54 protein-coding genes (2 of these 54 running past the window's edge) are annotated in these 54,964 nt (G+C 64.0%); 37 read left to right on the forward strand and 17 right to left on the reverse strand.

Annotated elements, in window-relative coordinates:
- The 7 genes in view from ACNFHO_RS19095 to ACNFHO_RS19125 are tightly spaced (at most 51 nt apart) and all read left to right on the forward strand, a layout consistent with a single transcriptional unit that may run on beyond the window.
- A protein-coding gene (locus ACNFHO_RS19095; RefSeq protein ID WP_112897572.1) for a methyl-accepting chemotaxis protein crosses the window boundary here: on the forward strand, positions 1-465 show its final stretch. The gene continues 1,158 nt to the left of window position 1, outside the view; the window shows 465 of its 1,623 coding nt (coding positions 1,159-1,623); the start codon falls outside the window, past its left edge; its stop codon occupies positions 463-465.
- Between the two features lie 5 nt (positions 466-470).
- The gene (locus tag ACNFHO_RS19100; protein ID WP_063543318.1) at positions 471-977 is read left to right on the forward strand and encodes a chemotaxis protein CheW; all 507 of its coding nucleotides are present in this window, start codon (positions 471-473) and stop codon (positions 975-977) included.
- On the forward strand, positions 974-2,245 hold the full coding sequence (locus ACNFHO_RS19105; protein WP_416767086.1) for a CheR family methyltransferase: 1,272 nt from the start codon (positions 974-976) through the stop codon (positions 2,243-2,245). The genes ACNFHO_RS19100 and ACNFHO_RS19105 overlap by 4 nt, the downstream gene beginning before the upstream one ends.
- Positions 2,242-2,907, forward strand: coding sequence for a chemotaxis protein CheW (locus tag ACNFHO_RS19110; protein ID WP_197893183.1), 666 nt, complete (start codon positions 2,242-2,244; stop codon positions 2,905-2,907). Before ACNFHO_RS19105 ends, ACNFHO_RS19110 begins: the two co-directional genes overlap by 4 nt.
- Entirely contained in the window at positions 2,904-5,189 is a 2,286-nt protein-coding gene (locus tag ACNFHO_RS19115) for a hybrid sensor histidine kinase/response regulator (RefSeq protein ID WP_416767087.1), read from the forward strand. Before ACNFHO_RS19110 ends, ACNFHO_RS19115 begins: the two co-directional genes overlap by 4 nt.
- A complete protein-coding gene (locus ACNFHO_RS19120; RefSeq protein ID WP_416767088.1) occupies positions 5,186-6,199 on the forward strand; it encodes a chemotaxis response regulator protein-glutamate methylesterase in 1,014 nt (337 codons plus the stop codon). Before ACNFHO_RS19115 ends, ACNFHO_RS19120 begins: the two co-directional genes overlap by 4 nt.
- A 51-nt stretch (positions 6,200-6,250) precedes the next feature.
- The gene (locus ACNFHO_RS19125) at positions 6,251-7,255 is read left to right on the forward strand and encodes a response regulator (protein ID WP_063543328.1); all 1,005 of its coding nucleotides are present in this window, start codon (positions 6,251-6,253) and stop codon (positions 7,253-7,255) included.
- A 98-nt stretch (positions 7,256-7,353) separates the two neighbouring features.
- On the opposite strand, the gene ACNFHO_RS19130 is transcribed toward ACNFHO_RS19125, so the two are convergent.
- On the reverse strand, positions 7,354-8,541 hold the full coding sequence (locus ACNFHO_RS19130) for a hypothetical protein (RefSeq protein ID WP_416767089.1): 1,188 nt from the start codon (positions 8,539-8,541) through the stop codon (positions 7,354-7,356).
- Between the two features lie 436 nt (positions 8,542-8,977).
- Here ACNFHO_RS19130 and prfB point away from each other — a divergent pair.
- The 7 genes from prfB to ACNFHO_RS19165 all read left to right on the forward strand — a co-directional run bounded on the left by prfB (position 8,978) and on the right by ACNFHO_RS19165 (position 15,740).
- Positions 8,978-10,073, forward strand: a protein-coding gene (prfB, locus tag ACNFHO_RS19135) for a peptide chain release factor 2 (protein WP_112897576.1) whose coding sequence is annotated in 2 segments (ribosomal slippage) — positions 8,978-9,049 and positions 9,051-10,073 — 1,095 coding nt in all. Because the reading frame shifts where the segments join, the coding sequence is not laid out codon by codon here.
- Between the two features lie 93 nt (positions 10,074-10,166).
- A complete protein-coding gene (lysS, locus tag ACNFHO_RS19140) occupies positions 10,167-11,669 on the forward strand; it encodes a lysine--tRNA ligase (RefSeq protein WP_054895070.1) in 1,503 nt (500 codons plus the stop codon).
- A 181-nt stretch (positions 11,670-11,850) separates the two neighbouring features.
- The gene (locus ACNFHO_RS19145) at positions 11,851-12,603 is read left to right on the forward strand and encodes a TetR/AcrR family transcriptional regulator (RefSeq protein ID WP_054895069.1); all 753 of its coding nucleotides are present in this window, start codon (positions 11,851-11,853) and stop codon (positions 12,601-12,603) included.
- 30 nt (positions 12,604-12,633) lie between these two features.
- Entirely contained in the window at positions 12,634-13,182 is a 549-nt protein-coding gene (locus ACNFHO_RS19150) for a hypothetical protein (RefSeq protein WP_416767090.1), read from the forward strand.
- A 62-nt stretch (positions 13,183-13,244) separates the two neighbouring features.
- Complete coding sequence (locus tag ACNFHO_RS19155) at positions 13,245-14,522, forward strand: flavohemoglobin expression-modulating QEGLA motif protein (RefSeq protein ID WP_054895067.1); 1,278 nt, start codon at positions 13,245-13,247, stop codon at positions 14,520-14,522.
- Complete coding sequence (locus ACNFHO_RS19160) at positions 14,494-15,417, forward strand: alpha/beta hydrolase (RefSeq protein WP_416767091.1); 924 nt, start codon at positions 14,494-14,496, stop codon at positions 15,415-15,417. The genes ACNFHO_RS19155 and ACNFHO_RS19160 overlap by 29 nt, the downstream gene beginning before the upstream one ends.
- The gene (locus tag ACNFHO_RS19165) at positions 15,414-15,740 is read left to right on the forward strand and encodes a hypothetical protein (protein ID WP_063543336.1); all 327 of its coding nucleotides are present in this window, start codon (positions 15,414-15,416) and stop codon (positions 15,738-15,740) included. The genes ACNFHO_RS19160 and ACNFHO_RS19165 overlap by 4 nt, the downstream gene beginning before the upstream one ends.
- A gap of 72 nt (positions 15,741-15,812) precedes the next feature.
- On the opposite strand, the gene ACNFHO_RS19170 is transcribed toward ACNFHO_RS19165, so the two are convergent.
- The 3 genes from ACNFHO_RS19170 to ACNFHO_RS19180 form a co-directional block, all read right to left on the reverse strand.
- A complete protein-coding gene (locus ACNFHO_RS19170) occupies positions 15,813-16,595 on the reverse strand; it encodes an OmpA family protein (RefSeq protein WP_054895064.1) in 783 nt (260 codons plus the stop codon).
- A 50-nt stretch (positions 16,596-16,645) separates the two neighbouring features.
- The gene (locus ACNFHO_RS19175; RefSeq protein ID WP_054895063.1) at positions 16,646-17,059 is read right to left on the reverse strand and encodes a DUF4398 domain-containing protein; all 414 of its coding nucleotides are present in this window, start codon (positions 17,057-17,059) and stop codon (positions 16,646-16,648) included.
- Positions 17,060-17,303: 244 nt separating this feature from the next.
- On the reverse strand, positions 17,304-17,648 hold the full coding sequence (locus ACNFHO_RS19180; RefSeq protein WP_054895062.1) for a hypothetical protein: 345 nt from the start codon (positions 17,646-17,648) through the stop codon (positions 17,304-17,306).
- A gap of 156 nt (positions 17,649-17,804) precedes the next feature.
- On the opposite strand from ACNFHO_RS19180, the gene ppc reads away from it, so the two are divergent.
- The 7 genes from ppc (at position 17,805) to ACNFHO_RS19215 (ending at position 24,953) form a co-directional block, all read left to right on the forward strand.
- Positions 17,805-20,432, forward strand: a complete 2,628-nt coding sequence (ppc, locus tag ACNFHO_RS19185) for a phosphoenolpyruvate carboxylase (protein ID WP_416767092.1) — start codon at positions 17,805-17,807, stop codon at positions 20,430-20,432.
- A gap of 259 nt (positions 20,433-20,691) precedes the next feature.
- A complete protein-coding gene (adk, locus tag ACNFHO_RS19190; RefSeq protein WP_065863144.1) occupies positions 20,692-21,342 on the forward strand; it encodes an adenylate kinase in 651 nt (216 codons plus the stop codon).
- An 87-nt stretch (positions 21,343-21,429) separates the two neighbouring features.
- Positions 21,430-22,098, forward strand: coding sequence for a tRNA (adenosine(37)-N6)-threonylcarbamoyltransferase complex dimerization subunit type 1 TsaB (gene tsaB, locus ACNFHO_RS19195; protein ID WP_112897580.1), 669 nt, complete (start codon positions 21,430-21,432; stop codon positions 22,096-22,098).
- Between the two features lie 131 nt (positions 22,099-22,229).
- On the forward strand, positions 22,230-22,526 hold the full coding sequence (locus ACNFHO_RS19200; RefSeq protein WP_054895058.1) for a hypothetical protein: 297 nt from the start codon (positions 22,230-22,232) through the stop codon (positions 22,524-22,526).
- A gap of 3 nt (positions 22,527-22,529) precedes the next feature.
- Positions 22,530-23,399, forward strand: a complete 870-nt coding sequence (locus ACNFHO_RS19205) for a DUF72 domain-containing protein (protein ID WP_416767093.1) — start codon at positions 22,530-22,532, stop codon at positions 23,397-23,399.
- A gap of 27 nt (positions 23,400-23,426) precedes the next feature.
- A complete protein-coding gene (locus ACNFHO_RS19210) occupies positions 23,427-24,257 on the forward strand; it encodes an isocitrate lyase/PEP mutase family protein (RefSeq protein ID WP_054895056.1) in 831 nt (276 codons plus the stop codon).
- A gap of 6 nt (positions 24,258-24,263) precedes the next feature.
- Positions 24,264-24,953 (forward strand): extensin family protein, encoded by a 690-nt coding sequence (locus ACNFHO_RS19215; protein ID WP_414154891.1) that lies wholly within the window; start codon positions 24,264-24,266, stop codon positions 24,951-24,953.
- A gap of 1 nt (position 24,954) precedes the next feature.
- On the opposite strand, the gene ACNFHO_RS19220 is transcribed toward ACNFHO_RS19215, so the two are convergent.
- Positions 24,955-25,578 carry a hypothetical protein gene (locus ACNFHO_RS19220; protein ID WP_054895054.1) on the reverse strand — a complete coding sequence of 208 codons (624 nt, stop codon included), beginning with the start codon at positions 25,576-25,578 and terminating at the stop codon, positions 24,955-24,957.
- Positions 25,579-25,672: 94 nt separating this feature from the next.
- Between ACNFHO_RS19220 and ACNFHO_RS19225 the strand changes: the two genes are divergently transcribed.
- Positions 25,673-26,455: a class I SAM-dependent methyltransferase gene (locus ACNFHO_RS19225; protein ID WP_416767094.1), complete on the forward strand. Its 783-nt coding sequence runs from the start codon at positions 25,673-25,675 to the stop codon at positions 26,453-26,455.
- A gap of 93 nt (positions 26,456-26,548) precedes the next feature.
- Here the strand turns inward: ACNFHO_RS19225 and ACNFHO_RS19230 are convergent, their stop codons facing one another.
- On the reverse strand, positions 26,549-27,184 hold the full coding sequence (locus tag ACNFHO_RS19230; protein WP_416767095.1) for a TetR/AcrR family transcriptional regulator: 636 nt from the start codon (positions 27,182-27,184) through the stop codon (positions 26,549-26,551).
- 182 nt (positions 27,185-27,366) lie between these two features.
- Between ACNFHO_RS19230 and ACNFHO_RS19235 the strand changes: the two genes are divergently transcribed.
- A complete protein-coding gene (locus tag ACNFHO_RS19235) occupies positions 27,367-28,467 on the forward strand; it encodes an efflux RND transporter periplasmic adaptor subunit (RefSeq protein ID WP_125930600.1) in 1,101 nt (366 codons plus the stop codon).
- 6 nt (positions 28,468-28,473) lie between these two features.
- The gene (locus ACNFHO_RS19240; RefSeq protein ID WP_416767096.1) at positions 28,474-31,542 is read left to right on the forward strand and encodes an efflux RND transporter permease subunit; all 3,069 of its coding nucleotides are present in this window, start codon (positions 28,474-28,476) and stop codon (positions 31,540-31,542) included.
- A gap of 9 nt (positions 31,543-31,551) precedes the next feature.
- Here the strand turns inward: ACNFHO_RS19240 and ACNFHO_RS19245 are convergent, their stop codons facing one another.
- Positions 31,552-32,244 (reverse strand): pseudouridine synthase, encoded by a 693-nt coding sequence (locus ACNFHO_RS19245; protein ID WP_063543358.1) that lies wholly within the window; start codon positions 32,242-32,244, stop codon positions 31,552-31,554.
- A 10-nt stretch (positions 32,245-32,254) separates the two neighbouring features.
- Positions 32,255-32,476: a cysteine-rich CWC family protein gene (locus ACNFHO_RS19250; protein ID WP_065863133.1), complete on the reverse strand. Its 222-nt coding sequence runs from the start codon at positions 32,474-32,476 to the stop codon at positions 32,255-32,257.
- A gap of 233 nt (positions 32,477-32,709) precedes the next feature.
- Here ACNFHO_RS19250 and ACNFHO_RS19255 point away from each other — a divergent pair, with 233 nt between their 5' ends.
- Positions 32,710-33,123: a hypothetical protein gene (locus tag ACNFHO_RS19255; RefSeq protein WP_054891853.1), complete on the forward strand. Its 414-nt coding sequence runs from the start codon at positions 32,710-32,712 to the stop codon at positions 33,121-33,123.
- Between the two features lie 2 nt (positions 33,124-33,125).
- Here ACNFHO_RS19255 and ACNFHO_RS19260 read toward each other — a convergent pair whose 3' ends face one another.
- A complete protein-coding gene (locus ACNFHO_RS19260) occupies positions 33,126-34,232 on the reverse strand; it encodes an enoyl-CoA hydratase/isomerase family protein (RefSeq protein WP_416767097.1) in 1,107 nt (368 codons plus the stop codon).
- 129 nt (positions 34,233-34,361) lie between these two features.
- Between ACNFHO_RS19260 and ung the strand changes: the two genes are divergently transcribed.
- Positions 34,362-35,054, forward strand: coding sequence for a uracil-DNA glycosylase (gene ung / locus ACNFHO_RS19265; protein ID WP_054891851.1), 693 nt, complete (start codon positions 34,362-34,364; stop codon positions 35,052-35,054).
- A gap of 84 nt (positions 35,055-35,138) precedes the next feature.
- Here the strand turns inward: ung and ACNFHO_RS19270 are convergent, their stop codons facing one another.
- From ACNFHO_RS19270 to ACNFHO_RS19290, 5 genes are all read right to left on the reverse strand, one after another.
- Positions 35,139-36,170 (reverse strand): AbrB family transcriptional regulator, encoded by a 1,032-nt coding sequence (locus ACNFHO_RS19270; protein ID WP_054891850.1) that lies wholly within the window; start codon positions 36,168-36,170, stop codon positions 35,139-35,141.
- A complete protein-coding gene (locus tag ACNFHO_RS19275) occupies positions 36,163-37,677 on the reverse strand; it encodes a tripartite tricarboxylate transporter permease (RefSeq protein WP_054891849.1) in 1,515 nt (504 codons plus the stop codon). The genes ACNFHO_RS19270 and ACNFHO_RS19275 overlap by 8 nt, the downstream gene beginning before the upstream one ends.
- A gap of 3 nt (positions 37,678-37,680) precedes the next feature.
- Positions 37,681-38,139: a tripartite tricarboxylate transporter TctB family protein gene (locus ACNFHO_RS19280; RefSeq protein ID WP_063546661.1), complete on the reverse strand. Its 459-nt coding sequence runs from the start codon at positions 38,137-38,139 to the stop codon at positions 37,681-37,683.
- 138 nt (positions 38,140-38,277) lie between these two features.
- Complete coding sequence (locus ACNFHO_RS19285) at positions 38,278-39,258, reverse strand: Bug family tripartite tricarboxylate transporter substrate binding protein (protein ID WP_054891847.1); 981 nt, start codon at positions 39,256-39,258, stop codon at positions 38,278-38,280.
- A 31-nt stretch (positions 39,259-39,289) separates the two neighbouring features.
- Positions 39,290-40,564: an OprD family porin gene (locus ACNFHO_RS19290; protein ID WP_125930593.1), complete on the reverse strand. Its 1,275-nt coding sequence runs from the start codon at positions 40,562-40,564 to the stop codon at positions 39,290-39,292.
- 201 nt (positions 40,565-40,765) lie between these two features.
- Here ACNFHO_RS19290 and ACNFHO_RS19295 point away from each other — a divergent pair, with 201 nt between their 5' ends.
- Both ACNFHO_RS19295 and ACNFHO_RS19300 read left to right on the forward strand, forming a co-directional pair.
- On the forward strand, positions 40,766-41,437 hold the full coding sequence (locus ACNFHO_RS19295) for a response regulator (protein WP_416767098.1): 672 nt from the start codon (positions 40,766-40,768) through the stop codon (positions 41,435-41,437).
- The gene (locus ACNFHO_RS19300; protein WP_054891844.1) at positions 41,430-42,809 is read left to right on the forward strand and encodes a sensor histidine kinase; all 1,380 of its coding nucleotides are present in this window, start codon (positions 41,430-41,432) and stop codon (positions 42,807-42,809) included. Before ACNFHO_RS19295 ends, ACNFHO_RS19300 begins: the two co-directional genes overlap by 8 nt.
- Positions 42,810-42,827: 18 nt before the next feature.
- On the opposite strand, the gene ACNFHO_RS19305 is transcribed toward ACNFHO_RS19300, so the two are convergent.
- Both ACNFHO_RS19305 and ACNFHO_RS19310 read right to left on the reverse strand, forming a co-directional pair.
- Positions 42,828-43,634 (reverse strand): HDOD domain-containing protein, encoded by an 807-nt coding sequence (locus ACNFHO_RS19305; RefSeq protein WP_054891843.1) that lies wholly within the window; start codon positions 43,632-43,634, stop codon positions 42,828-42,830.
- A 55-nt stretch (positions 43,635-43,689) separates the two neighbouring features.
- Complete coding sequence (locus ACNFHO_RS19310) at positions 43,690-44,631, reverse strand: YgfZ/GcvT domain-containing protein (RefSeq protein ID WP_416767099.1); 942 nt, start codon at positions 44,629-44,631, stop codon at positions 43,690-43,692.
- 135 nt (positions 44,632-44,766) lie between these two features.
- Between ACNFHO_RS19310 and ACNFHO_RS19315 the strand changes: the two genes are divergently transcribed.
- Positions 44,767-45,021, forward strand: a complete 255-nt coding sequence (locus ACNFHO_RS19315; RefSeq protein WP_054891841.1) for a succinate dehydrogenase assembly factor 2 — start codon at positions 44,767-44,769, stop codon at positions 45,019-45,021.
- Positions 45,005-45,460 carry a protein YgfX gene (locus ACNFHO_RS19320; protein ID WP_416767100.1) on the forward strand — a complete coding sequence of 152 codons (456 nt, stop codon included), beginning with the start codon at positions 45,005-45,007 and terminating at the stop codon, positions 45,458-45,460. Before ACNFHO_RS19315 ends, ACNFHO_RS19320 begins: the two co-directional genes overlap by 17 nt.
- 61 nt (positions 45,461-45,521) lie before the next feature.
- On the opposite strand, the gene nadB is transcribed toward ACNFHO_RS19320, so the two are convergent.
- A complete protein-coding gene (gene nadB, locus ACNFHO_RS19325) occupies positions 45,522-47,126 on the reverse strand; it encodes an L-aspartate oxidase (RefSeq protein WP_197893204.1) in 1,605 nt (534 codons plus the stop codon).
- Positions 47,127-47,560: 434 nt separating this feature from the next.
- On the opposite strand from nadB, the gene rpoE reads away from it, so the two are divergent.
- The 7 genes from rpoE to rnc all read left to right on the forward strand — a co-directional run.
- A complete protein-coding gene (gene rpoE / locus ACNFHO_RS19330; protein ID WP_003252049.1) occupies positions 47,561-48,142 on the forward strand; it encodes an RNA polymerase sigma factor RpoE in 582 nt (193 codons plus the stop codon).
- Positions 48,143-48,173: 31 nt separating this feature from the next.
- The gene (locus tag ACNFHO_RS19335) at positions 48,174-48,764 is read left to right on the forward strand and encodes a sigma-E factor negative regulatory protein (RefSeq protein WP_125930590.1); all 591 of its coding nucleotides are present in this window, start codon (positions 48,174-48,176) and stop codon (positions 48,762-48,764) included.
- 12 nt (positions 48,765-48,776) lie between these two features.
- Complete coding sequence (locus tag ACNFHO_RS19340) at positions 48,777-49,742, forward strand: MucB/RseB C-terminal domain-containing protein (RefSeq protein ID WP_112897591.1); 966 nt, start codon at positions 48,777-48,779, stop codon at positions 49,740-49,742.
- A 204-nt stretch (positions 49,743-49,946) separates the two neighbouring features.
- The gene (locus ACNFHO_RS19345) at positions 49,947-51,350 is read left to right on the forward strand and encodes a DegQ family serine endoprotease (RefSeq protein ID WP_371264425.1); all 1,404 of its coding nucleotides are present in this window, start codon (positions 49,947-49,949) and stop codon (positions 51,348-51,350) included.
- A 215-nt stretch (positions 51,351-51,565) separates the two neighbouring features.
- Positions 51,566-53,365, forward strand: coding sequence for a translation elongation factor 4 (lepA, locus tag ACNFHO_RS19350; protein WP_054891836.1), 1,800 nt, complete (start codon positions 51,566-51,568; stop codon positions 53,363-53,365).
- A gap of 5 nt (positions 53,366-53,370) precedes the next feature.
- Positions 53,371-54,225: a signal peptidase I gene (gene lepB / locus ACNFHO_RS19355; RefSeq protein WP_054891835.1), complete on the forward strand. Its 855-nt coding sequence runs from the start codon at positions 53,371-53,373 to the stop codon at positions 54,223-54,225.
- 158 nt (positions 54,226-54,383) lie between these two features.
- Positions 54,384-54,964, forward strand: the 5' portion of a protein-coding gene (gene rnc, locus ACNFHO_RS19360) for a ribonuclease III (RefSeq protein ID WP_054891834.1). Its footprint extends 109 nt past the window's final position; the window shows 581 of its 690 coding nt (coding positions 1-581); it begins with the start codon at positions 54,384-54,386; the stop codon falls past the right edge of the window.

The following is a 54,964-nucleotide window of genomic DNA, read 5'->3' on the forward strand; positions in this document are numbered from 1 at the left end:
CTGTCGCTCAACGCCGCCATCGAGGCGGAAAAAGCCGGTGAGTACGGCCGCGGTTTTGCCGTGGTGGCCACCGAAGTGCGCCGCCTGGCCGACCAGACCGCAGTGGCCACCTACGACATCGAGCAGATGGTGCGCGAGATCCAGTCCGCGGTGTCGGCTGGGGTCATGGGCATGGACAAGTTCTCCGAGGAAGTGCGCCGCGGCATGTTCGAGGTGCAGCAGGTAGGCGAGCAGCTCAGTCAGATCATTCATCAAGTGCAGGCGCTGGCGCCACGGGTCCTGATGGTCAACGAGGGCATGCAGGCCCAGGCCACCGGCGCCGAGCAGATCAACCAGGCGCTGGCCCAGCTCAGTGATGCCAGCACGCAGACGGTCGAGTCGTTGCGCCAGGCCAGTTTCGCCATCGACGAACTGAGCCAGGTGGCTGCCGGGCTGCGTGGCGGTGTCTCGCGCTTCAAAGTCTGACGGCGATGAACGATCTGCAACCGCGTGATCAGCGGCAGGCCGAAGCCAAGGGCGTGTTGTACCTGCTGTTCCATATTGGCGAACAGCGCTTTGCCCTGGATGTGCGCGAAGTGATAGAGGTGCTGCCGCTGCGCCCGCTCAAGCCCATCGCCCAGGCGCCCGTCTGGGTCGCCGGGATCCTCGGGCATCGCGGCGCGCTGGTACCGGTCATCGACCTGTCGTCCCTTACCTTCGGCGCGCCTGCGCCGCAGCGCACCAGCACGCGCCTGGTACTGGTGCGTTATGGCAATGGCCTGCAACTGGGGCTGGTGCTCGAACAGGCGACCAACACCGTGCGTTGCCAACCCGACGAGTTCCAGCCCTATGGGCTGGACAACAGCGAGGCGCGTTACCTGGGCCCTGTGCGACAGGATGCACAGGGGCTGTTGCAACGCATCCAGGTCGACGACCTGTTGAGCGATGCCGTACGCCTGCTGTTGTTCCCGGATCAATCCGCGCAGGTGGCAGGATGATCGAACAACGCTTCTTCCGCTTTCTGCAGGAGCGCATCGGCCTGGATGTGGACTCGGTGGGCGCGCCGATGGTCGAGCGGGCCCTGCGCCAGCGGTGCGTGGTACTTGCCGCGCGTGACCTCGACGACTACTGGCTGCGCCTGCAGCAATCGCCCGGCGAGCAGCAGGCATTGATCGAAGCGGTGATCGTCCCTGAAACCTGGTTCTTCCGTTATCCCGAATCGTTCACGGCATTGGCCGGGCTGGCGCAAAAACGCCTGGTCGAGCTGGCCGGATCACGACCGCTGCGTATCCTCAGCCTGCCGTGCTCGACCGGCGAGGAGCCCTATTCGATTTCCATGGCGCTGCTCGATGCCGGTCTGTCTCCATCGGCCGTGCGCATCGATGCCATGGACATCAGCCCCAGCTCCCTCGCCCGTGCCGAGCAGGCCGTGTATGGCCGCAACTCGTTTCGTGGCAGTGAATTGGCATTCCGTGAGCGGCACTTCGACTGCACCGATGACTGTTACCGGCTGCATGAGCGCGTGCGCCAGCAGGTCAGCCTGGAGCCTGGCAATGTGCTCGATCCCGCCCTGCGCAGTCGCAAGGGAGTCTACGATTTTGTCTTTTGTCGCAACCTGCTGATCTATTTCGACGTACCTACCCAGCAGCGGGTCTTCGAGGTGCTCAAACAGCTGCTCCACGACGATGGCGTGCTGTTCATCGGCCCGGCCGAGGGCAGTTTGCTGGCGCGCCTGGGCATGCGGCCGATCGGCATCGCGCAGTCGTTCGCCTACGTGCGTCAGGATCAGCTTGGCGTACAGCCGCCGGTCAACCCGGTGCCGCCGACACGGCCCGCGATCCCGCCGGTGGCTTCGCCGCGTCCAGTCGCCATGCCCGTGGCGGCACCACCCTTTGCCCGTGCTCCCCGCCCGCCCGCCAGGCCGGTTGCGTTGGCGACCGTGAACGAGAACGAAAGCGAGTTGCTGGCAGCCATCGCCCGCCAGGCCAATGCCGGTGCCAGCGAGCAGGCCCGCGCCAGTTGCGAGCGCTACTTGCGTCTGTTCGAGCCGAAGGCGCAGGTCTACTACTGGCTGGGGCTGCTCAGCGATACCCAGGGCGATGCCGGCGAAGCACTCAAGCATTACCGCAAGGCCCTGTACCTCGAGCCCCAGCACACCGAGGCGCTGCTGCACCTGGCCACGCTGTTGGCATCCCAGGGGGATGTCACAGGGGCACGGCGCCTGCAGGAGCGGGCGGCGCGGGCGGGCAGGGAGTCTGAACGATGAGCGGTGCCTACTCGATGGACCTGATCGCCCGGGACCATGAAGACATCGACGACTGCTGGAATCGCATCGGTGTCCATGGCGACAAGCAATGTCCCCTGCTGGACCGGCACATCCACTGCCGCAATTGCGAAGTGTATGCCGCGGCGGCTACCCGCCTGCTCGACCGCTACACCTTGTTGCAGGACGAGCATGTCGAGACCGTGCAGGTGGAACAGGGCACTGTCGGCCGTTCCATGCTGCTGTTCAGGCTGGGGGAGGAGTGGCTGGCGCTGGCCACGGCCTGCCTGGCGGAGATCGCGCCGCTGCAGGCCGTTCACTCGCTGCCGCACCAGCGTTCGCGGATGTTGCAGGGGGTCGCCAACGTGCGAGGTGCGCTGGTGCCGTGCCTGTCGTTCGCCGACCTGTTGGGCATGGAGCTGGCGCCGACACAGGAGCGTAGCGGCCGGGTGATGCCACGGATGTTGATCCTGGCTGCCGAAGGTGGCCCGGTGGTATTGCCGGTCGACGAGATCGACGGCATCCATCGGCTGGACACTTCGCGCCTGCACGAGGAGCACGACGCGGCCCACTTCACGCTGGCGGTATTGCAATGGCGTGGCCGCAGTGTGCGCGTACTCGATGACCAACACCTCCTGTCAGCCGTGAAGCGGAGCCTGTCATGACCCCGGAGCAAATGCGCGACGCATCGTTGCTCGAACTGTTCAGCCTTGAGGCCGAGGCCCAGACCCAAGTGCTCAGTGCCGGGCTGTTGGCCCTCGAGCGCAATCCGGCCCAGGTCGACCAGCTGGAAGCCTGCATGCGCGCAGCGCACTCCCTCAAGGGCGCCGCGCGTATCGTCGGCATCGATGCCGGCGTCAGCGTCGCTCATGTCATGGAGGATTGCCTGGTCGCGGCCCAGGAGCGCCGCCTGTTGCTGCGCCCTGAGCACATCGATGCCTTGTTGCAGGGCACTGACCTGCTGATGCGCATTGCAACACCCGGGGATACCCAGGCCGAAACGGCGGTGCCGGCGTTCCTGGTGCAGATGGCCATGTTGCTCGACCCTTCTTCGGCACCCGCGCCGGATGCTGCCGGCGCTGCGGCCACGCCTTCGCCGCTGGCGATGCCGCCCGAGGTGCCGACGACGCCTGTCGAGCCCGAGGCGGAAGTGGAGCCTGCGCCCGCAGCCAGGGGTGGCAAGCGCGCAGGCGAGGGCGCTGAGCGCGTGCTGCGGGTCACCGCCGACCGCCTGAACAGCCTGCTCGACCTGTCGAGCAAGTCGCTGGTGGAAACCCAGCGGCTCAAGCCCTATCTCGCCAGCCTGCAGCGCCTCAAGCGCATGCATGGCCAAGGCATGCGCGCCCTCGACGGGCTCAAGAGCCAGCTCGAGGGCAGCGGGCAGAGCGCCGAGGTGCTCGATGCCCTGGCCCAGACCCAGCGCTTGCTCGCCGAAACCCAGCAGATCCTCCAGCAGCAGGCTGCCGACCTCGACGAGTTCGGCTGGCAGGCGAGCCAGCGCGCGCAGTTGCTGTACGACACTGCGCTGGCCTGCCGGATGCGTCCCTTCGCCGATGTGCTGACCGGGCAGAGTCGCATGGTGCGCGACCTTGGGCGCTCCCTGGGCAAGCAGGTGCGGCTGCTGATCGAGGGCGAGAAGACCCAGGTCGACCGTGATGTGCTGGAAAAACTCGAGGCGCCGCTCACGCACTTGCTGCGCAATGCTGTCGACCATGGCATCGAGCAGCCCGAGCGACGCCTGTTGGCGGGCAAGCCCAGTGACGGCACGCTGCGCCTGCGCGCATCGCACCAGGCCGGGTTGCTGATTCTCGAACTGAGCGACGACGGTGCGGGCATCGACCTTGAGCGCCTGCGCCGCAGCATCGTCGATCGGGCACTGTCGCCCGCCGAGACCGTGGCGCAGATGAGCGAGGCCGAGCTGCTGACCTTCCTGTTCCTGCCCGGTTTCAGCCTGCGTGACCAGGTCACCGAGGTGTCTGGACGAGGCGTCGGCCTGGACGCGGTGCAGCACATGGTGCGCGAACTGCGCGGGTCAATCGAGCTCACTCAGGTGGCGGGGCAGGGCTGCTGCTTCCACCTGGAGGTGCCGCTGACGCTGTCGGTGGTGCGCAGCCTGGTGGTCGAGGTCGGTGGCGAGGCCTACGCCTTCCCGTTGGCGCATATCGAACGCACTCTCGATGTACCGGCCGAGGCCATCGTCCAGATCGAAGGTCGCCAGCACTTCTGGCACGAAGACCGCCATATCGGCCTGGTCGCCGCAAGCCAGTTGCTCAACCGTCCGGCGGCGCAGGAGGAGGCGGACAATCTGCGCGTGGTGGTCATCCGCGAGCGCGAGCAACTGTACGGTGTGGCCGTGGAGCGCCTGATCGGCGAGCGCGTGCTGGTGGTGATGCCGCTCGACCCGCGTCTGGGCAAGGTCCAGGACATTTCCTCCGGCGCCTTGCTCGACGATGGCTCGGTGGTGCTGATCATCGATGTCGAAGACCTCTTGCGCTCGGTGGACAAGCTGCTGAGCACCGGGCGCCTGGAGCGTATCGATCGTGGGGCACGGGCGGGCCGGGGAGTGGCGCGCAAGCGCATCCTTGTGGTCGACGACTCGCTGACGGTACGCGAGCTCCAGCGCAAGCTGCTGGGTACGCGAGGTTACGACGTAGCGGTGGCGGTCGATGGCATGGATGGCTGGAACGCCCTGCGCAGCGAAGACTTCGACCTGCTGATCACCGACATCGACATGCCGCGCATGGACGGTATCGAGCTGGTCACCCTGGTGCGTCGCGACAATCGCCTGCAAACGTTGCCGGTGATGGTGGTGTCTTACAAGGACCGGGAAGAGGACCGCCGACGTGGACTGGATGCCGGTGCCGACTATTATTTGGCCAAGGCCAGCTTCCATGACGATGCGTTGCTGGATGCGGTGGAGGAGTTGATTGGAGGAGCCCCGGGATGAGGATCGCCATCGTCAATGACATGCCCATGGCTGTCGAAGCCTTGCGCCGTGCGCTGGCCTTCGAGCCTATGCACGAAGTGATCTGGGTGGCCGGCGATGGTGCCGAGGCCGTGCACAAGTGTGCCGAGCAGACGCCGGACCTGATCCTCATGGACCTGATCATGCCGGTGATGGATGGCGTGGAGGCGACCCGTCGGATCATGGCCGAAACCCCTTGCGCCATCGTCATCGTCACGGTGGATCGCAAGCAGAATGTGCACCGGGTGTTCGAGGCCATGGGCCACGGCGCCCTCGATGTGGTCGACACGCCGGCACTGGGCGCGGGCGATGCCCGGGAGGCGGCGGCACCGTTGCTGCGCAAGATTCTCAACATCGGCTGGCTGATCGGCCAGCAGCGCTCCAGCGCGGCGCGCACTGTGGCGGCGCCGGTGCGCAACCCAGTGCTTCGCTGCGGCCTGGTGGCCATCGGTTCGTCGGCAGGCGGCCCGGCTGCGCTGGAAGTGTTGCTCAAGGGACTGCCACGGGATTTTCCGGCGGCCATCGTGCTGGTCCAGCATGTCGATCAGGTGTTCGCCGCCGGTATGGCCGAATGGCTGAGCGGTGTGTCCGGGCTACCGGTACGCCTGGCCCGCGAGGGTGAACCACCGCAACCGGGGCAGGTGCTGCTGGCAGGTACCAACCATCATATCCGGCTGTTGCAGAATGGCCAGCTGTCGTATACCGCCGAGCCGGTCAACGAAATCTACCGCCCCTCGATCGACGTGTTCTTCGAGAGCGTGGCGCGCTTCTGGCGCAGCGATGCGGTGGGCGTGCTGCTCACCGGCATGGGCCGCGATGGCGCGCAGGGCCTGAAGTTGATGCGCGAGCAGGGCTTCCTGACCATCGCCCAGGACCAGCAAAGCAGTGCGGTGTATGGCATGCCCAAGGCCGCCGCAGCGATCCAGGCGGCGGTCGAGATACGACCGCTGGAGCGAATTGCCGGGCGACTTGTGGAAATCTTTCCGAAATGACGATATGTATTGAGTCACGCCGCCTGGCCGGTAGTGACCTGGTGAATAGGGATGAATGACCTACCGATCGATGGTTTCACGACGATCAACGAAAGCGCCGCGATGGTCCTGCTGGTCGACGACCAGGCGATGATCGGCGAGGCGGTGCGTCGTGGGCTGTCCCACGAGGAAAACATCGACTTCCACTTCTGTGCCGATCCACACCAGGCGGTAGCCCAGGCCATGCGCATCAAGCCGACGGTGATCCTCCAGGACCTGATCATGCCGGGCCTGGACGGTCTGACGCTGGTGCGCGAGTACCGCAACAACCCGGCGACCCAGGATATCCCGATCATCGTCCTGTCGACCAAGGAGGACCCGCTGGTCAAGAGTGCGGCCTTCGCCGCCGGGGCCAACGACTACCTGGTCAAGCTGCCGGACACCATCGAGCTGGTGGCGCGTATCCGCTATCACTCGCGCTCCTACCTCACCCTGCTGCAGCGTGACGAGGCTTATCGCGCCTTGCGTGTCAGCCAGCAGCAGCTGCTCGACACCAACCTGATGCTGCAGCGGTTGATGAACTCCGATGGCCTGACCGGGCTGTCCAACCGCCGCCACTTCGACGAGTACCTGGAACTGGAGTGGCGCCGCGCCATGCGCGAGCAGCAGCAGCTGTCGCTGCTGATGATCGATGTCGACTACTTCAAGGCCTACAACGACAGCTTCGGCCATCTGGCCGGCGATGAGGCCCTGCGCCAGGTGGCCGAGGCCATTCGCGGCTCCTGCTCGCGCCCCAGCGATCTGCCGGCGCGTTACGGCGGCGAGGAGTTCGCCCTGGTGCTGCCCAACACGTCGCCGGGCGGTGCCCGGCTGGTCGCCGAGAAGCTGCGCCAGACCGTGCATGCGCTGAATATCCCGCACACCGCGCCACAGGCCGACTCGCGCCTGACCGTGAGCATTGGCCTTGCAACCCAGACGCCAAGCATCGGCAGCCATTGCCGGCAGTTGATCTCGGCGGCGGACAAGGGGCTCTACCAGGCCAAGCACAGTGGGCGTAACCAGGTTGGGATCGCTTGAGCCTCCTCGCGGAAGGTCGACTGGGCTAGGTAGTGTGCGTCTACGCTGAGGATGTGAGCGCAGGGTGGGTGTTGAGTGCGGCGCTACTCACTCGGCCCTCAAGGTAGGACTGCCTGGTCGGTGGTGGAGTAGCTCAAGGGGGCCGGACTGGGAAGTTTGCTCAGGTCGAGTTTGATGACGGGCAACCAGGCATTGGTTGCCTGCTTGTACTTGCGCTGGAAGTTCATGGCCGCGACGCGCCCGTTGTTGTTCGTGTAGAAGAACGCTTCCATGGGTAACTGTCGTGGAATGTTCTGGGGCCATGCCTCCAGTAAGACCTCGTTGTGCGTATTCGGCATGTTCACGGGGCGCTGGTCGCGCACTTTATAAGCCACTGCGAATTGTTCGGCATCGTGCGTGCTGAGCGAGCACTGGAACTTCGGGTGGCTTAGCTTCGCGGTAAATGCGTACCAGCTCTCGATCGTGGACGCGTGTTGTCCCTGGCACGAGCTCAGGTCTGCTTCGGCCATCATCGCGCCGGGTTGAATGCCGCAGCCTTGGTCGGGGCGCCCCTCGGAGGCGGTCCAGGCATCGTAGGCGTAGACACAGAGATAGCGCATGGCATATCCCTGGTCGATCGCCTCTTGTTGTGGCAGGAATACGATTCCACTGCTCCCGTGCAAACTGGTTACGCGTGTGCCTCGGCGTAGCCAGGAAAATGAGACCATGCCAAGTCGGTCTGCCCTTTCGCTGGGGTTCCACGGGAAGAAATCTCCGTCACCGATGGATCTGAGCATCAAACCGTCGCAGTAATAAGCTGGTCGCCCCTCGTCGCAGACATCCCGTGTGTCGAGAAAGCGGGCATTCAGACGTTCCGCTATCTGCTGACCGCCAAGGGCCGGCGCGATCGCCACGCGCAAGGCGGGGAGGGGGTACTCGTGGTTTGCCAATGTCTTGATGTGCGCACTCAGCACCGCGTTCATTCCCGCTTCTGCCTTGATGACTGAGTGCGGGACAGTGAAGTCGATCGGCGAAGGCCCATTGGCAGGTTGCCATGTGCTGACCCATCCCTGTCGACTGCCGCGCCAGCGCAATTGGATGGCGTCGCCCTGCTGGGCCCCCGGAGCATTAACCTGAACGGACAAGTCGGCACCCTTGAGAACGCCCAGATCGATCAACGTTGCATGACCGATACCCTGGAGGGCAACGGGGGGTGTATCGGAGGCCGCAGCGGATGTTGGCTGTGCTGCAATCGTCAGCGGGCAGGACAGCGTTGCAAGGAGTAGTGCGAGGTCATATTTACGCATCGTCGGTCAACTCCTGACGGTGTTTAGGTAACCGTGATTTTCGCTGTATCCATCGTTCATGAGAACTGGCAAAAATGTCAGGTACGCCGTGGGGCCAGGCACTGTGGAGAGAGGGGCATCTTGAAAAATTGATCGGCGCGTTATTCATGACGGCTATCCCTCTTTGGTTGGATAGTAACCTTCATGGCGTCTCGATTTTCGTGATCGTACAACTACCATGAAGTTGCGCCGAGGGGTGTCGTTACGTCATTTTTTGATTGTCGTTGTCTCGCTTGCATCTGCTGATTCAGGGGCGGGCAGCGTGTGGGGCGCTACTCTGCAGGTGGTAATTGCCAGGCGTTTCACCCGAAAGGGCTGCCCAGTGGGTCTGCCGTCCTGCGCCAGGCTGGGTTATACTCGCGGGCTTTTCACCGAATTCGTGCGAGTAGCCAGAGCCATGGAAATCCAACCGATCCTGAACACCATCAAGGACCTCACCGAACGCTCCCAGTCCATTCGGGGGTATCTTTGACTACGATCACAAAGCTGATCGTCTGATCGAAGTCAACCGCGAGCTGGAAGACCCCAACGTCTGGAACAAGCCCGAGTACGCTCAGGCCCTGGGCCGCGAACGTGCCATGCTGGCGCAGGTGGTCGAGACCCTCGACAAGCTGTCCAACGGCCTGGCCGACTGCCAGGACCTGCTCGACATGGCGGTCGAGGAGGGTGACGAAGGTGCCGTCGGCGACGTCGTGACCGAACTGGAAGGCCTGGAAGAAAACCTCGCCCAGCTCGAGTTCCGTCGCATGTTCAGCGGCGAGATGGACATGAACAACGCCTACCTGGACATCCAGGCCGGCTCCGGTGGCACTGAAGCGCAGGACTGGGCCAACATCCTGCTGCGCATGTACCTGCGCTGGGCCGACAAGCGCGGCTTCGACGCCACCATCATCGAGCTGTCCGAAGGTGAAGTCGCCGGCATCAAGGGTGCCACCGTGCACATCAAGGGCGAGTACGCCTTCGGCTGGCTGCGCACCGAGATCGGCGTGCACCGCCTGGTGCGCAAGAGCCCGTTCGACTCCGGTGCCCGTCGCCACACCTCGTTCTCTGCGGTGTTCGTCTCGCCCGAGATCGACGACAAGGTCGAGATCGAGATCAACCCGTCCGACCTGCGCATCGACACCTACCGCTCCTCCGGCGCCGGCGGCCAGCACGTCAACACCACCGACTCGGCGGTGCGTATCACCCACGTGCCGACCAACACCGTGGTGGCGTGCCAGAACGAACGCTCCCAGCACGCCAACAAGGATACCGCCATGAAAATGCTGCGGGCCAAGTTGTACGAGCTGGAAATGCAGAAGCGCAACGCCGCCTCGCAGGCGCTGGAAGATAGCAAGTCGGATATCGGCTGGGGTCACCAGATCCGCTCCTATGTACTCGATGATTCGCGTATCAAGGACCTGCGTACCGGTGTCGAGCGCAGCGACTGCCAGAAGGTCCTTGACGGCGACCTCGACCAGTACCTGGAAGCCAGCCTCAAGCAGGGGCTGTAAACCGCATACCACTGCCGCGATACGAGGCCATGGGCCCGTATCGCGTGCCCTGCCCGACAGGGGCACCGAATACCTGATGGAAACAATGACGACATGAGCGACCTCAAGACCGAATCGCAAGACCTGCAACAGGAAGAAAACACCCTGATCGCCCTGCGCAAGGAAAAACTTGCTGCCGAGCGTGCCAAGGGCAACGCCTTCCCCAACGACTTCCGTCGCGACAGCTACTGCAACGACCTGCAGAAGCAATACGCGGACAAGACCAAGGAAGAGCTGGAAGCAGCCGCGATCCCGGTCAAGGTTGCCGGTCGCATCATGCTCAACCGTGGCTCGTTCATGGTGATCCAGGACATGACCGGGCGCATCCAGGTCTACGTCAACCGCAAGACCCTGCCCGAAGAAACCCTCGCCGCGGTCAAGACCTGGGACCTGGGTGACATCATCAGCGCCGAAGGTACCCTGGCTCGCTCGGGCAAGGGCGACCTGTACGTCGAAATGACCGACGTGCGCCTGCTCACCAAGTCGCTGCGTCCGCTGCCGGACAAGCACCATGGCCTCACCGACACCGAGCAGCGCTACCGCCAGCGCTACGTCGACCTGATGGTCAACGAGGAAACCCGCCACACCTTCCGTGTGCGTTCGCAGGTGATCTCGCATATCCGCAAATTCCTGATCGAGCGCGACTTCCTCGAAGTCGAGACGCCGATGCTGCAGACCATCCCTGGCGGCGCTGCGGCCAAGCCGTTCGAAACCCACCACAACGCTCTGGACATGGCCATGTTCCTGCGCATCGCGCCGGAGCTGTACCTCAAGCGCCTTGTCGTTGGTGGCTTCGAGAAAGTGTTCGAGATCAACCGCAACTTCCGTAACGAAGGCGTTTCGACCCGGCACAACCCCGAGTTCACCATGCTCGAGTTCTACCAGGCCTACGCCGACTATCGTGACAACATGGACCTCACCGAAGAGCTGTTCCGCGAGCTGGCGCAGCTGGTACTGGGTACTACCGACGTGCCGTACGGCGACAAGGTATTCCACTTCGGCGAGCCATTCGCGCGCCTGTCGGTGTTCGATTCGATCCTCAAGTACAACCCGGAGCTGACCGCCGCCGACCTGCAGGACGTCGACAAGGCCCGCGCCATCGCCAAGAAGGCTGGCGCCAAGGTGCTGGGCCACGAAGGTCTGGGCAAGCTGCAGGTGATGATTTTCGAAGAGCTGGTCGAGCACAAGCTGGAGCAGCCGCACTTCATTACCGAGTATCCGTTCGAAGTGTCGCCGCTTGCCCGTCGCAACGATGACAATCCGGCCGTGACCGACCGCTTCGAGCTGTTCATCGGTGGCCGCGAAATCGCCAACGCCTACTCCGAGCTCAACGATGCCGAAGACCAGGCCGAGCGCTTCCTGGCGCAGGTCGCAGAGAAGGACGCCGGTGACGACGAAGCCATGCACTACGATGCCGACTTCGTGCGTGCCCTGGAGTACGGCATGCCGCCTACGGCAGGTGAAGGTATCGGTATCGACCGTCTGGTGATGCTGTTGACCAACTCGCCGTCGATTCGCGATGTGATCCTGTTCCCGCACATGCGTCCGCAGGCTTGAGTGATTTGAAAAAGCCGCCTCTCGGGGCGGCTTTTTCTTGCCTGGCTGTGTAGTCTCTGTACCGGCCCTATCGCGGGGCAAGTCGGATCGCCGCACCGCCGCTCCTGCAGGTGCGGCGCTGTACCTGTAGGAGCGGCGGTGCGGCGATCCGACTTGCCCCGCGATAGGGCCGGTACAGACAATGAACATCCCCCAGACAGACACCGAGGTCCCTACCGTGCCCCCCGCAAACGCCCAGCAAGGCGCCGCCGGCGTAGCCAACGCCGTCGCCGAGAGCGTGCAGTACCAGGGTCGCAAGACCAGCCGCCAGGGCAGCGAGCAACGCCGCCAGCAGATCCTCGACGCGGCCATGCGCATCGTCGTGCGCGACGGTGTGCGCGGTGTGCGCCACCGCGCAGTAGCGGCCGAGGCCGGGGTGCCGCTGTCGGCCACCACCTATTACTTCAAGGATATCGAAGACCTGCTCACCGATACCTTCGCCCAGTACGTCGAACGCAGCGCCGCCTACATGGCCAAGCTGTGGGCCAACACCGAAGTGGTGCTGCGCCAGTTGCTGGCCCAGGGCGACTGCAGCCCTCAGTCCCGTGCACGCCTTGCCGACGAAGTGGCGCGCATGACCGCCGACTATGTGACCCGCCAGCTGTACAACCGCCGCGACTTCCTGATGGCCGAGCAGGCCTTCCGCCAGGAGGCGCTGCTGTGCCCCCGTCTGGCCGAACTGGTGCGGGCCCATGAGCAGATCCTGCTGCATGGCGCGCGGCAGATGCTTCAGGTGGTGGGCTCGCGCCAGCCCGAGCAGGACGCCCTGGTGTTGACGGCCATCATCGAGCAGATGGAATATCAAGGGCTGCTCAAAGAAGCGAACGCCCAGGCCGATGGGCAGATGCTCGCTATCCTTACCCGTTACCTGCACTTGGTGCTGGCCGCGGTTTGAGGCGCAGCCGATCTTTTCAAGGAGAACCTGATGAAAGCCTGGCGTGTGCTGTTGTTGACCTTGTCGTTCCTGCTGCTGGGCGGGTGTCTGGTGACCTTCGACGAACCGCTGGCCAGTAATGAGCCGGCCCCCAAGGCCTTGCTGGGCCAATGGAGCAGCAAGGATGCCTGGGGCCAGCCACTGAAGCTGACCATCAGCCGCGTCGGCGGTAACACCTACAAGGCCGTGGCCCGTACGCAGGGCAAGGCCGCCGAGGAATACACCTTCAGTGTGTCGCGCCATGGCAACCGCTGGTACCTGTCGGCCGGCGTGCCCAAGCGTCTGGGGGGCAAGTTCCTGATTGGCGGTTTCGAGGTCGTCGACGGCAAGCAACTGGTGGTCTACAACCTTGACGTCGAGCAGGTCCAGCAGGCTGTAAACAACAAGGAGTTGAGCGGACGCAGCACCGAGGTGCCCGAGGATAACGGACCGGGTGTGCTGATCGACAGCCCCGCCGAGCGGGTGCTGGCCTACCTCGACGATCCGGCCAACTCCGACCTGTTCGTCGAGGTGGCGCGGTTCCAGCGGGTCGGCAAATAGCGGATACCGCGTACCTGTGGGAGCGGGCTTGCCCGCGAATAGGGCCTTACAAGGAGTCCCCGGTGGACGAATACCAGCAAACCATACGCGCATTGTCCGACCGTATCGTCGCGGCCCAGACCCCGATCCGGGTCCTGGACGCGGTGAAATGGGACGACGGCATTCGCCAGGGCTTTTTCAAGGCCAAGGGCAAGGAGCCGCCTGCGGTGGACCGTGCCTACTACCAGAACCGTCCGCTGTCGTTCGACTCCAGCGCGGTGAAGGCCGAGTTCCAGGCCATCGAGCGCGACATCATCCGCCAGCTCGGCCAGTTCAACCCGGTCGGGCAGATCATGAAGCGCATGTGCCGCGAATACCGCATGGTGGTGCGCATGCTCGAAGCGCGCGGCACCGAGGACTTCGGCCTGATTTCCCAGGAGCTCTACGGCGCCGCCTCCGACGCGTTCCACGCGGGTGACCCGACCCTGGCCGATCTGGGGCTGATGCTCTCAGACTACCTGAACAACATCGATGGCCGTGGTGACCTGAAGGACGAGCCGAAAAACCTCACGGCCAAGGAGGCGGTGGAAATCCTCCAGCGCCGCCTGAACAAGGTCTTCGGCGAGGCAGAAGAAACCATCCGCGTGTTCGAGTCCGATGGCATCGTGGCCGATGCGGCGGCCGGTGCCGACTACATCAAGGTGCGCGCCGATGCCATGTTCAACAGCCGCGACGTACGCGCGCTGGAAGTCCACGAAGGGCTGGTGCACGTGGGCACCACGCTCAACGGCCTGAACCAGCCGATCTGCACCTTCCTGGCCAAGGGGCCGCCCTCGTCGACCGTGACCCAGGAGGGCCTGGCCATCCTCATGGAGGTGATCGCCTTCGCCTCCTATCCCAGCCGCTTGCGCAAGCTGACCAACCGCACCCGCGCCATCCACATGGTGGAGCAGGGCGCCGATTTTTTGCAGGTATACGAGTTCTTCCGTGGCCAGGGCTTCGAGATGGCCGAAAGCTATGGCAATGCCAGCCGGGTATTCCGCGGTTCGGTACCCAATGGCCTGCCGTTTACCAAGGACTTGTCCTATCTCAAGGGCTTCATCATGGTTTACAACTACATTCAGTTGGCCGTGAGAAAGGGCAAGCTGGAGCAGATTCCACTGCTGTTCTGCGGCAAGACCACGCTGGAAGACATGCGCACCTTGCGCCAACTGGTCGAGGAGGGCCTGGTGGAACCGCCGAAGTACCTGCCTGAACAGTTCCGCGACCTCAACGCGCTGTCGGCCTGGATGTGTTTCTCCAACTTCCTCAATCACCTGAGCCTGGATCGCATTGAAGCCGACTACGCGAACATCCTCTAAGCGTTGCCGCACCCTGTTGTTCGGGCTCGGGCTGACGTGCCTGGCCGGTTGCAGCAGCCTGCTGTTCTATCCAGAGCCGGGCCAGCCGTTCACCCCAGAGCGAGCGCACCTGCAATACCGCGATGTCACGCTGACCACCGAGGATGGCACTCGCCTGCATGGCTGGTGGCTGCCGGCCAAGACGGGCGTCGAGGTCAAGGGCACGGTGCTGCATCTGCACGGTAATGGTGGCAACCTGGCCTGGCACCTGGGTGGCAGTTACTGGCTGCCCGAGCAGGGTTATCAGGTACTGATGATCGATTACCGCGGCTATGGCCTGTCCCAGGGCACGCCAACACTGCCAGCGGTCTACGAGGATATCGACGCTGCGCTGGACTGGCTGGGCAAGGCGCCCGAGGTGCAGGGCAAGCCGCTGGTGCTGCTCGGCCAGAGCCTGGGTGGTGCGATGGCCATCCATTACCTGGCCGGCCATCCCGAGCAGCGCCAGCGTTTCAGTGCGCTGGTCTTCGATGGCGTGCCTGCGAGTTACCGCGACGTCGGGCGTTTCGCCCTGAGCACGTCGTGGATGACCTGGCCGCTTCAGGTGCCGCTGTCGTGGCTGGTGCCGGACGCTGACAGCGCGATCCACTCCATCGAACGCCTGGACAGCCCGCCCAAGCTGTTCTTCCACAGCATCGATGACAAATTGGTGCCCATGGCCAACGGTATCCGCCTGTACCAGCATGCCCCGCCGCCCCGCGTGTTGCAGTTGACCCGCGGCGACCATGTGCAGACCTTCGCCGACCCGACCTGGCGTCAGGTGATGCTGCGCTTCCTCGACGACCCCAGCCACTTCAACGGCCTGCGCCGACTGGCGGAAGTCCCGAATTACCCTGACGAGAAGAATGAGCAATGAGTGAAGAACGCAACGCCATCCCGCTGATCCTGACCGGTGTCGGCAGCATCATCGTGACGGTGGGTGCCTTGTGGTACTACGGCTACCTGCATTTCGCCAAGCCCGAGGACGCCCTGCTGCTGCAGGACTACACCATGCTCAAGACGATCCCGGGCGAAGACTATCGGGTTTCTCTCGATCCATCGCCGCAGGTGGCGCAGTGTGTCGAGGGTGTCCTGGTGCTGTTCGACACCCAGCAGAAGGGCCTGACGGGCGTGCTGGTCGACAACCGCAAGCGGGCGATCCGCTGCATGGGCCAGGACACGCCGCAGCAGGTGCAGTGATCCATCGCTGTTCCCCAGGCATGAAAAACCCGCCATCAAGGCGGGTTTTTCATGTCACTCAGGCAACCTGTATCAGCGCATGGTGGAACGCGGCTGAACTGGCTGGTTGTCGTTGGAGATGGTCACCTCCACGCGACGGTTCTGCGCACGGCCCGAGTTGCTGGAGTTGTCCGCGACCGGATACTCCTTGCCATAGCCTTGGGCGACCACGCGGGATGGGTCGATGCCAGCACGCAGCAGCGCACGGCGCACGCTTTCGGCGCGACGCTCCGACAGGCCCTGGTTGTAGCTGGCCGAACCGACGCTGTCGGTATAGCCCTCGACGATCACCTTGCGCTCCGGGTTTTCCTGGAGGAAGTTGGCCAGGGTGGTGATGTTCGGCAGGGCGCTGCTCTTCAGGTCAGCCTTGTTGAAGTCGAACAGCACGTCGCCGAAGGTCACCAGCGTACCGCGGTCGGTCTGCTTGGCGTTGAGGCTGTCCTGCAGCTTCTTGATCTGCGCGTCGCGGGCGTCCAGCTTGGCCTGGGCGCGTTGCGCCGCCGCATTTTTGATATCGGCTTCGGCGGTACGCAGGGCGATGGTCTGTTTGGCGACTTCGACACGCTGGTTGGTCAGGTAGGCCAGTTGATCGACCTTCTTCTCGTCTTCGCGGTCCATGTAGGCCTTGTCAGCCTTGTTCAGCCAGTCCTGGGCGTCCTTGGTCTCGAGGGCTGCCAGCTTGCTCGCCTGCGGATCGCTCTGCAGCGCCGAGAAGTTGGTGCGGGCCGATTCCAGGTTGGCGTTCGGGTCGTGCGAGCATGCAGCCAGACCGACGCTCAGAGCCAACAGGGCAGGGATCATTACGTAATTGCGCATTGTGTTCATCCTTTGATCGATAACGAAGGCAGGGGAATACCGGACAGGCCTCACTGGGCGCTGCGCAGGCCTTCCTCACGTACGTCCTGAACGCCCTGGCGGGCATCCTGCACGGCTTTCTGGGCCTTGGCTGCCTGTGCCTTGCGCTCGGCAACGCGGGCATCCCATTCGGCCTGTTCGGCCAGTCGCTTGGCTTCGTCGTACTTCTTGTCATGCATGGCGATTTCCGCCTGCTTGAACTTGTCCTGCGCCGCTTTCATCTCCACGGCGGCAAACTCGGTGCCGCCTGCGCTGACGGCAGAGTTCACGGCAGACTGGGTCACCGCGTACTGCTCGGTCGGCGGGTTGCCAGCACAGCCAGCCAGTACCAGGCTGCTGCCAAGCGCCAGCGCGGCCAGCTTGAGCCCGCGCAGAGAGTTGGACGGGAATTTTTCGGTGCGGGTCTTCATGGTGGTCAACTCCATTGGATCACTCCTGATAACGATGTCCGTGGCAGTCCATCGCTCCCTGACATACGCATGTGCTCGAGTCCAAAGCCAAACACCATGCGTGCAGGGTTTTTGCGTGATGGCTATTGGCTCCGACTTGAGCATTTTCAGAATAGTTCAGAAAAAGTTGCGTAGGCTTCGTAATTATTTCTGACTGGTCAGTCAGTGCTTTTCCTACGGAACTATTGCCGTGCGCGGCAGTATTCGCGGGCCTTCCGGCTCAGGCGTCGCGCTTGGGAAGCGGGTGGCTGAGGTCGTGCAGATGCCGCCGCGACAGGCTGAGGAAACGTGGCGTGGGGCCGATATCTTCGTACAGCGGATCACCCTCTTCATCGGTGGCGATCACCTGCTGGCCCTTCACGTAGGGGAAGCTGGCTTCGAGTTCTTCGAGCGCGGCGGCAACCAGTTCGCCGAGCAATTCTTCGGTGGTGCGCTTGGGGTACATCTCGACCAAGGCTGCCAGGCGCGCTTCGGATTCCAGGTCCAGGTGCAGGTGGTGCCCGGTGGGGCTGAGGGTGCCGGCGGCGTTCTGTTCCCAATGTTGTGCGAGCTCGCGGATTTTCATGATGACCTCTGTAAAACCATGGCATGAGCTGTGAGGGCCGTCTCTTCACTTTAGTTGCATTGGCCGATCCCGGCTTGCCTTGCGGGGGCGCCTGTGGGCACTCTTGGGCAATGACCTGGGCGGCGGCGCGGGTGGACCGCGCGATGAGGAGAGCCAATGACCGATATCGATGTGCGCTTGCGTGAGGATGTCCATCTGTTGGGTGAACTGCTGGGCGAGACCATCCGCCAGCAGCATGGCGAGGCATTCCTGCAGAAGATCGAGGATATCCGTCACAGCGCCAAGGCCGATCGCCGTGGCGCGGCCGAGCAGTTGAGCTCCACCCTCGGCGATCTTGCAGAGGATGACCTGTTGCCGGTTGCCCGGGCCTTCAATCAGTTCCTCAACCTGGCCAACATTGCCGAGCAGTACCAGTTGATCCATCGCCGTGGCGCCGACCAACCGGCGCCGTTCGAGGACCGTGCTCTGCCTGAGTTGCTGGCGCGGCTCAAGCAGGCAGGGCATGGCAACGATGCCTTGGCCCGGCAACTGGCCAAGCTGGACATCCAGCTGGTGCTCACTGCCCACCCCACCGAAGTGGCGCGGCGTACGCTGATCCAGAAGTACGATGCCATCGCCGCGCAGCTTGCCGCACAGGACCATCGCGACCTCACGCCGGCCGAGCGCCAGCAGGTGCGCGAGCGCCTGCGCCGGTTGATCGCCGAGGCCTGGCACACCGAGGAGATTCGACGCACCCGGCCAACGCCGGTCGATGAGGCCAAATGGGGCTTTGCGGTAATCGAGCATTCCCTGTGGCAGGCGATTCCCAGCCACCTGCGCAAGGTCGACAAGGCGCTGTTCGAGGCCACGGGCCTGCACCTGCCGCTGGAAGCGGCGCCGGTGCGTTTCGCCTCGTGGATGGGCGGCGACCGCGATGGCAACCCCAACGTCACCGCCCCGGTCACCCGCGAGGTGCTGTTGTTGGCACGCTGGATGGCGGCCGACCTGTTCCTGCGCGATATCGACTACCTCGCCGCCGAACTGTCCATGCAACAGGCCAGTGATGCCCTGCGCGCCAAGGTGGGTGACAGCGCCGAGCCCTACCGCGCCTTCCTCAAGCAACTGCGCGATCGCCTGCGTGCCACCCGGGCCTGGGCCCATGCCTCGCTGGCCGGTCCGCAGCCTGCCGGTGCGGACGTGCTCGCCGACAACCGTGAACTGATCGAACCACTGCAACTGTGCTATCAGTCGCTGCACGACTGCGGCATGGGTGTGATCGCCGACGGCCCGTTGCTCGACTGCCTGCGCCGGGCGGTGACCTTCGGCCTGTTCCTGGTGCGCCTGGACGTGCGTCAGGATGCGGCCCGGCACCGCGACGCATTGTCAGAAATCACCGAGTATCTCGGGCTTGGGCGATATGCCGAGTGGGACGAAGAACAGCGCATGAGCTTCCTCCAGGCCGAGCTGAAGAATCGTCGGCCGCTGTTGCCCGCGCATTTCCAGCCCGAGGCCGAGACTGCCGAGGTGCTTGCCACCTGCCGCGAGATTGCTGCAGCACCCGCGGCATCGCTTGGCTCCTATGTCATCTCCATGGCTGGCGCAGCATCGGATGTGCTGGCCGTGCAACTGCTGCTCAAGGAGGCCGGCCTGACCCGGCCGATGCGCGTGGTGCCGCTGTTCGAAACGCTCGCCGACCTGGACAACGCGGGTCCAGTGATGGAACGACTGCTCGGCCAGCCGGGCTACCGTGCCGGCCTGCACGGGCCGCAGGAGGTGATGATCGGTTACTCGGACTCGGCCAAGGATGCCGGTACCACTGCAGCCGCCTGGGCGCAGTACCGGGCGCAGGAAAACCTGGTGCGCATCTGCCGCGAACACCAAGTCGAACTGCTGTTGTTCCACGGCCGTGGCGGCACCGTCGGCCGTGGCGGTGGCCCGGCCCATGCGGCGATCCTTTCCCAGCCGCCAGGTTCGGTGGCGGGGCGTTTCCGCACGACCGAACAGGGCGAGATGATCCGTTTCAAGTTCGGCCTGCCGGGAATCGCCGAGCAGAACCTCAATCTCTACCTGGCGGCGGTGCTCGAGGCGACCTTGCTGCCGCCGCCACCGCCCGAGCCTGCCTGGCGCGAACTCATGGACCAGCTCGCCGCCGATGGGGTGAAGGCTTATCGCGCGGTGGTTCGCGAGAACCCCGATTTCGTCGAGTACTTCCGTCAATCCACCCCGGAGCAGGAACTTGGGCGCCTACCGTTAGGCAGTCGGCCGGCCAAGCGCCGGGCGGGCGGCATCGAAAGCCTGCGGGCCATCCCGTGGATCTTCGGCTGGACCCAGACGCGCCTGATGCTGCCGGCCTGGCTTGGGTGGGAAACGGCGCTGAGCAATGCCCTGGCGCGCGGCCAGGGTGAGCTGCTGGGGCAGATGCGTGAGCAGTGGCCGTTCTTCCGCACCCGCATCGACATGCTGGAGATGGTGCTGGCCAAGGCCGATGCAGAAATCGCCAGGGCCTACGACGAACGTCTAGTGCAACCGGCGCTGCTGCCATTGGGTGCGCATCTGCGCGACCTATTGTCGCAGTCGTGCCAGGTGGTGTTGGGCCTGACCGGCCAGCCGGTGCTACTGGCACACAGCCCGGAGACCCTGGAATTCATCAGCCTGCGCAACACCTACCTGGACCCGCTGCACCGCCTGCAGGCCGAGCTGCTGGCCCGGTCGCGGGTGCGCGAAGCCGCTCTGGACAGCCCGCTGGAGCAGGCCCTGCTGGTGACCGTGGCCGGTATTGCCGCCGGTTTGCGCAACACCGGCTGAGGCCGTCCGGCAGCCCAGCAGCAGGCTGCACAGTGGTGCAGGCACGGGGTGTATCGGGGTAGGTTGCGATGGGTGCAACCTGCTCGGCAAAACGGCGCCAGATGGGTTTTCGTGCAACTTTGGAACGCTTGTCTGGCTGCCGGGCGCTGTGTATCTTGATCAGCCTTTTGACCGATTTTCCGGTCTGATCCGATTTTCCGGACTTGGCCCTGAACGCCGAATCCATTGATTTGCAATAAAAAAATATGAGGAGCACGAGATGCGCGTAATTCTGCTGGGAGCTCCCGGGGCCGGTAAAGGTACTCAGGCAAAGTTCATCACCGAGAAGTTCGGTATTCCACAGATCTCCACTGGCGACATGCTGCGTGCCGCTGTCAAGGCCGGCACCCCGCTGGGCCTGGAACTGAAGAAAGTCATGGACGCCGGCCAGCTGGTTTCCGACGATCTGATCATCAGCCTGGTGAAGGAGCGCATCGCTCAGCCAGACTGCGCCAATGGCTGCCTGTTCGACGGTTTCCCGCGCACCATTCCGCAGGCCGAGGCCATGGTCGCTGCAGGTGTCGACATTGACGCCGTGGTCGAAATCGCCGTGGACGACGAAGAGATCGTCGGTCGCATGGCCGGTCGCCGCGTGCACCTGGCCTCGGGCCGCACCTACCACATCCAGTACAACCCGCCGAAAGTGGCAGGCAAGGACGATGTCACCGGCGAAGACCTGATCCAGCGCGACGACGACAAGGAAGAAACCGTGCGTCACCGCCTGTCGGTCTACCACAGCCAGACCAAACCGCTGGTGGACTTCTACCAGAAGCTGTCGGCTGACAACGCCGGCAAGCCCAAGTACGCCCACATCGAGGGCGTCGGCTCGGTCGAGTCGATCACCGCCAAGGTGCTGGCAGCCCTGAGCTGATCGGCCTCTGCGTTTTACAACGGCCCGCTTGCGGGCCGTTGTCGTTTATACTGCCGCTCTTTTCCCTTTCGCCTGGATACACGTTCGATGACCACCCTGCTGGCCCTGGATACCGCCACCGAAGCCTGTTCCGTCGCCCTGCTGCATGACGGCAAGGTGACCAGCCATTACGAGGTGATCCCGCGCCAGCATGCGCAGAAGCTGCTGCCGATGATCAAGCAGTTGCTCGCCGACTCCGGTATCGCCCTGAGTGCAGTGGATGCCATCGCCTTTGGCCGTGGGCCTGGGGCCTTCACGGGTGTGCGCATCGCCATCGGTGTGGTCCAGGGGCTGGCGTTCGCCCTCGAACGGCCGGTGCTGCCGGTGTCGAACCTCGCCGCCCTGGCCCAGGGGGCCTTGCGCCAACAGGGTGTGCAGCAGGTGGCCGCGGCCATCGATGCGCGCATGGACGAAGTGTATTGGGGCTGCTACCAGGCGCACGATGGCGAAATGCGCCTGCTCGATCAGGAGCGGGTGATCGCCCCTGAGCGGGTGGCACTGCCCCAGGCCGGCCAGTGGTTCGGTGCCGGCACTGGCTGGGGTTATGGCGAGCGTCTGGCGGTGCAGGTCGAGCGTTGCGATGCCCAGGCCCTGCCGCATGCCCTGGATATCCTCAGCCTGGCCGGTCATGCCTGGGCGCGTGGCGAGGCGGTTGCAGCCGAACAGGCTCAACCGGTCTATCTGCGCGATAACGTCGCTACGCCCAAGGCGCGCTGAGTGCAGTTCGTCGGCTATTGCCGTTCGAGATAAAACCTTTTGCGCGAACTGTGGTCCAGTTATCACACGCGCATTGGTGATGGAAGCCTGATGCTGCTAGATTGCCATCATTGCTCCTGAGTGCACCCATCATGCGCATCGACGGTTTCTCCTCACAGTCCTATCCGGTCAAGCGTGCCCCGCGCAAGGCGCTGGTGCGCGACGAGAGCATCGACGATGCACAGGTAATCGAGGACGTCGAAGACGACGAAGCCGAGCAGATTGCCCGCGCCAACCGCCGCAGCGCCGGCCTGCCTGCGCGTCAGCAGGACATGGTATTCCCCCGCGCCCGTGACCGCCGCACCGCCACTGCGCTGGCCAGCTATCTCAGCACCGCCGGTTTCACCGATTGGGAGATGGAAGTACTGGGGTTGGACCTGTACATTTGATGGATGAATCCATCGCCTCTGCCTTATCACCTCGGTTGTCCGTCCTGGAGCGAGAACGCCTGGCGCGACTACCTCTATCCCGCCGACGCCCGCCCTGCTGAATACCTTGGCCTGTACAGCCAGGTGTTCAATGCGGTCGAGGGCAACACCACCTTCTACGCCCGTCCTGCGCCCGCCACGGTGGAGCGCTGGTCCCAGGTCATGCCCCAGCGGTTTCGCTTCACTGCGAAGTTTCCCGGTGACGTCAGCCATGCGGGCGATCTGCGTGATCAGCTTGAATCCGCGCTGGACTTCACCCGCCTGCTGGCGCCGCTGGGCGAGCGAGTCTCCCCCTACTGGCTGCAACTGCCAGCGCTGTTCGGCCCGGCCCGATTGGCGGAACTGAGTCACTTTCTCGACGAGATCGGTGTGCCAGTGGCTGTCGAGGTGCGCAACGATGCCTTCTTCGCCCGTGGCGATGAAGAGCGCCTGCTCAACCGACTGTTGCATGAGCGCGGTGTGGAGCGGATCTGCCTGGATCCGCGGGCACTGTTCAGTTGCACGTCGCGCGACCCGGCGGTGCTGCACGCGCAGGCCAAGAAGCCCAAGGTGCCGCCGCGTCCGGCCGCCTTCAGCCAGCACCCGCAGGTACGCTTCATCGGGCATCCGGAGTTGGCTGCCAACGAAAGCTTTCTCACACCCTGGGTAGACAAGGTCGCCGGCTGGATCGAGGAGGGGCGTTGCCCGTACATTTTCCTGCACACCTCCGACAACCGCCTGGCCGCAGCCTTGGCCCAGCACTTTCACCAGCGCCTCATGGTGCGGTTGCCGGGCCTGGCGGCCTTGCCGGAATTGCCGCGCGCACCTGAGGTCGAACAACTGGGTTTACTCTGACCCCCAGACCTTGCCGGAGACCTGATCATGGATGTGCAAACCCTGCGAGCCGAAGCCTTCAAGATGTTGCACGAGCGTGATGGCGCCTTCGTCATCGCCAACCCTTGGGACGCCGGGTCCGCCAAGCTGCTGGCTGCGCTGGGCTTCGAGGCACTTGCCACGACCAGCGCAGGATTGGCCTTCAGTCTGGGCCGTCCTGATGCCGAGGGCGCTCTGAGCCTCGATGAAACCCTGGCCAACGCCCAGGCCATCGTTGATGCCACTCCCCTACCGGTGGCCGCAGACCTGGAGAACGGTTTCGGCGACCTGCCCGAACACTGCGCGCAGACCATCCTGCGTGCCGCCGAGGCCGGGTTGGTGGGCGGCTCGATCGAGGACGCCAGCGGTCGCCGCGATTCCCCCATCCATGACTTCGGCCTGGCCGTCGAGCGCGTACGCGCTGCAGTGCAGGCGGCCCGCAGCCTGCCTTTCCCGTTCACCCTCTGTGCCCGCGCAGAAAACCTGCTGCACGGGCGCCTGGACTTGGATGACACCATCAAGCGGCTGCAGGCGTTCGCCGAGGCCGGTGCCGATGTGCTCTATGCCCCAGGCCTGCGCAGCGTCGATGAGATACGGGCAGTGGTGCAGGCCGTTGCGCCCAGGCCGGTCAACGTGCTGATGGGCATGGCAGGCGTGCCGCTGGGGGTGAACCAGTTGCAGGACCTGGGTGTGCGGCGCATCAGTGTGGGTTCATCAATGGCCAGGGCGGCGCTGGGGGCGTTGCAGCGTGCGGCGCTGGAGATCCGCGACCAGGGCACTTTCGCTTACGGCGAGCAGGCGGTGCCGTTCGCCCAGCTCAACGATCTGTTCCGACGCTGATCGGCCATGCGTTTGCTGGCGACGGTGCTGGGCGGGGTGATGGTCGCAGGCGCTGTTGCCTGGTATCTCGGCTGGCGCCCCCCGGCGGCGTGGAACCCCTGGGCGGCGCTGGATGTGCGTCAGCCGCCGAACCTGCTGACGGCCTACAAGCTGTCACGCCTGCGTGACGACCCGGATCTGTGTCGACAGGCACTGCAAACCTCCGCGCTGCGTTATCGGGAACAGGCCGACAGCCCGGAAACGGCGCGTTGTCCGTTACGCAACGTATGGCGTATCGACGCTGGCGAGGCGCGGTTGAGCAGCAGCTTTCTCGCCAGTTGTCCGCTGGCGGTGGCCTATGCGCTGTTCGAGACTCACGGCCTGCAGCCTGCGGCGCAGCGTGTGTTTGGCCAGTCGGTGGCACAGGTGGATCACCTGGGCAGTTTTGCCTGTCGCAATGTCTATCATCGCGAGCAGGGGCGGCTTAGCCAGCACGCGACGGCCAATGCCCTGGACATCAGCGGTTTTCGTCTGAAGGATGGCCAGCGCATCGTGCTGGCGCGAGACTGGCAGGCGGGCGGGGCGAAGGCGCAATTCCTGCGCGAAGTGCGTGACGCGGCCTGCGAGAGCTTCAGTACGGTGCTTGGGCCTGACTACAATGCCGCCCACGCAAATCACTTTCATCTGGATGCGGGGCGGTGGCAGGTCTGTCGCTGATTCAGGCGTGTACGCGCACGTTGTTCAGCACCACCGGGCGCGCCCAGTGGGTGTCGAACTCCAGGTCGGTCTGCTGCTTGGCGAGAGTCGCGTCGTCGAAGGGTTCCGGGGCGGGCTCTAGCAGGTACTTTTCCAGTTCGGCGATTGGCAGGTGCAGCGGACGCGGCGAAGGCGCCGGGCCCGGCTCGGGCGAAGGATGGCCCTGGTTCATCACCAGCGGACGCAGCCAACTGCCGTTGAGGTCGAGCTGGCGCTGCTGCTCGATCAGTTCGCTGGCGCTGAAGGGTTCGGGGGCCGGCTCCAGCAGGTTGGCTTCCAGTTCCGCCTTGGGCAGGAACAGCGGCTCTGGCGGACGCACCTCGGTATCCTGAACCGGCAGCGCGCGCTGAATTTCGATCAATGCCAGCGCCTTGGCGCCACCCAGTGGCTCGCCGCTGTCCTTGTCGTACTGGCGGGTCAATGCCTGGCTGAAGCTGTCCTGCTCTTCTGCGGACTGCTCGGCCATCGCGCGGGCGAAGAAGTCCTGCCACAGGTGGCTGACGCCGCCCAGTGCCTGGGTATTCTGGCGACCGTAGTTGCCGACTGGCGACAGGTAGGTCAAACCGATGGGAAGAGTATCTGACATGGCAGTCGCGCGCGTTGTGCTCTGGCAGAATAGCGGATAGAGCTTTTATCGGCCGTGGCCGGGGTTTCATTAATTTTTTCGAGTGCGGGATCGGATGGCAGAACAAGAGCAGGGCGCAGGTATCAGGGTCGAGGCGCTGTCGGCGTCGTTCCAGGCGCAGGCACAGGAATGGGCGCAGCGTCTGGGCCTGCCGCAGGTGGATGACGCGGCGGAGTTCGCTGTGCAAATCGGTGGTGAAGGTCTGCAGATCCAGCAATTGGGCCCGCAGGCCCCCGGCCCGGTGCGGGTGGATTTCGTCGAAGGGCGGGCGGCGCATCGGCGTCTGTTCGGCGGCGGCAATGGACAGATGATCGCAAAGGCGGTCGGTATTGCCCAAGGCGTTCGCCCCCAGGTGCTCGATGCCACTGCGGGCCTGGGCAAGGATGCCTTCGTGCTGGCGAGTCTGGGCTGCCAGATGACCCTGATCGAACGTCAGCCGTTGATTGCTGCGTTGCTCGAGGATGGCCTGGCGCGTGGGCGCCTGGATGCCGAAGTGGCGCCGATCGTCGAGCGCATGCGCCTGCTGACCGGCAACGCCATCGAGCGCATGCGCGATTGGCAGGGCGAGGCGCCGCAGGTGATCTACCTTGACCCGATGTTCCCGCATCGTGACAAGAGCGCGCTGGTGAAGAAGGAAATGCGCGTGTTCCGCCCGCTGGTGGGCGACGACCTGGATGCTCCTGCACTGCTGGAGGCGGCGCTGGCGCTGGCCAGCCACCGGGTGGTGGTCAAGCGCCCGCGCAAGGCGCCGATCATCGACGGGCCAAAGCCGAGTCATAGCCTGGAAGGCAAGTCCAGCCGCTACGATATCTACCCGAAGAAGGCGTTGAAGGCTTAGGGTAAGCCAGCTCGAGGGGTGGCGCCGAACCGCCGCGAACACCGGCAAAGCCGGTGCATGAGCGCGATGTACTTTTCGCGGGCAAGCCCGCTCCTACAGGGGGCTGCTATACGCCCGCATGAACACCCCGACCACCTCGCGCACATGCTGCTCGGCTTCCTCTCCGGCCAGCGGCGGTGCGCAGCCCAGCAGCAGGCGGTAATCGGCAGCGCCCTTGATCAGGCAGAAGAAATGCTCGGCGGCGCGCAACGGATTCTCGATCCGCAGCAACCCACGCTCGTCGACACAGCGCAGCAACGCCTCCATCTCGGCCAGCACCCGCTTGGGCCCCGCCTCGTAGAAGAACTGCCCAAGCCCCGGGTCCTGGCTGCCCAGGGCCATGATCAGGCGCGTGAGCTTGACCGACTCGTCGCTGCTGATCAGTGCCTGGAAGCCTCGGGCGATGTTGAGCAGCACCTCTTCGATCGGCACCCCCTCGGGCAGCTCGAAGATCAGGTCGGGCAGCTGCGTCTGGCAGGTGGCCATGACTGCCGAGCCGAACAGGGTCTGCTTGTCGTTGAAGTGGCTATAGACCGTGAGTTTTGAAACACCTGCCGCCGCAGCGACCGCATCCATGCTGGTGTTGGCATAGCCAAGGCTGAGGAACAGCGACTTGGCGGCTTCGAGGATGGCCTCGCGCTTGGCGAGATCCTTGGGCCGGCCAGGGCCTGTGGGTGCGTCGATGGGCATTGGAGTCCGTGTCTGTCTGATGAAGCGCTCATATTACCGGGTCGCGCGGCTCGCGGCTGCTACGCACGTCGCGGCGCAAATACATTTTTCTCTCATGCACCTGCTTCCCGGAGTCGTTTCGCTGACTTAATATACCCGCCAGTATAATTATTCGATGCGTCCTCTGCGAAAGGTCTTCCATCATGTTGCGTCGTGCGTCGCCCCTCGTCCTGCCCCTTGCCTGCCTTCTGCTGCTCACTGCCTGTGGCCAGGAGGCTGCTGCACCCGCGGCCCCGCGTCCGGCACTGGTGATCCAGCCCCAGCCCACCGGCGCCTCGGCCGACAGCTATCCGGGCGAAGTACGCGCCAGGTTCGAGCCGGAACTGGCGTTCCGTATTGGTGGCAAGGTCAGCAAGCGCCTGGTCGAGGAAGGGCAGCGGGTCAAGGCCGACCAACCACTGGCCGAGCTCGATCCGCAGGATGTGCGCCTGCAGTTGGAGGCCAACCGCGCGCAGATGGCGGCCGCCGAAGCGAACCTGTCGCTGGTGCGGGCCGAACGCGACCGTTACCAGAAGCTGCTCGACCGGCAGATGGTCAGCCATTCCCAGTTCGACAATGCCGAGAACCTCTACCGTGCAGGTCTTGCCCGCCTCAAGCAGGCCAAGGCCGAATTCGACGTGGCCGGCAACCAGGCCGAATACGCGGTGCTGCGGGCGCCGCAGAACGGGGTGATCGCCAAGCGCCAGGTCGAGGTCGGCCAGGTGGTTGCGGCGGGGCAGACAGTGTTCACCCTGGCCGCCGATGGCGAACGTGAGGTGGCCATCGGCCTGCCCGAGCAACAGTTCGCGCGTTTCTCGGTAGGGCAGGCGGTCAGTGTCGAACTGTGGTCGCACCCCGAGCAACGCTTCGAGGGGCGTATCCGCGAGCTGTCGCCGGCGGCCGATCCACGCTCGCGCACCTTCGCTGCGCGAATCGCCTTCACATCGACGCAAGCCCCGGCAGAGCTGGGCCAGAGTGCCAAGGTGTACATCGCCCACGCCGAACACTCGCCGCTGTCGGTGCCGCTGTCGGCGGTGACTGCCGAGCAGGGCCAGGCTTATGTCTGGCGGGTTGGCAAGGACAATCGACTGGAGCGTGCGCCCGTCCGCCTCGGCCCCTATGGCGCAGACAGCGTGCCGGTGCTCGAAGGGCTGGGCGCCAACGACTGGGTGGTCGCCGCAGGTGGCCACGTGCTGCGCGAAGGCCAGGAGGTACGGCCGGTCGATCGCAGCAACCGTGTGGTGAACCTGGCGACCAAGGAGTAAGTCCCGATGGGTTTCAACCTTTCCGCCTGGGCGCTGCGCAATCGCCAGATCGTATTGTTCCTGATGATCCTGTTGGCGGCCATTGGCGCCATGTCCTACACCAAGCTGGGGCAGAGTGAAGATCCACCCTTTACCTTCAAGGCCATGGTCGTGCGTACGCTGTGGCCTGGTGCCACCGCCGAAGAGGTGTCCCGACAGGTCACCGAGCGCATTGAAAAGAAGCTGATGGAGACCGGCGAGTACGACAAGATCGTCTCGTTCTCCCGTCCGGGTGAGTCCCAGGTCACGTTCATGGCCCGCGACTCGATGCATTCGAACGAAATTCCCGAGCTGTGGTACCAGATCCGCAAGAAGGTCGCGGACATTCGCCACACCTTGCCACCGGAAGTGCAGGGTCCGTTCTTCAACGACGAGTTCGGTACCACCTTCGGCAATATCTACGCCCTGAGCGGGGCAGGCTTCGACTATGCGGTGCTCAAGGATTATGCCGACCGCATCCAGATCCAGCTGCAGCGGGTCAAGGATGTGGGCAAGGTCGAGCTGATCGGCTTGCAGGACGAGAAGATCTGGATCGAGCTGTCCAACACCAAGCTGGCGACCCTTGGCGTGCCGCTGGCGGCGGTGCAGCAGGCGTTGCGCGAGCAGAATGCGGTGAGCACTGCGGGCTTCTTCGAAACGCCCAGTGAGCGCTTGCAACTGCGGGTCAGCGGGCGCTTCGACAGCGTCGAGCAGATTCGCCAGTTCCCCATCCGCGTGGGCGACCGAACCTTCCGCATCGGCGATGTCGCCGAAGTCCATCGCGGCTTCAACGACCCACCTGCGCCACGTATGCGCTTCATGGGCGAGGATGCCATCGGCCTTGCCGTGTCGATGAAGGACGGCGGTGACATCCTGGTACTGGGCAAGGCGCTGGAAGCCGAGTTCGCCCGCCTGGCGCACAACCTGCCGGCGGGCATGGAGCTGCGCAAGGTGTCCGATCAGCCGGCAGCGGTCAAGGCTGGGGTCGGCGAGTTCATCCAGGTGCTGGTCGAGGCACTGGTCATCGTGTTGCTGGTGAGCTTCTTCTCGCTGGGGGTGCGCACGGGGTTGGTGGTGGCGCTGGCGATCCCGCTGGTGCTGGCGATGACCTTCGCCGCGATGCACTACTTCGGCATCGGCTTGCACAAGATTTCGCTGGGGGCGCTGGTGCTGGCCCTGGGTTTGCTCGTGGACGATGCGATCATTGCGGTCGAGATGATGGCGATCAAGATGGAGCAGGGCTACGACCGGCTCAAGGCGGCGAGCTATGCCTGGTCGAGTACCGCCTTCCCGATGCTGACCGGAACGCTGATCACCGCTGCGGGCTTTCTGCCGATCGCCACGGCCGCGTCGAGCACCGGCGAGTACACCCGGTCGATCTTCCAGGTGGTGACCATCGCCTTGCTGACCTCGTGGGTCGCGGCGGTATTGTTCGTCCCCTACCTGGGCGACCGCCTGCTGCCGGACCTGGCCAAGCGCCATGCGGCGCGTCACGGCAATGGCGAGCATACGCCCGACCCTTATGCCACGCCGTTCTACCAGCGTGTGCGCAGGGTGGTGGAGTGGTGCGTGCGCCGTCGCAAGACCGTGATCGTGCTGACCATTGCCGCTTTCATCGGCAGCATCGTGCTGTTCCGCTTCGTGCCCCAGCAGTTCTTCCCTGCGTCGGCGCGGCCTGAGCTGATGATCGACCTGAAGCTCGCCGAAGGGGCTTCGCTGGCCAATACCGCCGAGCAGGTCAAGCGTCTGGAGGCCCTACTCAAGCAGCAGGACGGTATCGACAACTACGTGGCCTACGTCGGCACCGGCTCACCGCGTTATTACCTGCCGCTGGATCAGCAACTGCCGGCGGCGAGCTTCGCCCAGTTCGTGGTGCTGGCCAAGTCGCTCAAAGACCGCGAAGCCCTGCGCAGCTGGGCCATTACCACCCTTGAGCAGGAATTCCCGCAATTGCGCTCGCGGGTCACGCGCCTTGAGAACGGTCCGCCCGTGGGTTACCCGGTGCAGTTCCGGGTCACCGGTGAGCACATCGAGAAAGTACGCGCCCTGGCCCGCGAGGTGGCGGCCAAGGTGCGCGAGAACCCGCATGTGGTCAACGTGCACCTGGACTGGGAGGAGCCGAGCAAGGCGGTGTTCCTGGCGATCGACCAGGACCGTGCCCGCGCGCTGGGGGTTAGTACTTCGCACCTGTCCAGTTTCCTGCAGAGCTCGTTGACAGGTACTACCGTCAGCCAGTACCGCGAGGACAACGAACTGATCGAGATCCTCCTGCGCGGTACCCGCGAGGAGCGCAGCGACATGGGTAGCCTGGGCAGCCTGGCGCTGCCGACCGACAACGGCCAGAGCGTGGCGTTGTCGCAGGTGGCGACGCTGGAGTACGGCTTCGAAGAGGGCGTGATCTGGCACCGCAATCGCCTGCCGACGGTGACCGTGCGTGCCGACATCTACGACAAGGAACAGCCGGACAGCCTGGTCAAGCAGATCCTGCCGACCCTGCAGCAGGTGCGCGAGCAGTTGCCCGAGGGCTACCTGCTGGAAGTCGGCGGCACGGTGGAGGATGCCCAGCGCGGTCAACGCTCGGTAAACGCGGGCATGCCGCTGTTCATCGTGGTGGTACTGAGCTTGCTGATGATCCAGCTGCGCAGTTTCTCGCGCACGGTGATGGTGTTCCTCACCGCGCCGTTGGGGCTGATTGGTGTGACCCTGTTCCTGCTGGTGTTCCGCCAGCCGTTCGGCTTCGTGGCGATGCTTGGCACCATCGCGCTGGCAGGGATGATCATGCGTAACTCGGTGATCCTGGTGGACCAGATCGAGCAGGACATCACCGCTGGGCTGGACCGTTGGCAGGCGATCATCGAGGCCACGGTGCGGCGCTTCCGGCCCATCGTGCTGACTGCCCTGGCGGCGGTTCTGGCGATGATCCCGCTGTCGCGCAGCGTGTTCTACGGGCCGATGGCGGTGGCGATCATGGGTGGTCTGATCGTGGCCACGGCGCTGACGCTGTTGTTCCTGCCGGCGCTGTATGCGGCGTGGTTCAGGGTGAGGAAGAACGCCTGAGGCCGACCTTCAGACCGCCGCGATTTCTTCGGCGGTCAGCGTCCTGAACGCACCTGGCGCCAGGGCCGGGTCCAGATGGATCGGCCCCATGCTTTCGCGGTGCAGGCCGATCACCTTGTTGTCGAAGTGGCCGAACATGCGCTTGACCTGGTGATAGCGCCCTTCGACGATCGCCAGCCGCGCGCTGCGTGGGCCCAGAATGTCGAGTTGAGCGGGCAGGGTGGTGAGGTCTTCGAAGGCGAAGTAGAAGCCTTCGCGGAACTTGTCGATGTAGTGCGCGCCGATTTCGTCCTCGGTCTCGACCAGATAGATCTTCGCCTGCTTGGTGCGTGGTTGGGTCAGGCGGCGTGACCATTGGCCGTCATTGGTCAGGATCATCAGGCCGGTGGTGTTGTAGTCCAGGCGCCCGGCAATGTGCAGGTCGTCACGCAGTTCGGGCGGCAGCAGGTCGAGTACGGTGGGGTGCTGCGGGTCGCGGGTGGCGCTGACGCAACCGGCGGGCTTGTGCAGCATCAGGTAGCGTGCCGGGCGCCCGGCCTGCAGCAACTGCTCATCGACCTCGACTCGGCTGAATTCGCGCACCTCGTGGCGCGGGTCGATCACCGGCTGCGCGTCGACCCACACACGGCGCTGCACCAGCAGCACGCGCACCTGCTGGCGGTTGTACTGGGGGAAGTTGGCGAGAAATCGATCCAGGCGCATCGTACAAGTCTTAGAGAGGCTGCCGCTGGTCGGCTGCCTTGAGCTGTTCGTCGACTGCTGCACAGCGAGGGCACAGGCAGGCTTTGTTACGCAGTTCGTCGGGAAGCGCTTCGAGCACAGCGGCATCGATGCTGACGCTGAAACACCAGCAGGCCTGGGTGGCACTGCGCGGGTCGGCCAGGGCGCACTGGTTGGCGGCGCCGCAGGCGGGGCAGCGCTGGCTGTCGTTCATGGTGGCTTCCGGGGATTCGAGTAGATCTGCATAGAGGCGCGCAGTATATCTGCTGACAGCTTTTGTCGCGCCTCTGTCCATTTGTATTTCCGGATCGTTCTGTCTGTTTCAATTTGTTGCGCAAATGGCACCGGATCTCGGGCGCACTGTCTTACTCAGTGTCGATCAACGTGTTGCGATCGACGTCCGCCAGCGCCGCTGTGCCGGGCAATCCAGCGGTCCAGGAGGCCGCCATGTACCCTCGAATCCTGTTGGTCGTTCTGCTTGGCCTGATGACCAGTGCCTGCGCCCCATACTACGGGGGCGGGGGCTATTACCGCAGCGAGTACTACACCGCTGACCGCTACGCCTACCCGGGTTACTACTATCGTCAGGACCGTTACTACGTCGCGCCCCAGCCTCGGTATTACTACCAGACGGCACCGCGTTACTACCGTCCAGCGCCGGCGCCTTACTACCGGCCCTACACGCCACCGGTGGTGAACCAGTGGCATGGCAATCCGCGTTATGACTACGGCAACCGCCAGCGCTATGACTATGGGCGTGACCGCGATCGCCATGATTATCGTGGTGGTGGGCGGGATGATCGCTGGCATTCCAATGGGCAAAGGGACCGGGGGCGCGGGGATCGCAACTGGCAGCGATAGGATCAGCCCAGATCTGCCAGCGGGTGTCGCCCCTCCCAGACTTTAGCGAAATGTGCGTCGACCACCGCCGCTGGCACCTTGCCGATATCCGGCCAGTGCCAGTGCGGTTGATTGTCTTTGTCGAGCAAGCGAGCACGCACCCCTTCGCTGAATTCCGGATGCCGACAGCAGTTCAGGCTCATGGCATATTCCATCTGGAACACCTGGGCCAGCGACAGGTGACGGGCGCGGTGAAGCTGTTCCCAGACCAGATGACCCGTAAGCGGGCAGCCTTCATGCAAGCGCTCGCCCGCCTTGGCCAGCAGAGGATCGGCGTGTTGTCTCAAGCCGCACACGGCCCGCCAGGCGGCTACCGGGTCAGCGATATCGAGCAGCGCATCGATCACGGCGCGGCGGGGCAGCCACTGCGCCTCGGGAAGCTCGCCCCAGGCGCGATGCTGCTCGGCCCTGAGCAGGCTGTTCAGTTGCAAGTCGGTCTGTTCCTGCCAGTTCAGTTGCAGCAGTTCCTCAATCAGCGTCGCCTGCTGCTGCTCGCCGAGGAAGCGGTCGGCCAACCCCAGGTCAAGGGCGTCACGGGCATTGATCGGCGCACCGGTCAGCGCCAGAAACAGGCCAAGCTTGCCCGGCAGGCGGCTGAGGAACCAACTGGCACCGACATCCGGATACAGGCCGATGCTCACCTCCGGCATCGCCAGGCGGCTGCTGGGGGTGACGATGCGTACATTGGCACCCTGCAACAGGCCCATGCCGCCGCCCAGCACATGACCGTGGCCCCAGCACAATAGCGGCTTGGGGTAGGTGTGCAGCAGATAGTCGAGGCGGTATTCGGCGGCGAAGAAGGTTGCCGCCAGCGGCGGCACGCTGCCGGGATGCTCGCGGCAGGCCTGTACCAGCGCCCGTACATCGCCGCCTGCGCAGAAGGCCTTTTCGCCATCGCCGCGCAGCAGCACGCAGACGACGCCCGGATCGCGTGCCCATTCGCGCAGGTGCGAATCGAGCATCTCGATCATCGGCAGGGTCAGGGCGTTCAGGGTCTTGGCGGCATCCAGGGTGGCGATGCCGATACGGGCGCCATCGGCGCCGGTGAGTACCTCGCAATGAATGGACATGGACAACCTCGCGCAAGTCGTCGCACAAGTATGGCTTGCCTGGCCGATCGTGCTTGTCACCGGTCGGAGCGATTGACAAGCCGGGGCGGCTTTCCTAGTGTCGCGCCCACTCTGATTCAGGATGGCGCCATGACCGACGACGATCGCATCAAGCTCGAACCCAGCTGGAAGGCCGCATTGCGTGCCGAGTTCGACAAGCCCTACATGCAGCAACTGCGCGAATTCCTGCGCCAGGAATATGCCGCGGGCAAGGAGATCTATCCACCTGGGCCGCTGATCTTCAACGCCCTCAACACCACGCCGCTGGACAAGGTGAAGGTGGTGATCCTCGGCCAGGACCCTTACCACGGCCCCGGCCAGGCCCATGGTCTGTGCTTCTCGGTGCAGCCGGGCGTGCCGACGCCGCCTTCTCTGGTGAACATCTACAAGGAGCTGCAGCGCGACCTGAACTTGCCGATCCCCAATCACGGCTACCTGCAGAGCTGGGCCGAGCAGGGGGTGTTGCTGCTCAACACCACCATGACCGTCGAGCGTGCCAATGCTGCGTCGCATGCCAAGAAGGGCTGGGAGTTCTTCACCGACCGCATCATCGAGCTGGTCAGCGAGCAGTGCGAGAACGTAGTGTTCCTGCTGTGGGGTTCCCATGCGCAGAGCAAGCAGAAGCTGATCGACGGGACCAAGCATCTGGTGCTCAAGTCGGTGCATCCGTCGCCCTTGTCGGCGTATCGCGGATTTTTGGGTTGCGGGCATTTCAGCCGGACCAACGGCTTCCTGCAGCAGCGCGGATTGGAGCCCATCAACTGGGCGGTGCCGCCGTTGTAAGGGCTTGCGGTCGGGTTGTTCTCTTCGCGGGCAAGCCTGCTCTCAGCCAGTGGGAGCGGGCTTGCCCGCGAAGAGGCCGACCGCTCAATCGCCCTGGCGCACCCAATACCTGAACATCGGTTCTGCCAGAAACAGCACGAACAGCAGCCGCATCACCTGCAATGCCGTCACCAGCGGTACCGACAGTTGCAGGGTCTCCGCCGTCAGGCTCATCTCGGCAATCCCCCCCGGCATCATCCCCAATGTCAGCGAACGCAGGTCCAGATGGCTGAACAGGCTCAGCACCCAGGCCGCGCCGCCTGCGATCAGCATGCACAGGGCGGTCGCCACCAGGGTGCGCCCCAGAAATGCCGGCGCACGGCGGAAGAACGCGCGGTTGAAGTGACAGGCCAGGCCACTGCCGATCAGCCACTGGCCGATCTGGCTGGCGCCGTTGGGCAGGCCGATCTGCAGGTTGTTTGCCAGGCTGATGCTGGCGGCCACCAACAGTGGCCCGAACAACCAGGGGTTGGGCTGGCGCAGGCGCTGCCAGAGCAGCGCCACGCCAATGCTCAGCGGCGCGATCAGCGCCAGCCAGCCCCAACTGACGCTGCCGGCATGGTTCAGCGCCACGCCATCGCCCAGCAGCAGCTTGAACAGCGCTGGTACGCACAGCACCACCGCCAGTACGCGCAGGCTCTGCGCTGCCGCCACTTGGCTGAGCACCGCACCGTTGCGCGCGCCCAGGTTGACCATTTCCCCCGAGCCGCCAGGCATGCTGGCAAAGAATGCCGTGGCGCGGTCCTCACCGGAGCGGCGCAGCAGCCACACGCCGACGCCGCTGGAAACCGTGGTCAGCAGCGCGCCGAAGAAGATCAAGCCGAAATGGCTGGCAACCTGTTCGATCACTTCCGGGGTGAAGTGCAGGCCGATACCGATACCGATGACCCACTGCCCGCATTTGCGGCCGTTGGGGATTTCCGACAGCTGCCAGGGGGTGAGGCAGCGTACTGCGATGATTGCCAGCAGCGAGCCGACCATCCACGGCAAAGGCCAGCCGACCTTGCTGGCGATGAAACCGCCAGCAAGTCCGACCAGCCCGGTAGCCCAGAACAGCGGCAACGACCGATCAGGCATCGGCCATGGCCCGGCGCTGCAGGCTACGGCGGCGCCAGATGCGCAGCAGCGGGAGGGCCAGCATGCAGAACACCAGTGCCCACACGCTCATGCTGATCGGGCTCGACCAGAGGATGCCCAGCTCGCCGTTGGAGATCGACAGCGCACGGCGCAGGTTCTGCTCCATCAGCCCGCCGAGGATGAAGCCCAGCAGGATCGGCGACAGCGGGAAGTCGAGCTTGCGCAGGATGTAGCCCATGATGCCGATGCCAACCATCAGGAACAGGTCGAAGGTGGTGGCGTGCACGGCGTAGACGCCGATCGCGGTGATGATCGCGATCACCGGCACCAGCGCCCAGTTCGGCACGGCAAGGATGCGGGTGAAGATGCGGATCATCGGGATGTTCAGGATCACCAGCATGATGTTGGCGATGAACAGCGAGGCGATCAGGCCCCACACGATGTCAGGCTGCTGTTCGAACAGCAGTGGGCCGGGGGTGATGTTGTACAGGGTCAGTGCACCGATCATCACGGCGGTGGTGCCCGAACCTGGAACGCCCAGGGTCAGCATTGGCACCAGGGCGCCGCAGCAGGATGCACCGATGGCGGTTTCCGGGGCGGCGAGGCCACGGGCATCGCCCTTGCCGAACTTGCCGCTGGTCCCGGCGATACGCTTCTCGGTCATGTATGCCACGGCGCTGGCCAGGGTGGCACCGGCACCGGGCAGCACGCCCATGAAGAAGCCGAGCAGGCCGCAGCGAATGTTGACGACGAAGACCGAGGCCGCTTCCTTGAGGTTGAACAACATGCGCCCGGTGGCCTTGACGGCCTGGTGGCCATGGTGGGTCTTTTCCAGCAGCAGGAGAATCTCGCTGATGGAGAACAGGCCCAGTACCAGCACGACGAACTGGATACCGTCGGCCAGGTGCACGCTGTCACCGGTGAAGCGGTACACGCCGCTGTTGGCGTCGATGCCGACGGCGGACAGGAACAGGCCGATCAGCGCGGCGATGAAGGTCTTCAGTGGCTTGTCGCCGGCCATGCCGCCGAGGGCGACGATGGCGAACACCATCAACACGAAGTACTCCGCCGGTCCGAAGGCGATCGCCCATTTCGCCAGCAGCGGGGCAAACAGCACCATGCCGCAGGTAGCGATGAAGGCACCGATGAACGAGCTCCAGGCCGACAGTGACAGGGCGACACCGGCCAGGCCCTGGCGGGCCATGGGGTAGCCATCGAGGGTGGTCATCACGGTCGAGGCTTCGCCCGGGATGTTCAGCAGGATCGAACTGATCCGGCCGCCGTACTCGCAGCCCAGATACACCGCGGCCAGCAGGATCAGCGCCGACTCCGGCGGCAGGCCGAGGGCAAAGGCGATGGGGATCAGCAGCGCCACGCCGTTGATCGGGCCCAGGCCTGGCAACAGGCCGACGACGGTGCCGATCAGGGTGCCGCTCAGGGCAGTGACGAGGTTGTAGGGGCTCAGGGCGACGCCGAAGCCCTGGCCGAGGTAGCTCAAGGTATCCATGTGTCAGTTCTCCAGTACGTCGAGCAGGCCGAGGGGCAGGGGGACGTCCATCACCCGGTCGAACAGCCAGTAGAGGAAGATGCTCATGCCCACCACCACCATGGCGCTGTGCAGCCAGCGGCCGCCATACAGGCGGGCCATGGGCAGGCCGGCGAGGACGGCGCTGAGGATGAAGCCCAGCGACTCGAAGGTGGCAGCGAAGACGATCAGCAGGCCGATGCAGGCGGCGATCTTGGTGAGGGTCTCGCGGTCCAGGGGAACTTCGTCGTCCTTGTGCACGATGGGCGTCGGACGAATCGCCAGATACAAAAGGCCCAGGCTCATCAGGCCGAGCATCAGCAGCGGATAGGCACGCGGCCCTACCGGCTCATAGGAAAACGCCGCCTGGTACGGCCAGGCCATGACGGCCAGGGCGGCGCAGACCGCCAGCAGGACCAGGGCGAAGATGCGTTGCAGGATCATGAAGGAATCCTCGATGGAAGCGGCTTTCATGCTTCCCTGTGGGAGCGGGCTTGCCCGCGAATGCGACAGACCAGGCAACGATGCTGCTGCGACTGGCGAATTCGCGGGCAAGCCCGCTCCCACAGAGATCACAGGGGCTTACTGAATCAGGCCGAATTCCTTGGCCAGTGTCTTGTAGTCGGCGACCTGCTTCTTCACATAGCCATCGAGCTCTTCACCGGTCATGGCGAACGGGAACAGCTCGCGCTGGTCACGCAGCTTGGCGAAGTCTTCCGAGGCCAGCAGCTTGTCGAACGACGCCTTCCACCAGGCGTAGTCTTCGTCGCTCACCTTCGGGCCGAGGTAGAAACCGCGCACCACCGGCCAGACGATGTCGTAGCCCTGCTCCTTGGCGGTCGGGATATTCTTCATTTCAGGTTCGTCCAGGCGATTTTCCGAGAACACCGCGAGGATGCGCATGCTGCCGCTCTGGATGTGTGGCATGGAGTCGGAAATGTCGGTCGAACCCACCTGGATATGGCCGCCGAGCAGCGCGGTGGCGATTTCACCGCCGCCTTCCAGGGCCACGTAACGCAGGTCGCGCGGGTTGATGCCGGCAGCCTTGGCGATCAGCGCGGTCTGCATCCAGTCCTGGCTACCCACGGTGCCGCCGGAACCGATCACCACCTTGCTCGGGTCCTTTTTCAATGCCGCAACCAGGTCATCGAGGGTCTTGTAGGGCGAGTCGCTTTTCACTGCGATGGCGCCATAGCTGGTGCCGACGGCGGCCAGCCATTTCACCGCGTTCTCGTCGAAACGGCCGAACTTGCCCTGGGCCAGGTTCAGCAGCGAGCCACTGGACCAGGCGACCAGCGTGCCACCATCGGCCGGACGCTGGGCCACCACGGCGTTGTAGGCCACGGCGCCAACACCGCCTGGCATGTAGGTGACGCGCATGGGCTTGCTGAGGATCTTCTCCTCGACCAGTGCGCTCTGCACCAGTTTGCAGGTCAGGTCGAAACCGCCACCGGGCGAGGCCGGGGCGATGCATTCCGGGCGTTTCGGTTCGGCGGCCAGGGCGTTGCCTGCCAGCAGCAGGCAGCCGGTGGCAAGGACGAGTCGGCGTAGTGAAAGGTTCATCGTCTATCTCCGTGAGCGTTGTTGTTATGGGTTACCACAGGGCCACGCTGTAGCTGACCAGCAGGCGTACTTCATCGGCGTCGCGGGCGAAGTTGGAACGGAAGGTGGCGTTGCGCAGGCGCACTGCGACGTTCTTCAGCGGACCGCTCTGCACCACATACTTGAACTCGGTGTTGCGCTCCCATTCCTTGCCTTCGCTGCCATCGGCGCGGCTGACATTGTCGCCGTTGATGTAGCGGGTCATGAAGGTCAGGCCGGGGATGCCCAGGGAGGCAAAGTTGTAGTCGTAGCGGACCTGCCAGGAGCGCTCGTCGGCGCCGGCGAAGTCGTTGATCTGGACGAAGTTGACCAGGTACGGGTCGGCGCCGTCGACATAGGGGAAGGCGCTGTCGCCAGACAGGTGCTGGTAGGCGGCGCTGAACTTGTGGCCGCTGAGCGCATAGCTGAGCATGCCGTTGACCGTGGTGTTGTCGATCTTGCCGGCCAGGGCCTTGCCCTGTTCGTCGCTCTTCGAGAGGCGCAGGTCGGCGCCGAAGGTGCCGGGGCCCCAGGGCTGGGTGGCGACCATGCCGAGGAAATGCTGGCGGTAGATGTCGTCGAGCTGGGCGAAGTGGTAGCTGCCGGTGATGCGGTCGGTGAACTTGTAGTCCAGGCCGCCCAGGTCGAAGTGATCGGCGCGGAACGTACCACCGAAGCGGCCGTTCTTGTTGTTCAGCGCCAGGTCTTCCCAGTTGGTGTCGTCACGGTCCTTGGCCTTTTCCAGGCGGCCGCCGGTGAAGGTCAGGTTCTTGATCTCGCGGGAGGTGAGCAGGCCGCCTTCGAAGGTCTGCGGCAGGATGCGCCCGTCGTTGGGCTGCAGCGTCGGCAGTTCCGGGATCAGGGTGCCGACCTTGAGTTCGGTCTGGGAGATCTTGACCTTGCCGGTCAGGCCGAGCTTGGAGTACTCGTTGGCCGCCTTGCCGTCGTCGTGGGTCGGCAGCAGGCCGGTGCCTGTACGGTCCTTGCTGGAGTCGAGCTTGATGCCGAGCATGCCCAGGGCGTCGAGGCCGAAGCCCACGGTGCCGTCGGTATAGCCGGATTCGAAGTTGAGCATGAAGCCCTGGGCCCATTCGTCGCGCTTGGATTGCTGCGAACTGGTGCCATCGCGGAAGTCGCGATTGAAGTACATGTTGCGGGTTTCGAAGGTGGCCGTACTGTCTTCGAAGAAGGCGGCCTGGCTCATCGGGGCGATGCCGGCAAGGGCGATGGCGCTGGCGAGCGTGGAAGGGCGGGCGCAAAGGGACCGGCTGGGCTGCATTGACAGCATCGTCGTCTGACTCCGTTTTATTGTTCTTATTCGTTGCACCTTGCTGGTGCTTTTTTCGGCGCGTGGAGCGACCGTGGTGCGATGCTAGGTGGCGAACCTTTCGCTAACCTTTCAGCACGAAAGGTTTGTCACAAGGGCTTCACAGTCCCCACGACGGCGTTACACTCCGCGCCACCGCCCAACCCGAGCAGGGAGAATCCGATGCGTGTGCTGCTGGTCGAAGACCATCTGCCGTTGGCTGACAGCGTGGCCCAGGCCCTCAAGAGCCAGGGCTTGACCGTGGATGTGCTGCATGACGGCGTTGCCGCCGACCTGGCCCTGGCCAGCGAGGACTATGCTGTCGCCGTGCTGGATGTCGGCCTGCCGCGCATGGACGGCTTCGAGGTGCTGGCGCGCCTGCGCTCGCGGGGCAAGACCCTGCCGGTGCTGATGCTCACCGCGCGCAGCGACGTCAAGGACCGCGTGCATGGCCTGAACCTTGGGGCCGACGACTACCTGGCCAAGCCTTTCGAGCTCACGGAGCTGGAGGCGCGGGTCAAGGCCCTGCTGCGCCGTAGCGTGCTCGGTGGCGAACGCCAGCAACGTTGCGGGCCCCTGGTGTACGACCTGGACACGCGGCGCTTTGCGCTGGGTGACGAGCCGCTGACCTTGACCTCGCGGGAACAGAGCGTGCTCGAGGCGCTGATCGCCCGCCCCGGGCGGGTGATGAGCAAGGAGCAATTGGCCGCCCAGGTGTTTGGCCTGGACGAAGAAGCCAGCCCCGATGCCATCGAGATCTACATCCATCGTCTGCGCAAGAAGCTCGATGGCCATCCGGTGGCCATCGTCACCTTCCGCGGTCTGGGCTACCTGCTCGAGCATCGTGATGCGTGACAACGGCAGCCTGCGCGCGCGCCTGCTCGGCAACCTGGCGCTGTTGCTCGTGGTGCTGATGTTGGCCAGTGGCCTGAGCGCATACTGGAATGGCCGCGAGGCCGCCGACACCGCCTATGACCGCACGCTGCTGGCCTCGGCGCGGACCATTGCCGCCGGCCTCTCCCAGCGTGATGGCACGCTCAGCGCCGATGTGCCCTATGTCGCGCTGGACACCTTCGCCTACGACAGCGCCGGACGCATCTACTACCAGGTGCTGGATATCCACCAGAAGCTGATTTCCGGTTACGAGAAGCTGCCGCCGCCGCCCCCTGGCACGCCGCGCACCGACGACTATCCGGCGCTGGCGCGCTTCTACAACGCCACCTACCTGGGGCAGGACGTGCGCGTGGTGAGCCTGCTCAAGGCTGTCAGCGAGCCGAACATGAACGGCATGGCCGAGATCCGCGTGGCCGAGACCGAAGAGGCGCGGGTGAGCATGGCGCGTGGGCTGATGGCCGATACCTTGCTGCGCCTGGGCATGCTTGCGCTGGGTGCGCTGGTGATGGTGTGGTTTGCAGTCAGTGCTGCGCTGCGTCCGCTGGAGCGCCTGCGCACGGCCGTGGAAGCCCGTCAGCCCGACGACCTGCGGGCCCTGCCGGTGGTGCAGGTACAGCATGAGCTGGGGCCGCTGGTGCGGGCCTTGAACCATTTCACCGAGCGGCTGCGCGGGCAGTTCGAGCGCCAGGCGCAGTTCATCGCCGATGCCGCCCACGAGTTGCGCACACCGCTGGCGGCGCTCAAGGCGCGGGTGGAGTTGGGCTTGCGCTCGCGGGAGCCCGAGGAGTGGCGCCAGACCTTGGAGTCCGCGGCCCAGGGTACTGATCGCCTTACCCACCTGGCCAACCAGCTGCTGTCGCTGGCCCGAGTGGAAAATGGCGCGCGGGCGATCGCCGAAGGCGGTGCAAAGCGCCTGGACCTCAGCCAGCTGGCCCGCGAACTGGGCATGGCGATGGCGCCGCTGGCCCATGCCCGTGGTGTTGCCCTCGCGCTGGAAGCCGAGGCGCCGGTGTGGCTGAAGGGAGAGCCGACCTTGCTCAACGAGCTGCTCAGCAACCTGGTGGACAATGCACTGGCCCATACGCCGATGGGCGGCAACGTGATTCTGCGGGTGCTGGCCCCCGCCGTACTGGAGGTCGAGGACGATGGCCCGGGGATTCCACTGGATGATCGCGAGCGTGTGTTCGAGCGCTTCTACCGGCGCAGTGCCCAGGGCAGTGGGCTGGGGTTGGCGATCGTCGGCGAAATTTGTCGTGCGCATCTGGCGCAGATCAGCCTGCATGATGGCGACAACGGCGGTTTGAAGGTGCGGGTGAGTTTCATCGCGGATTGACCGCCGCACCCGCGGCGGTCAGCGCAACATGTCCCGCGCCTCGACCAGTTCCATCAGGTCCAGCTCCTTGCCCTCCGGCAGGCGCAGCAGCTTGTAGGCGGGCAGGCTGGTCAAGGGCTGGCCGCGCCCGCGCAGGCTGAGCGAACGGGCGATCTGGACGATGCCGATGTAGTCGATCTTGTCGGTCTCGCGCTCCAGGTTCTGGACCTGGCTGGGCAGGTTGACCAGTTGCTCTGGAAACTCCCAGGCGCTGAGGATCTTGTCGCCCAGCACCGGTTGAATCTGCTCGATGACATAGTGCAGGCACACGGGGTCGGACAGCAGCTCGTTGTGCTCTTCGGCGTAGATCAGCACCGGCAGGGCGCCGATCTGGTGCACGAGCCCGCCCAGGGTGGCCTGATCGGGTTTGAGGTGGGTGTAGCGCCTGCATATTTCGTAACTGATGCCCGCCACTTCCAGGCTGTTTTCCCAGATATCGCGCAACTTGTGCTCCACCGCCGCCGAGCGGGCATGGAAGATCTGTTCGATCACCAGGCCGATGGCCAGGTTGCAGCTGTAGTTGACGCCCAGGCGCGTGATCGCGGTGTGCAGGTCGGTGACCTCCACCAGTGCGCGCAGCAGCGGGCTGTTGACCACCTTGATCAGGCGCGCCGAGAGCGCGGCATCGCGACCGATCACGCGGCTCAAGGCGGCCACGCTGATTTCGCTGTCTTCGGCGGCTTCGCGGATGCTCAGGGCAACCTCTGGCAGCGTGGGCAGGACCAGGTCGTCGTTGTCGATGGCAGCGAGCAACTGCGCTTGAACCATCTCGGCCAGCTTGTTCATGGACTTCTCTACCGCAGTGGTGGGGCTGCCCCGCCGCAGCGGCGGGGCGGGCTGGTCAGCGCTGGATTTCCCGGTCGCGGTCCAGTTCGTAAGGCAGGTCCAGCAGGGTCAGGCGTGGCCCTTCGAGGCTGCCCAGGTGCAGGTTGTCATCTTCCACCGAGTCGGCGCTGAGCACTGCCAGCAGTTCGACACCTTGCTCGGCGGGTGCCGCGATGACTACCTCGCCGACAGACGAACCGTGGGTGGGCGAGAAGATTTCTGCGCCTGATGCGGGCGCTTCGTCCACGGGCAGCGAGAGGCGATACTGGCGACGCTTGAGCTTGCCCAGGTATTGCATGCGCGCGACGATTTCCTGGCCGGTATAGCAGCCCTTCTTGAAGCTCACGCCGTCGACGGCCTGCAGGTTGATCATCTGCGGGATGAACAGTTCACGGGTCGGGCCCATGACCTGGCCGATGCCGGCGCGGATCTGGCCCAGCAGCCAGGCATCCAGGGTGCCTTCGGGCAGCGCGGCGGCGAGGGTCTCGCGCACGTTGGCGGCCTGTTCGGAGGGAACCCATAGCTCGACGCGAGCGGGCGAGACGGCGATGGCCAAAAGCCCTTCATGACGTACGGTGGCGCCGGCTGCCTGTGGTGTCTCAAGCCCCAGCGCCTGCAGAGCGGCATCGCCCTGCTGCAAGCCGAAGCGCACCCAGGCGGTACTTTCGTCGGTCAGCGTGGCCTTGGAAAAGACCGCGTACTTCTTCAGGTCCGCCAGTTGCGCCTCGAGCAGTTCGCTGGCCATGGCAAGTAGATAGCCATTGCCCTCCGGCAGGATGCGGAAACTGGATTGCATGCGGCCTTTGACCATGCAGCGCGCGCCGAGACTGGCGTGCTGCAGATTCAGATAGTCGAGGTTGCAGGTCAGCTGGCCTTGCAGGAATTTTCCGGCGTCGGAGCCGCGGACAGCGAGGATGCCCTCGTGGGACAGGGGACAGAAGAAAGCGGAGTCGGCCATGGGTCATCGCGGTAGCTATAAAGACTGGCGGCCATCATAGAACGCCAGTAACAAAATAGGTAGGTGACTAGACCAATGCCTCGTGCCGCTGCGGTTGCAGCGCGGTATACTGCGCGACCATTCGAGGAGGGCCCCATGGTCGAACAAACTGAACTCAACCGGCTTTTCTGGCACAGCCGCCGCGGCATGCTGGAGCTGGACGTGCTGCTCGTCCCCTTCACTCAAGAGGTCTACCCGAACCTGAGCGAAGCGGATCGCGAACTGTACCGCCGCCTGTTGACCTGCGAGGACCAGGACATGTTCGGCTGGTTCATGGAGCGTAACGAATCCGAAGACCCTGAGCTGCAGCGCATGGTCCGCATCATCCTGGACCGTGTCCAGCCCAAGTGAGTGCTTCGAGTGCCGTTGGCAAGGCTCGCGCCTGCTGCTGACGGCCTATCTTTGCGGGCAGGCGCTGGCGCTCGCCACCCTGTGGTCAGTCGAGTTGCCCTGGTGGTTGGCAGCTTGTGTACTGATTGGCTGCCTCGCCCATGCCTGCTGGGTGATTCCCCGCCGTATCCTTCTGACTCATCCCGATGCCGTGACTGGCTTGCGCCGTGATGCGCGTGGCTGGCAGGCGTTCAGCCGTGCCTGTGGCTGGGAGCGGATAAGGTTGTGTCGTGACAGCGTCGCGCTGCCGGGGATAGTGGTGTTGCGCTTCATGCGCGAGGGGCGGTGGGTTGCCCAGAGTCAGTGCATTCCAAGGGATGCGCTGACGGCGGATGAGCACCGACGGCTGCGTGTGCGCTTGAAGTTCAGCCGGCGCCGGTGGGTGATGGCGCCAGAGTGAGGTGAGAGTTGCCGACCTCCTCGCGGGCAAGTCGCCAAAGGCGAAGAGGTCGGCGCCAGGCTCAGGTCGGGCTGAGTACCGTATCCCTGGCCTCATCCAGCATCCCCGGATAATCCAGGGTGTAGTGCAGTCCACGGCTTTCCTTGCGCTGCATCGCTGAGCGAATCATCAGCTCGGCCACCTGCGCCAGGTTGCGCAGCTCGATCAGGTCGCGGCTGACCTTGTAGTTGCTGTAGAACTCGTCGATTTCGTCGAGCAGCAGACGCACCCGGTGCTCGGCGCGCTGCAGGCGCTTGCTGGTGCGCACGATGCCCACGTAGTCCCACATGAATCGCCGCAGTTCGTCCCAGTTGTGCGCGATGATCACGTCCTCATCCGAATCGGTGACCTGGCTGGCATCCCAACAAGGCAGGGCTTGTGGCCTGCTGACTTCGTCCAGGTGCGCCTCGATGTCCGCTGCCGCCGCACGCCCGTAGACGAAGCACTCCAGCAGCGAGTTGCTGGCCATGCGGTTGGCGCCGTGCAGGCCGGTGAAACTGGTTTCGCCGATGGCGTACAGGCCCGGCACGTCGGTGTGCCCGCGCTCATCGACCATCACGCCGCCGCACGTGTAGTGGGCTGCGGGTACCACGGGGATTGGCTGTCGCGTGATGTCGATGCCGAAGGTCAGGCAGCGTTCGTAGACCGTGGGGAAGTGGCTCTTGATGAACTCGACAGGTTTGTGCGTGATATCCAGGTACACGCAGTCCACGCCCAGGCGTTTCATTTCGTGGTCGATGGCGCGGGCGACGATATCCCGTGGCGCCAACTCTTCACGTGGGTCGAAGCGCGGCATGAAACGCTCGCCGTTGGGCAGGCGCAGCAGTGCGCCTTCGCCGCGCAGGGCCTCGGTGATCAGGAAACTCTTGGCTTGCGGGTGGTACAGGCAGGTGGGGTGGAACTGGTTGAACTCAAGATTCGCCACCCGACAGCCAGCGCGCCAGGCCATGGCAATGCCATCACCGCAGGCGCCATCGGGGTTGCTGGTGTAGAGATAGACCTTGGCTGCACCGCCTGTCGCCAATACCGTGAAGCGTGCGCCGAAGGTGTCTACCTCGCCGCTGTTGCGGTCGAGCACGTAGGCGCCCAGGCAGCGGTCGCCGGGCAGGCCCAGGCGCCGCTCGGTGATCAGGTCCACGGCCACACGCTGTTCGAGCAGGTCGATGTTCGGGCGCTGGCGGGCCTGTTCCAGAAGCGTGGTGAAGATCGCGGCGCCCGTGGCATCGGCGGCATGGATGATGCGGCGGTGGCTGTGACCGCCTTCACGGGTGAGGTGGAACTCGAAGCCGCCGTCGTCGACGCCGTGGTGTTCGTCGCGCGTGAAGGGCACGCCCTGCTCGATCAGCCACTCGATGGCTTCGCGGCTGTGCTCGACGGTGAAGCGCACGGCGTCTTCATGGCACAGGCCTGCGCCTGCGTTGAGCGTGTCCTCGACGTGCGACTGCACCGTGTCGGTGTCGTCCAGTACTGCGGCGACACCGCCCTGGGCCCAGAAGGTAGAGCCATTGGCGAGGTCGCCCTTGCTCAGCACGGCAACGCGCAGGTGGCTGGGAAGGTTCAGTGCCAGGCTGAGACCGGCGGCGCCACTGCCGATCACCAGGACATCATGTTGGAATTGTTGGCTCATGTCGGGACACTAGTAACTAGGGAAGGGGAGCGGCACAATAGGCATGCGTATATGGCATTGTGAAACTATTGGAAAAGTGCCGGGATGCCTTTATAGCAGCCCCCGGCGTCGGATTTCCAATGGCGGTTGCGCAGGCGCGGCGACTTTGTGGGAACTTTCCAGCACCCCTGCAAATCTCAAGAAGGCTGCCCGTCTGCCACGATTGCCGAGGCGATGCAGGACAGCAGCTCTACCCGGGCTGAAACCTGTGTATTCGAAACACCGATTATCGACGCAGCCGGCTGCGACCGCGCTGTGTCTTTTTCGTGCGAGCCGACCAGAGGCCGCAGGAAACTTGCTTGGAGGGGAGAACTTTTGCGCAAAGCCCGAGTCTATGGTTGCAAGCCTGAACGATGGCTGTCGCAACGCTCCTTTGAGTTCACTGAGGAGTGTTCATGCTAACCCAGGAAGAGGATCAGCAGCTTGTCGAGCGCGTGCAGCGCGGTGACAGGCGAGCGTTCGATCTGTTGGTGCTGAAGTATCAGCACAAGATTCTCGGGTTGATCGTGCGTTTTGTACACGACACCCATGAAGCGCAGGACGTGGCACAGGAAGCGTTCATCAAGGCCTATCGTGCGCTTGGCAACTTCCGCGGTGACAGTGCGTTCTACACGTGGCTGTACCGCATCGCCATCAACACGGCGAAGAATTACCTGGTGTCCCGTGGAAGACGGCCGCCAGACAGCGATGTGAGCTCCGAGGATGCGGAGTTCTATGACGGCGATCATGGTCTCAAGGATCTCGAGTCCCCAGAGCGCTCGTTGTTGCGGGATGAAATCGAAGGCACTGTCCATCGCACCATCCAGCAACTGCCCGAAGACCTGCGCACGGCATTGACCCTGCGCGAGTTCGACGGACTGAGTTACGAAGACATTGCGAGTGTCATGCAATGTCCGGTGGGTACCGTGCGCTCTCGAATCTTCCGCGCTCGGGAGGCCATAGACAAAGCCCTGCAACCCTTGTTGCAGGAAACCTGAGACAGCGGCGACAGCCAAGAGAGGAACCGCCATGAGTCGTGAAGCTTTGCAGGAATCGCTGTCCGCGGTAATGGATAACGAAGCGGACGAACTGGAATTACGTCGCGTGCTGAACGCGGTCGATGATGCCGAGACCCGTGCCACCTGGTCGCGTTACCAGGTCGCTCGCGCAGCCATGCACAAGGAACTGCTGCTGCCCAAGCTCGACATCGCCTCGGCCGTTTCGGCTGCGCTGGCCGATGAAGCCGTACCGGTCAAGGCCAAGCGTGGCCCGTGGCGCAGCATTGGCCGCCTGGCCGTTGCCGCCTCGGTGACCGTCGCTGTGCTGGCAGGTGTACGCCTGTACAACCAGGACGAGATCAACGGTGCGCAACTCGCTTCGCAGCAACCTGTGCAGCAGGGCATCACCGTGCCACAGGCTCAGGGCCCAGCCGTTCTGGCAGGCTATAGTGAAAGCAGTGAGCAACCGACCGGTCCGATGGCCAACGGTGTGCTGCAGAATCAGGCTGGCTGGGATCAGCGTCTGCCCGGTTATCTGCGCCAGCACGCTCAGGAGTCTGCGCTGAAGGGCACCGAAACCGCTCTGCCTTATGCCCGCGCCGCCAGCTTGGAAAATCGCTAAGTAAGGAGGCTCATGCGCGCGCTACCTCTTCTGTCGCTGCTGCTCGGCAGTTGCATGACGGTGCCGGTATTGGCGGCCAACTCTTCGCCCGAGGCGAGCGAGTGGCTTAACAAGCTGGCACAGGCCGAGCAAGGGCAGAGTTACCAGGGTTCTTTCGTCTACGAACGTAACGGCAGTTTTTCTTCCCACGATATCTGGCATCGAGTCCAGGACGGCAAGGTCAGCGAGCGGCTGTTGCAGCTTGATGGCGCCGCCCAGGAAATCGTGCGGGTCAATGGCAAGGTGCAGTGCGTCAGTGGTTCCCTGGTCAGCGGGGTCGGTACACCGCCCGATTCCGCCCCGCGTTTACTCGATCCTTTGAAGCTGATGAGCTGGTACGACCTGGGTGTGGCTGGCAAGGCCCGAATCGCCGGGCGCGACGCGGTGATCGTCACGCTCACGCCACGCGACCAGCACCGCTACGCCTTTGAGCTTCACCTGGATCGCCAGACCGGCCTGCCGCTGCGTTCGTTGATGCTGAACGACAAGGGGCAGTTGCTCGAGCGCTTCCAGATGACCCGCCTGGACACAGACGATGTGCCGACCGATCGCGACCTGCAGGCCAGTGCTGCGTGCAAGCCGGTGGAACGTCTTGCGGCGACCAAGTCCGAAACAGTCGCTGGCTGGCGTTCCGATTGGCTGCCGCCAGGCTTCGAATTGGTCAATAGTGCCGTGCGCCGTGATCCGGAACGCAACAGTACCGTCAGTAGCCTGATGTACGACGATGGGCTGGCGCGTTTTTCGGTCTTTCTCGAGCCGATCAAGGAAGACGCCGGTACCGATACCCGTGCGCAACTGGGGCCGACTGTCGCTGTTTCGCGGCATCTGAACACGCCCAAGGGCAAGGTCATGGTGACCGTGGTCGGAGAGATTCCGCTGGGCACTGCCGAGCGTGTTGCCTTGTCGATGCGCGCCCAGGATGTCCAGGCACGGCAATGACCGTCGCAGACCCTTCCTACAAGCTGCCAGGCATGCAGCTGACATGAAATTAAAGCATTGTCATTTGCAATCAACTGGTAAATTTCCTATAGGTCAGACTCCCTGGAGTCTGGCCTTTCCTGCATCTGCAGGGGCCCTTCTGCTAACTACGCTCGTTGTGACGGGAGCCGTATGTCAATACCACGCTTGAAAACCTACCTATCGATGTTCGCCGCCGTGCTGATGCTCGGCCAGGTGCTCACCGCCCAGGCCGAAGAAGCCCTGCCGGATTTCACCACCCTGGTCGAGCAGGCCTCGCCGGCAGTGGTCAACATCAGTACCAAGCAAAAGCTGCCGGACCGTCGCGTGGCTGCTGGGCAGATGCCCGATCTGGAAGGCCTGCCGCCGATGTTCCGCGAGTTTTTCGAGCGCAACATGCCGCAGCAGCCGCGTTCCCCGCGTGGCGGCGACCGCCAGCGTGAAGCGCAGTCCTTGGGCTCGGGCTTCATCATTTCCAGTGATGGTTATGTCCTGACCAACAACCATGTGGTCGCCGACGCCGACGAAATCATCGTCCGCCTGTCCGACCGCAGCGAGTTGCAAGCCAAGCTGGTCGGCACCGACCCGCGCACCGACGTGGCACTGCTCAAGGTCGATGGCAAGAATCTGCCGACCGTCAAACTGGGCGATTCCGAGAAGCTGAAAGTCGGTGAGTGGGTGCTGGCCATCGGCTCGCCGTTCGGCTTCGATCATTCGGTTACCAAAGGTATCGTCAGCGCCAAGGGGCGCACCTTGCCCAACGACACCTATGTGCCGTTCATCCAGACCGACGTCGCGATCAACCCGGGTAACTCCGGCGGCCCGCTGTTCAACATGAAGGGCGAGGTCGTAGGTATCAACTCGCAGATCTTCACCCGCTCCGGCGGTTTCATGGGTCTGTCGTTCGCCATCCCGATCGACGTGGCGATCGATGTCTCGAACCAGTTGAAGAAAGACGGCAAGGTCAGTCGCGGCTGGCTCGGCGTGGTGATCCAGGAAGTGAACAAGGACCTGGCTGAATCCTTCGGGCTCGACAAGCCTGCCGGCGCCCTGGTGGCCCAGGTGCTGGAAAACGGTCCTGCGGCCAAGGGCGGCCTGCAGGTCGGTGACGTGATCCTGAGCATGAACGGCCAGCCGATCATCATGTCCGCAGACCTGCCACACCTGGTCGGCGGTCTCAAGGATGGCCAGAAAGCCAAGCTCGAGATCATTCGCGAAGGCAAGCGCCAGACCCTGGACATCACTGTCGGCGCGCTCCCTGAAGACGATGCCGACATCGGCACCGGTGGTCAGGCAGGCGTGGAGCGCAACAGCAACCGCCTGGGCGTCTCCGTCGCCGACCTCAGCGACGAGCAGAAGAAGTCGCTCGAGCTCAAGGGCGGCGTGGTCATCAAGGAGGTTCAGGATGGCCCGGCTGCCCTGATTGGCCTGCGTCCGGGCGACGTTATCAGCCATCTGAACAACCAGGCGATCAGCTCGGCCAAGCAATTTACCGAGATCGCCAAGGACCTGCCGAAGAATCGTTCGGTATCGATGCGTGTGCTGCGACAAGGGCGCGCCAGCTTCATCACCTTCAAGTTGGCTGAATAGGCTGAATGAAGGGTAGGAAAGGGCAGCTTCGGCTGCCCTTTTTCATGAGCGTGTCATGATTTTCTGTGGGAACATCAGCGAGCCGAGCAAATTCATGTCGCATTTGCAGGTGTGCGTGGCGATAGAGGAATCTCCCATATCCCTCCGGCTTGAGGTACAATTCCCGGCTATTTTTCCGCGGGCGTCCGGCTCGCAGCCTTTTCGAGTGTTGACCCGTGAGTGATTTGAGTCATATCCGCAATTTCTCCATTATCGCCCACATCGACCATGGCAAGTCGACGCTGGCCGACCGTTTCATCCAGATGTGCGGTGGCCTGACGGCGCGCGAAATGGAAGCCCAGGTCCTCGACTCCATGGACCTCGAGCGTGAACGCGGTATCACCATCAAGGCCCACAGCGTCACCCTGCATTACAAGGCGCAGGACGGCAAAACCTACCAGTTGAACTTCATCGATACCCCCGGCCACGTCGACTTCACCTATGAAGTCTCGCGCTCGCTGGCGGCGTGCGAGGGCGCGTTGCTGGTGGTCGATGCCGGCCAGGGCGTCGAGGCGCAATCGGTCGCCAACTGCTACACCGCCATCGAGCAGGGCCTCGAGGTCATGCCGGTACTGAACAAGATGGACCTGCCCCAGGCCGATCCGGACCGCGTCAAGGACGAGATCGAGAAGATCATCGGCATCGACGCCACCGATGCCGTGGCCTGCAGTGCCAAGAGCGGCATGGGCGTGGACGAGGTGCTCGAGCGCCTGGTACAGACCATCCCCGCGCCGGAAGGCGAGATCGACGCACCCTTGCAGGCGCTGATCATCGACTCCTGGTTCGACAACTACCTGGGCGTCGTGTCGCTGGTACGCGTGCGCCAGGGCCGGGTCAAGAAGGGCGACAAGATCCTGGTCAAGTCCACCGGCAAGGTGCACCTGGTCGACAGCGTCGGCGTCTTCACCCCGAAACACACTGCCACCGCCGATCTCAAGGCCGGTGAAGTGGGCTTCATCATCGCCAGCATCAAGGACATTCATGGCGCGCCGGTCGGCGACACCCTGACGCTGTCCTCGACCCCTGAGGTCGAAGTGCTGCCAGGCTTCAAGAAGATCCAGCCGCAGGTGTACGCCGGGCTGTTCCCGGTCAGTTCCGACGATTTCGAGGACTTCCGCGACGCCCTGCAGAAGCTGACGCTCAACGACTCGTCGCTGCAGTACATGCCGGAAAGCTCCGATGCACTGGGCTTCGGCTTCCGTTGCGGCTTCCTCGGCATGCTGCACATGGAGATCATCCAGGAGCGCCTGGAGCGCGAATACGACCTGGACCTGATCACCACGGCACCAAGCGTGATCTACGAGCTGGAGCTCAAGACCGGCGAAACCATCGTCGTCGACAACCCGTCGAAGCTGCCGGATGTCTCGGCGGTCGCCGATTTCCGCGAGCCGATCGTCACCGCGACCATCCTCGTGCCGCAGGAGCACCTGGGCAACGTCATCACCCTGTGCATCGAGAAGCGTGGCGTTCAGCGTGACATGCAGTTCCTCGGCAGCCAGGTGCAGGTGCGCTACGACATGCCGATGAACGAGGTGGTGCTGGACTTCTTCGACCGTCTCAAATCCACCAGCCGCGGCTACGCCTCGCTGGACTATCATTTCGATCGCTACCAGTCGGCCAACCTGGTCAAGCTGGATGTGCTGATCAACGGCGACAAGGTCGATGCCCTGGCATTGATCGTGCATCGTGACAACGCGGCCTACAAAGGTCGTGCGTTGACCGAGAAGATGAAGGAACTGATTCCTCGGCAGATGTTCGACGTGGCGATCCAGGCAGCTATCGGCGGCCAGATCATTGCGCGGACCACTGTCAAGGCGCTCAGAAAGAACGTACTGGCTAAGTGCTATGGCGGTGACGTCAGCCGTAAGAAGAAACTGCTGGAGAAGCAGAAGGCCGGTAAGAAACGCATGAAGCAGGTGGGCAACGTGGAGATCCCACAGGAAGCCTTCCTCGCTGTGCTCAGGTTGGATAGCTAGGTCCTATGTCGCTAAATTTCCCGCTGTTGCTAGTCATCGCCGTTGCTGTCTGCGGTCTGTTGGGTCTGATCGATCTGCTGTTCCTGGCCCCGCGCCGGCGAGCGGCGATCGCCAACTACCAGGGCAGCGTCAGCCAGCCCGAAGTTGCGGTGGTCGAACGCCTGAACAAGGAGCCGTTGCTGGTCGAGTACGGCAAGTCGTTCTTCCCGGTGTTGTTCATCGTGCTGGTGCTGCGCTCGTTCCTGGTCGAACCCTTCCAGATCCCGTCGGGATCCATGAAGCCGACCCTGGAAGTGGGCGACTTCATTCTGGTGAACAAGTTCTCCTACGGCATCCGCCTGCCGGTGATCGACAAGAAGGTCATCGAGGTCGGTGACCCGCAGCGCGGGGACGTCATGGTGTTCCGCTACCCGAGTGACCCGAACGTCAACTACATCAAGCGTGTGGTTGGCCTGCCGGGCGACCGGATCCGCTACACCAACGAGAAGCACCTGTACGTCAACGACCAACTGGTCGCCGAGCAACTGGTGGGCACCGAAGCCGGATCGTTGGGCAGTGCCGAGCTGTACAAGGAGAAGCTGGGCGAAGCCGAGCACCTGATCCGCAAGGAGATGAGCCGCTACCGCATGCCGCCTGACCAGCAGTGGACCGTGCCTGCCGGGCATTACTTCATGATGGGCGACAACCGCGACAACTCCAACGACAGCCGCTACTGGGATGATCCGAGTATCCCGCGCGAGCTGCAGGGCATGGTCCCGGACCGCAACATCGTCGGCAAGGCCTTCGCAGTCTGGATGAGCTGGCCCGAGCCCAAGCTCAGCCACTTCCCCAACCTGTCGCGGGTCGGCCTGATCCATTGATACCTCTCGGCGCTGTCAACAGACAGCGCCGAATGCATTTCTGACATAGGCTGTGTTCTCAGGGATGGGTAAATTCGCCGCTGCACGACGGCGTGACACAGCCAAACAGTCTTTCAGGATGTTGATTTGAACGCGTTTAACAACGAAGGGGTGGCTGCATGAGCGCTTCCCTCGAACGCCTGGAGCGCAAGCTCGGCTATACCTTCAAGAACCAGGATCAGATGCTCCTGGCACTCACGCATCGCAGTTATGCCGGGCGCAACAACGAGCGCCTGGAGTTTCTCGGTGATGCGATTCTCAACTTCGTGGCGGGCGAGGCGCTGTTCGAGCGCTTCCCCCAGGCTCGCGAAGGCCAGTTGTCGCGCCTGCGCGCACGGCTGGTCAAGGGTGAGACCCTCGCCCGCCTGGCCCGTGGCTTCGACCTGGGCGATTATCTGCGCCTGGGCTCGGGCGAACTCAAGAGCGGTGGTTTTCGCCGTGAGTCCATTCTTGCCGATGCACTCGAAGCGCTGATCGGGGCGATCTATCTGGACGCCGACATGCAGACCGCCCGCGAGCGCATTCTCGCCTGGCTGGCCGGCGAGTTCGATGGGTTGACGCTGGTCGACACCAACAAAGACCCCAAGACCCGGCTGCAGGAGTATCTGCAGTCGCGTGCCTGCGAACTGCCGCGCTACGAAGTGGTGGATATCCAGGGCGAACCACATTGCCGCACCTTCTTCGTCGAATGCGAAGTGGT

This window comes from Pseudomonas sp. NY15374 (assembly GCF_048068255.1).
In the GTDB taxonomy this organism is placed as follows: domain Bacteria; phylum Pseudomonadota; class Gammaproteobacteria; order Pseudomonadales; family Pseudomonadaceae; genus Aquipseudomonas; species Aquipseudomonas machongensis.

What these genes read in the sequence shown, in the direction of transcription:
- ACNFHO_RS19245 (WP_063543358.1), bottom strand. Translation starts at nt 32,244, where the DNA reads ATGCGCCTGGATCGATTTCTCGCCAACTTCCCCCAGTACAACCGCCAG.
- tsaB (WP_112897580.1), top strand. Translation starts at nt 21,430, where the DNA reads ATGACCACCCTGCTGGCCCTGGATACCGCCACCGAAGCCTGTTCCGTC.
- ACNFHO_RS19105 (WP_416767086.1), top strand. Translation starts at nt 974, where the DNA reads ATGATCGAACAACGCTTCTTCCGCTTTCTGCAGGAGCGCATCGGCCTG.
- ACNFHO_RS19120 (WP_416767088.1), top strand. Translation starts at nt 5,186, where the DNA reads ATGAGGATCGCCATCGTCAATGACATGCCCATGGCTGTCGAAGCCTTG.
- ACNFHO_RS19315 (WP_054891841.1), top strand. Translation starts at nt 44,767, where the DNA reads ATGGTCGAACAAACTGAACTCAACCGGCTTTTCTGGCACAGCCGCCGC.
- lepB (WP_054891835.1), top strand. Translation starts at nt 53,371, where the DNA reads ATGTCGCTAAATTTCCCGCTGTTGCTAGTCATCGCCGTTGCTGTCTGC.
- ACNFHO_RS19225 (WP_416767094.1), top strand. Translation starts at nt 25,673, where the DNA reads ATGGCAGAACAAGAGCAGGGCGCAGGTATCAGGGTCGAGGCGCTGTCG.
- ACNFHO_RS19335 (WP_125930590.1), top strand. Translation starts at nt 48,174, where the DNA reads ATGAGTCGTGAAGCTTTGCAGGAATCGCTGTCCGCGGTAATGGATAAC.
- ACNFHO_RS19260 (WP_416767097.1), bottom strand. Translation starts at nt 34,232, where the DNA reads ATGTCCATTCATTGCGAGGTACTCACCGGCGCCGATGGCGCCCGTATC.
- ACNFHO_RS19290 (WP_125930593.1), bottom strand. Translation starts at nt 40,564, where the DNA reads ATGCTGTCAATGCAGCCCAGCCGGTCCCTTTGCGCCCGCCCTTCCACG.
- lysS (WP_054895070.1), top strand. Translation starts at nt 10,167, where the DNA reads ATGAGCGACCTCAAGACCGAATCGCAAGACCTGCAACAGGAAGAAAAC.
- ACNFHO_RS19215 (WP_414154891.1), top strand. Translation starts at nt 24,264, where the DNA reads ATGCGTTTGCTGGCGACGGTGCTGGGCGGGGTGATGGTCGCAGGCGCT.
- ACNFHO_RS19235 (WP_125930600.1), top strand. Translation starts at nt 27,367, where the DNA reads ATGTTGCGTCGTGCGTCGCCCCTCGTCCTGCCCCTTGCCTGCCTTCTG.
- ACNFHO_RS19150 (WP_416767090.1), top strand. Translation starts at nt 12,634, where the DNA reads ATGAAAGCCTGGCGTGTGCTGTTGTTGACCTTGTCGTTCCTGCTGCTG.
- ACNFHO_RS19130 (WP_416767089.1), bottom strand. Translation starts at nt 8,541, where the DNA reads ATGCGTAAATATGACCTCGCACTACTCCTTGCAACGCTGTCCTGCCCG.
- ppc (WP_416767092.1), top strand. Translation starts at nt 17,805, where the DNA reads ATGACCGATATCGATGTGCGCTTGCGTGAGGATGTCCATCTGTTGGGT.
- ACNFHO_RS19170 (WP_054895064.1), bottom strand. Translation starts at nt 16,595, where the DNA reads ATGCGCAATTACGTAATGATCCCTGCCCTGTTGGCTCTGAGCGTCGGT.
- ACNFHO_RS19125 (WP_063543328.1), top strand. Translation starts at nt 6,251, where the DNA reads ATGAATGACCTACCGATCGATGGTTTCACGACGATCAACGAAAGCGCC.
- ACNFHO_RS19300 (WP_054891844.1), top strand. Translation starts at nt 41,430, where the DNA reads ATGCGTGACAACGGCAGCCTGCGCGCGCGCCTGCTCGGCAACCTGGCG.
- ACNFHO_RS19145 (WP_054895069.1), top strand. Translation starts at nt 11,851, where the DNA reads ATGAACATCCCCCAGACAGACACCGAGGTCCCTACCGTGCCCCCCGCA.
- ACNFHO_RS19250 (WP_065863133.1), bottom strand. Translation starts at nt 32,476, where the DNA reads ATGAACGACAGCCAGCGCTGCCCCGCCTGCGGCGCCGCCAACCAGTGC.
- ACNFHO_RS19280 (WP_063546661.1), bottom strand. Translation starts at nt 38,139, where the DNA reads ATGATCCTGCAACGCATCTTCGCCCTGGTCCTGCTGGCGGTCTGCGCC.
- adk (WP_065863144.1), top strand. Translation starts at nt 20,692, where the DNA reads ATGCGCGTAATTCTGCTGGGAGCTCCCGGGGCCGGTAAAGGTACTCAG.
- ACNFHO_RS19305 (WP_054891843.1), bottom strand. Translation starts at nt 43,634, where the DNA reads ATGAACAAGCTGGCCGAGATGGTTCAAGCGCAGTTGCTCGCTGCCATC.
- nadB (WP_197893204.1), bottom strand. Translation starts at nt 47,126, where the DNA reads ATGAGCCAACAATTCCAACATGATGTCCTGGTGATCGGCAGTGGCGCC.
- ACNFHO_RS19275 (WP_054891849.1), bottom strand. Translation starts at nt 37,677, where the DNA reads ATGGATACCTTGAGCTACCTCGGCCAGGGCTTCGGCGTCGCCCTGAGC.
- ACNFHO_RS19295 (WP_416767098.1), top strand. Translation starts at nt 40,766, where the DNA reads ATGCGTGTGCTGCTGGTCGAAGACCATCTGCCGTTGGCTGACAGCGTG.
- ACNFHO_RS19175 (WP_054895063.1), bottom strand. Translation starts at nt 17,059, where the DNA reads ATGGAGTTGACCACCATGAAGACCCGCACCGAAAAATTCCCGTCCAAC.
- ung (WP_054891851.1), top strand. Translation starts at nt 34,362, where the DNA reads ATGACCGACGACGATCGCATCAAGCTCGAACCCAGCTGGAAGGCCGCA.
- ACNFHO_RS19340 (WP_112897591.1), top strand. Translation starts at nt 48,777, where the DNA reads ATGCGCGCGCTACCTCTTCTGTCGCTGCTGCTCGGCAGTTGCATGACG.
- ACNFHO_RS19285 (WP_054891847.1), bottom strand. Translation starts at nt 39,258, where the DNA reads ATGAACCTTTCACTACGCCGACTCGTCCTTGCCACCGGCTGCCTGCTG.
- ACNFHO_RS19345 (WP_371264425.1), top strand. Translation starts at nt 49,947, where the DNA reads ATGTTCGCCGCCGTGCTGATGCTCGGCCAGGTGCTCACCGCCCAGGCC.
- ACNFHO_RS19210 (WP_054895056.1), top strand. Translation starts at nt 23,427, where the DNA reads ATGGATGTGCAAACCCTGCGAGCCGAAGCCTTCAAGATGTTGCACGAG.
- ACNFHO_RS19205 (WP_416767093.1), top strand. Translation starts at nt 22,530, where the DNA reads ATGAATCCATCGCCTCTGCCTTATCACCTCGGTTGTCCGTCCTGGAGC.
- ACNFHO_RS19165 (WP_063543336.1), top strand. Translation starts at nt 15,414, where the DNA reads ATGAGTGAAGAACGCAACGCCATCCCGCTGATCCTGACCGGTGTCGGC.
- ACNFHO_RS19240 (WP_416767096.1), top strand. Translation starts at nt 28,474, where the DNA reads ATGGGTTTCAACCTTTCCGCCTGGGCGCTGCGCAATCGCCAGATCGTA.
- ACNFHO_RS19220 (WP_054895054.1), bottom strand. Translation starts at nt 25,578, where the DNA reads ATGTCAGATACTCTTCCCATCGGTTTGACCTACCTGTCGCCAGTCGGC.
- ACNFHO_RS19180 (WP_054895062.1), bottom strand. Translation starts at nt 17,648, where the DNA reads ATGAAAATCCGCGAGCTCGCACAACATTGGGAACAGAACGCCGCCGGC.
- ACNFHO_RS19230 (WP_416767095.1), bottom strand. Translation starts at nt 27,184, where the DNA reads ATGCCCATCGACGCACCCACAGGCCCTGGCCGGCCCAAGGATCTCGCC.
- rpoE (WP_003252049.1), top strand. Translation starts at nt 47,561, where the DNA reads ATGCTAACCCAGGAAGAGGATCAGCAGCTTGTCGAGCGCGTGCAGCGC.
- ACNFHO_RS19100 (WP_063543318.1), top strand. Translation starts at nt 471, where the DNA reads ATGAACGATCTGCAACCGCGTGATCAGCGGCAGGCCGAAGCCAAGGGC.
- ACNFHO_RS19310 (WP_416767099.1), bottom strand. Translation starts at nt 44,631, where the DNA reads ATGGCCGACTCCGCTTTCTTCTGTCCCCTGTCCCACGAGGGCATCCTC.
- ACNFHO_RS19200 (WP_054895058.1), top strand. Translation starts at nt 22,230, where the DNA reads ATGCGCATCGACGGTTTCTCCTCACAGTCCTATCCGGTCAAGCGTGCC.
- ACNFHO_RS19270 (WP_054891850.1), bottom strand. Translation starts at nt 36,170, where the DNA reads ATGCCTGATCGGTCGTTGCCGCTGTTCTGGGCTACCGGGCTGGTCGGA.
- ACNFHO_RS19255 (WP_054891853.1), top strand. Translation starts at nt 32,710, where the DNA reads ATGTACCCTCGAATCCTGTTGGTCGTTCTGCTTGGCCTGATGACCAGT.
- ACNFHO_RS19115 (WP_416767087.1), top strand. Translation starts at nt 2,904, where the DNA reads ATGACCCCGGAGCAAATGCGCGACGCATCGTTGCTCGAACTGTTCAGC.
- ACNFHO_RS19110 (WP_197893183.1), top strand. Translation starts at nt 2,242, where the DNA reads ATGAGCGGTGCCTACTCGATGGACCTGATCGCCCGGGACCATGAAGAC.